This is a genomic window from Pseudomonas sp. WS 5011, assembly GCF_012985775.1.
In the GTDB taxonomy this organism is placed as follows: Bacteria; Pseudomonadota; Gammaproteobacteria; order Pseudomonadales; family Pseudomonadaceae; genus Aquipseudomonas; species Aquipseudomonas peli.
In genome coordinates, this window is sequence record NZ_JAAQXA010000001.1 from 230687 (window position 1) to 288357 (window position 57671).

Below are 57671 nucleotides of genomic sequence, written 5' to 3' on the forward strand. Positions count from 1 at the left end.
GGGCAAGCTCGGCCTGTTTCTCGGCCTGACCGCCAGCAGCATAAACGCCAGGGATGCGCTGGATCTGGACCTGGCCGACCGCGTGCTGCTCGACAGCCAGCAGGACGACCTGCTAAATGGCCTGGCCCAGCTCAACTGGCAAGAACAAAGCCCGCAACAACTGCACAGCCTGCTCAAAGCGCTGGAAAACCAGGCCCTAGGTGAGCTGCCGGAAGCCCAATGGTTGCCGCGCCGCGCGCGCATCGACGAGCTGCTCGATACCGCCGACCTGCCCCACGCCTGGAATGCCATCAGCGCCTTGCACAACGACAGCGACCTGCTGCTGGCCCGCGCTGCCAAGACTTTGGCCGGCGGCTGCCCGCTGACCGGACACCTGGTATGGGAGCAGATCAAGCGCGCCCAGAAGCTTTCCCTAGCCGATGTCTTCCGCATGGAATACGCCATCAGCCTGAACTGCTGCCGCCACCCGGAATTCCCCGAAGGCGTTCGCGCGCGGCTGATCGACAAGGACCACGCGCCACGCTGGCACTGGCCGGATGTGGCGAGCATTCCGCAACAGGTAATCGACGCGCACTTCGCCCCAGCCTGGGACGGCGCCCATCCATTAGCGGATCTGTAACCGACAACAGCGCGTAGGGTGGATGCTGACGGGCCTGTAAATATTCTTTAGGGCCAGTGCGTAGGGTGGATGACGCTTTTTCATCCACCGATAAGACCGAAGCTGGTGGATGAGTGAAGCGTCATCCACCCTACATGGCAGGAATGGCGAACACCCCTGACGGGCCTGTTAATAGGCTGTAGGAGCCAGCTTGCTGGCGATCCTCGGCATCATCGCCGGACCGCCGGACCGCAGCAAGCTATCCCCTACAACCGCACAGAAATCGGGCAACCCGGCCACTCTTACTAGGAGCATAACAATGACAACAATCGCTTTTATCGGCCTCGGCCACATGGGCCTGCCCATGGCGCGCAACCTGCTCAAGGCCGGCTTCAACCTGAGAGTCTTCGACCTTCTGCAAGCAGCCGTCGAGGACCTGGCCAAAGACGGCGCGCAAGCCGCCAGCAGCGCCATGGATGCGGTGCAGGATGCCGATGTGGTGGTCAGCATGCTGCCCGCCAGCCGCCATGTTGAGGGTTTGTACTTGGGTGATAACGGCCTGCTGGCCGCGCTCAAGCCCGGCAGTCTGGTACTGGAATGCTCAACCATCGCCCCGGAATCCGCACGCAAGGTGCATCAGGCAGCGGCAGCGCGTGGTATCGAACTGCTCGATGCGCCAGTGTCCGGCGGCACTGCCGGTGCGGCAGCGGGCACCCTGACCTTTATGATCGGCGGTGCTGAAGCCACTCTGGAAAAAGCCCGCGCGATTTTCGAGGCCATGGGCAAGAACATCTTCCACGCCGGCCCCGACGGTGCCGGCCAAGTGGCCAAGGTGTGCAACAACCAGGTGCTGGCGGTGCAGATGATCGCCACCGCCGAAGCCATGGCCATGGGTGTGGCCAACGGCCTGGAACCCGCAGTGCTGGCCGAAATCATGCGGCAAAGTTCTGGCGGCAACTGGACGCTGGAGAAGTACAACCCCTGGCCCGGCGTGATGGAAAACGCCCCGGCGTCCAAAGGCTACAACGGCGGCTTTATGGCCGAGCTGATGGCCAAGGACCTCGGTCTCGCCCAAGAAGCCGCGCAGGCCAGCGGTAGCAGCACGCCAATGGGTGCGCTGGCGTTGCAGCTGTATCGCCTGCTGCTCAAGCAGGGCAAGGGCAAGCAGGACTTCTCGGTGGTGCAGCAGTTGTTTGTTGAATAATCGCGGCTTTGGTAGCCCGGATTACATCCGGGCTAGGCGCTTGGACTTAACGCCGTAGGATGGGTTATCACCCATCCTACGTACTGCGCACGCTCCATGCCCGGACTGGGCTGCGCTTGTTCGGGCTACGGGCTGATACAGCAAAGCTCGCGGCTAAAGCGGAACGCCGCCCGGCCCCTCCTACAACAGCGAACCCCGTAGCCCGGATAAGCCTTGGCGCAATCCGGGGAGCAATCAGCACCTAACTCACAGGCCGCTGCGCACGCTTCCATGCCCGGACTGCGCTGCGCTTGTTCGGGCTACGGGCTGATACAGCAAAAACTCGCGGACAAGCCCGCACCTACATGGATAAGCAGTTAACCCGCAGACAGCAAAAAGCCGCAGCTAGCTGCGGCTTTTTGTGGACAGAACCTAGCACCTAGCGCTCGCGCAACGCCTCGCTGCGGGCGCGGATAATCGGTTTGAGCAGGTAGCTGAGCACACTCTTCTTGCCGGTGATGATATCCACCGACGCAACCATGCCAGGAATGATCAGCAGCGGCTTTTCCTCGGTGCCCAAGTGGCTCTTGTTGGTGCGCAGCTTGATCACGTAAAAGCTGTTGCCATCATCGTCAGTCACGGTGTCGGCGCCGATCTGTTCCAGCTCGGCCTTGAGCCCGCCGTAGATGGTGTAGTCATAGGCCGTGAACTTGACCATCGCTTCCTGGCCCGGATGCAGGAAGGCAATGTCCTGCGGACGAATCCGCGCCTCAACCAGCAGGTTCTCACCCAGCGGCACGATCTCCACCAGGTCGCTGCCAGGCTGAATCACCCCACCGATGGTGGTGACCAGCAACTGTTTGACGATACCGCGCACGGGTGAGGTAACCAAGGTACGGTTGACCCTATCCTCCAGGGCTTTGCCAGAAGACTGAATTTTACTCAGCTCGGTACGTGCCTCGTTGAGCTGAGCCAGCGCCTCACTGCGGAAACGTCCACGGGTTTCATCAATCTTGCGCTCGACTTCCTTGATCGCCGACTCGGCGCGCGGTATCGCCAGAGTTGTGGCCTCCAACTGGCCGCGCGCTTCCACTTCGGCGCGCTTGAGGCGCAGCACTTCCACCTGGGAAATCGCGCCCTGGGCCACCAGAGGCTCGGACATTTGCACTTCCTGGCGCAGCAGGCTGAGGCTATTGCGGAACTGCCCCTGCTTGGAAGCAAACTCTCGCAGCTCCTGTTGCCGCTGAATCAGTTGCTCTTCTAGGCCGGCCACTTCATCGAGCAATTGCTGCTTGCGACTGTTGAACAGCTCAATCTCATTATCCGCCTGCTTAGGCGCCTTCTCGCGGACCTCATCGGTCACCACCAGTTCGCGGTCCTGCACTTCGGCACTAAGGCGCTCCACGCGCAGCAACAAGGCCAAGCGGTCGGCTTCGGTTTCACCGACGTTGGAGGCAAAGCGCGTGTCATCGAGGCGCAGCAGCGGATCGCCGGCATCAACAATCTGCCCTTCGCGGACAAACAGCTCGGCGACGATACCGCCTTCCAGGTTCTGGATTTTCTGCAGGCGCGAGGACGGAATCGCCTTGCCATCGCCACGAGTGACTTCATCAACCACGGCGAAGTTGGCCCACAACAGACAGAAGACCACAAAGGCGATCAAGCCCCAGATGGTCAGCCGCACCACCCGTGGCGCATCTTCGATCAACGCTTTGTTGACCTCTGGCAGCGGCTCATCACCCATCTCATCGTGGCTACCGAAATAAGCGGCAACAGCCTGACGCAGGCTCTTTTTCTCGGGCGTGTTAGCTGACACTGATTTGCCCCTTCTTCAGCGCTTCCATCACGCTACCTTTCGGCCCGTCGGCGATGATCTGCCCACGGTCGACAATAATCAGCCGGTCGACCAGGCTGAGCATCGAGGCGCGGTGAGTGACCAACAGCAGAGTCTTGGTGCCGATCACCGCAGACAAACGCTGCTTGAGGCGCTCTTCACCGGTGTTGTCCATGGCGCTGGTCGGTTCATCGAGCAGCAGAATCGGCGGGTCGAGCAACAGCGCACGTGCCAGGGCGACGTTCTGCCGCTGACCGCCGGAGAGGTTCTGCCCACGTTCGCCGACCTGCAACTCGTAGCCTTTCGGGTGCAACCGGGCGAATTCGTGCACGCCAGCCAACTCGGCGGCCTGCAACACCAGCTCGTCTTCGACATAGCGGGCGCCGGATACCAGGTTGTCGCGCAGGGTGCCGCTGAACAGCTGAATATCCTGCGGCACATAGCCAATGTTGTGCCGCAGATCGCTGACATCCAGTTGGCGTACATCGATGCCATCGACCAGCAAGCTGCCGGCATCAGGCTGATACAGGCCGACAATCAGCTTGGCCAGCGAGCTTTTGCCCGAGCCACTGCGGCCAATGATGCCAATCTTCTCGCCGGGGCGAACCACCATGTTGATGCCCAGCAGAGCGGCCTGCTGCTGCTCAGGGTAATGAAATTCCAGCTGGCGGAATTCGATCGCCCCCTGCAGCGACTGGCGCTTGAGCGGGCGCTCATCGGCGTGGCGCTCCTGCGGCAGCTCCATCATCTGGTTGACCGATTCAAGCGTCACCCGCGCCTGCTGATAGCGCGTGAGCAAACCGGAAATCTGCGTCAACGGCCCCAGCGCGCGGCTGCTAAGCATGTAGCAGGCAATCAGCCCGCCCATGCTCAGGTTGCCGTCGATGATCTGGTACACGCCGAGCACGATCACCACCACACCTGCCAGTTGCTGCAGCAGCATGGTGGCGTTCATCGCCAGGCTGGAGAGCATGCGCGCACGCAACTCCAAGCGGCTGAGGGTGCCGATGGTCTGTTCCCACAGGTACTGGCGCTCGCTCTCGGCATTATTGACCTTGACCGCATCCAGCCCGGCCAGGCTCTCGATCAGGCTCGACTGGCGCTCACCGGCCAGGGCCATGGTGCGCTGCATGGTCTCGGCCAGCGGGCGCTGCAAGGCCCAGCCAATCAAGGCCACCAGCGGGAAGGCCAGCACTGGGATCCACACCAGATGGCCGCCGATCATGGCGATTACCGCGAGAATCAACAGGGTAAACGGCAGGTCGATCACGCTGGCCAGGGTCAGCGAGGCAAGAAAGTCGCGCAGGCTCTGAAACTCGTGGATGTTCTGCGCAAAGCTGCCAACCCGCGCCGGACGGAACTTCATGGCCATGCCGACAATGCGTTCGAACAGCGTTGCGGAGATGATCAGATCGGTCTTCTTGCCGGCCAGATCGAGACACAGGCCGCGCAGGGTCTTCAGCAACAGATCGAAGAAGAACACCCCGGTGATGCCAATCGCCAACACCCACAAAGTGGCTTCGGCCTGGTTGGGCACCACGCGGTCGTACACGTTCATTACGAACAGCGGCGTGGCCAAGCCGATCAGGTTGATCAGAAAGCTCGCCGCGATGGCATCGATATACAGCCAGCGCGAACGCTTGAGCGTGTCGCGAAACCAGGACGTGGCGCGCGGGATCAGCTCGCCACGGTTGAAATCGAATTTGTGCTGCGGCTGGGCAAAAAATACCCGCCCGCTGTAATCCTCGGCCAGCGCTTCGGCACTGACGCGCACCTCACCGCCCTCGCTTTCGCTGGGCATGATGCGCGCCCGCCCCTGGTCATCCCAACCCAGCAGAATGGCGCTGCGACCATCATGCAACAGCAGCAAGGCCGGCATGGCCAGGGCCGGAATCTTCTCCAGGCCACGGCGCAACCAGCGCCCCTGCAACCCCGCACGCGCCGCCGCACGCGGCAGCAACTCGGCACTCAAACGCTGCTCAGGCAACGGCAAGCCAGCAGTGAGCATGGCGCGGCTGACCGACTTCTGGTGCAGGCCACACAACGAAAGCAGGCTATCGAGCAGAGGATCGTCGTAGCGATCACGCGGATCGCTACGGGTTTGCATCGAGCTTGGGTCTACTGCCACTGGGTTTTACTCATCAACGACTGGGCTCAGTTCAGGCCCGGCAAATTGACCTGGGCCTTGATCTCGTCCAGTGGTGCGGCGGCCATCGGCGCGACTACACCCTGGCTCTTGAGCAGGGAGCCCATGGTGGCCTTGATCCGGTACTGAGTAAACAGCTCGGTGAAACGCACTTCCTCAAGACGGCGCGAGGCGGTGAACAACTCGTTTTCACTGTCGAGCAAATCCAGCAGGGTACGGTCGCCCAGGCTGAACTGCTTCTGGTAGGACTCACGCACTCGGCTGCTGTAGTCAACGTATTGCTGGGCAATCGGCAACTGCTGGCGAGCATTTTCCAGGGCGTTCCAGGCCAGACCGAGGTCTTCATTCAACACCCGCAGGGCGTTGTTGCGGATGTCCATGGCCTGGTTGGTCTGATAGGCCTTAGACTGCAGATCAGCCTTGTTGCTGCCACCAGCAAACAGGTTGTAGCGCATGCGCAGCATCGCCTGCCACTCGTTGCTATGACCGCTGACGCCATCGACATTGTTGTCCATACCGCGCGACAGCTCAGCGTCAAAACGCGGGTAGAAGCTCGACTTGGCCGCTTCGTATTGCTGCTCGCTGGCCTGCACATCGGCTTCGGCCGAACTCAGGAATGGGTTGTTGGCGAGCATTTCCTGGCGCGCTGCGGACAGGCTTACCGGCAAGTGACCAGCCAGACTGGCCGGTGGGCTCAGCTCGTTGGCATCGCGACCAACCACGCTGAAATAATTGACCTGCGCATCCGCCAGGTTGGTTTGTTCGGTGATCAGGTTGTTGCGGGCCTGGGCCAGGCGCGCTTCAGCCTGGTCGAGGTCAGCACTACGCCCTACACCACTCTGGCTACGCAGGGTGATCTGGTCATAGATACGCTCGTGGCTAGCCAAGTTGCTCTCGGCCAGACGCACCAGTTCCTGGCGAGTCAGCACATCCAGATAAACCTGAGCCACCGTCAGGGCGGTGCGCTCGGCAGTACCCAGCAATTCATAGGCGCGGGCATTGACAGTGGCGCGTTGGCGGCCGACTTCACTGCTGGTAGCAAAACCGTCGAATACCATCTGCTGCAAACGCAAGCTCGACTCGCCGCGTGTCAGGGTTTCGGTGTTGTGGTTCTGCCCGCGAGTACCCGGACTGTCGGTACCTTCACGGCCATAGCCGGCCAACAGATCAACCTGCGGTAGGTAACCGCCCTTGGCCGCGTTCATCTGCTCTTCAACCGACAAACGCGCATTGATCCCCGCCTGGATCTCCGGATGTACCTCGAGGGCGCTTTGCATGGCTTCATTAAGTGTCTGGCCATGGGCAGCCATCGATACCGCCAAAGCAAGGGGAACAAGAACGAGAAAACGCATTGAGTGAAATTCCTTATCAGGCTGGGCTAGCGACTTGAACAGCGAAACGTCACACGCTTGACGCAACGGCCGGCAGGATACATAAACTGCCGAGAGTAGCGTGACGCACATCACAGTATTTTTTCATCCAATATCAAAGTGACATCAGGCGCGGCATTGTTTATTATCGCGAGCAGTCGGTCAATAGTTTGGCATATTGCTAATTCCATAAAGCAATAAGCCAGAAATATGACGGAAAACAAAGTCAAAACATTGTCGTATTAGCGTATTTTTTAGCTAGCCTTTAAACGAATTTCACCGTGCACCCACACATGGAGTTTCATCTATGAGCAATATCGCCGCCATCGTCAAAAGTCTTGTTGGCCAAGTATTTGCCGTTTCTATCGACGGCTTAAAGCGGCAGATATTCGAAGGCGAACGCCTGCTCATGGGTGAGCAAATCCTGACCGGCCTAGGTGGCGAAGTGACCTTACAACTGGCCAGCGGTGAACTGGTCAATGTGGCGCAGAGCAGCAACTGGCAAGCACCCGCGGGTGAAGAGCCGGCCGAACAAGCCGCAGCAGAACCTGCTTCCGAGCTGGAACAAGCCATAGCCGCCGGCTTCGACCCCACCACCGACCTCGAAGCGACCGCAGCTGGCCCGGGCGCCGGCGGTAATGCCGGCGGCGGCGCAGGTGGCGGGCATAGCTTTGTGATGTTGGATATCGTTGGTGGGCAGCTGGATCCGACCATCGGGTTCCCTACTGAAGGTCTCAACTCGGCAGTTGAAAGCCTGAATGATGTTGCAGGGGAAGATAGAAGCCTTGCCGTCACCGGGGCCAGCGAAGGCGTACCGACCGTTACCATTCCGAACGATGGCGCGGGGGTTGATGCCTCCGACCTCAACGTCGCGGAAAACGGCACCACCACCGGCAGCTTCACCATCAGCGCACCGGATGGTCTGACCAGCCTGGGCCTGGGTAACACCGTGATCAGCGCCGCTGATCTGGCCAACTCAGCCAACAGCAATGTGACCGTACCAGGCACCAATGGCACCCTAACCATCACCGGCTTCGATGCCGCCACCGGCGTGGTCAGCTACAGCTACGACCCGACCGGTACCAGCACCGATCACAGCACCGGCGCGGTCGTCGACAGCTTCGCCGTGGTAGTCACCGATCCGCAGGGCGATACCCAAGCCGGCACCCCGAGCTTGGACATCCTGATCATCGACACCGCTCCGGTCGCCAATGCCGATACCCGCACCGTCAGCGAAGACGACACCGGGATCGAGGGCAACCTGGTCACTGGCACCAACGCCACGGCCGACACCCTCGGCGCCGATGCTGCCACTGTCACCGGCCTGCAAGCCGGTAATGCCGGCAGCGCTGAAGTCACCGGCAATCTCGGTGGCACTGGCGTGGCCGGCATCTATGGCACTCTGATCGTCAATGCCAGCGGCGGTTACAGCTATGTCACCAACGCAGCGGCCCAGGCCCTGGTGGCCGGGGCCAGCGTCACCGACACCTTCAGCTACACCCTCAAGGACAGTGACGGCAGCTTCTCCACCACCACCGTGACCTTTACCGTCACCGGGGCCAGCGAAGGCGTACCGACCGTTACCATTCCGAACGATGGCGCGGGGGTTGATGCCTCCGACCTCAACGTCGCGGAAAACGGCACCACCACCGGCAGCTTCACCATCAGCGCACCGGATGGTCTGACCAGCCTGGGCCTGGGTAACACCGTGATCAGCGCCGCTGATCTGGCCAACTCAGCCAACAGCAATGTGACCGTACCAGGCACCAATGGCACCCTAACCATCACCGGCTTCGATGCCGCCACCGGCGTGGTCAGCTACAGCTACGACCCGACCGGTACCAGCACCGATCACAGCACCGGCGCGGTCGTCGACAGCTTCGCCGTGGTAGTCACCGATCCGCAGGGCGATACCCAAGCCGGCACCCCGAGCTTGGACATCCTGATCATCGACACCGCTCCGGTCGCCAATGCCGATATCGACAGCGTGGGCATTGGCGGAACGACTACGGGCAATGTGATTCTGGGTACCGGAGGTATTGCTACTACGGGGGCCGATACTCTGAGTGCAGATGCTCCGAACATCGTTAAGTTTGTACGCTATGACGGTATTGACTACGAGGTTACGCAAACGGGTACGGAGATCGTCACCGACAATGGCACCCTGAACATCCAGCAGAACGGTAGCTATACCTATACCTCATCGCACCAGAGCGTCGCCGTAGTCGCGAATGGCAATACGGCAACCATAGTAGCCAACTGGACTGCGGCAGGGGTGGGCGTGTACGGGTTTGATACCAACAGTATCGGTGGAGGACAAACCCAGACCAACCAGCTATACGGCAACCCACTGAATATCGACAGCATCAACGTCGCCAGCCTGAATGGAACAGCTACCGCTCGAATGACTAGTCGAGATGTAAGCGACAACGATGACGATGGGATTGGAGTGGAGAGTGGCGGTTCGTCAAGCGGGAATGCCCGTATCCAGAACGGCGAAAACCTAGTTCTGGACCTTGGCTTCGAAAGCAACTCGGCAAAAGTCACCCTGACTGCATTGGGCAATTCGGAAGCTGCCATCTGGCGTGCATATGATGCCAATGGCGACCTTGTCGGCAATGGCACCGTCGGGGGCAACAACAACGACATTGTTACCGCAACGATCACAACAACGCAGGACTATCAGTATCTGGTCTTTACTTCGGGCGGGGCGACATATTTGGTAAATGGCTTGATCGCTGAAGCAAATCTCAGCGGTGTAACGCCTGACGTATTTGAATACACGCTGGAAGATGCCGACGAAAGTCAGAGCAGCGCGACGTTGACCATCAGCACAGATGCCACTCCTGCCGCTGGGGCTGATATCACCACCGTTTACGAGGCGGGTCTTACCGCTGGCGGCAGCCAAACTGCAGGCACTCAGGCTGGCGTGGCTCCCACAGTTGCCAGCGGCAATCTGTTCGACAATGACCTAGGTATTGGCGCGAACACTACGATCACCAGTATTAATGGCACTACGCCAGTCTCTGGCGTCATTACCATCAGCAATACCATTGGCACGTTGGTGGTGAATGCCAACACGGGGGCCTACACCTATACCCTTAACAGAGCCACAACCGAGGGTGTGAACGATACCCCTACCTTCAACTATGTCGTAAGAGATAGTGTCTCAGGGCAGTCCAGCAACGCCAACCTGGTCATCAACATTGTCGACGACACGCCTACAGGCAGTGACATCACGCAAACACTGCAGGCTGCAGACGGTTCGGCAACTTATAACTTGGTGATAGTGCTCGATCGCTCTGGCAGCATGGCTCAAGATGCCGATGGCAACTGGTCGAGCAACGCAAACTTCGACCCAGCAACCGTACGAATGGAGATTGCCAAGCAAGCACTGGCGCAGTTGCTTGACCGGTTTGATGGTTTGGGCAATGTAAACGTCAAGATTGTCGACTTTGCAGATAGCGCCGCCTCATCTGACTGGTTTATCGATGATAAGACCAACGCGATCCATTACATCAATACAGTACAAGCCGGTGGAGGCACACAGTACGACGATGCCTTGAGTGAGGTAATGAATAGCTGGGGAACCCCTCCAGCGGCGGACAAGACGCTGTTCTATTTCATCACCGATGGCAGCCCAAGTTCCGGCGGAGCAATCAGCAATAACAGTGTTCCGAGCATTAGCCAATGGCAGGACTTCGTAGCTGCAAATGGCGACATTTCCTTTGCCATCGGCATTGGCTCGGCTGGACTTAACAACATCACACCGATCGCTTACCCCAACGACTCAAACGGCGTCAGCGAGCCCTATGCGGTAAAACTGGAGAATCCAACCGATCTCCTTAGCACGCTACTGGAAACCGTGGATGGTGGCGTTGTACTGGGCAGCCTGTCCATGCTCACTGGTAATGGCTCTACCAACGGTATTTTGCTTGGAGCTGACGGAGGTTCCCTGAGCAGTATCACGGTAGATGGAACCGTCTACACCAATGCTAGCGGTAACACACAGGTCATCCTGACCAATAAAGGCGGTGAGTTGACGGTGAACTTCACCACAGGCGAGTACATGTATCGCTTGCAACTAGAGAAAACCATCCAAGGCGAGGAGGAGGTCTTCCATGTTGTGGCGACTGATGGTGATGGCGACACCCGAAGCATCGACCTCAAAATCGAACTGGATTACTGGGCCAATCTCGACGCCAACCGCGACACGATCCTGACAAATACTCAAGCTGGGCAGAGTATTACTCTGTCCGAGACTGCACTGCTGCATAACGATGCGGCAGGAAATGGCGCCAGCATCACCGGTACCCAAGGCGCCACCAATGGAACAGTAAACGGCAGCAACTCGATTACATTCACGCCCAATATAAGCGGCGCCCCCGCCCAGGCTATTCGCGTGGCAACCGAAGCCCCCTATGACGACACCTCACAACTCCAGAACAATAACCAGCAGAATGCCATCGACTTTACTGACCGCAGTAAGTTCGGCACCACAGGCCAATCAGGAAGCGGCTGGAGCGTCGACACAGGCATCAATGGCTTTACGCAAGTGCTAAGAGGCCAGCTCCAAAGTGGCGGCAATGGCCACGACTGGGTCAAGGTGTATCTATATGCGGGTGAGCGAATCCGCATAGACGTGGATGGCGTTTCGGGGAGCAATAGTAATCCTTCGAGCAATGTGACGCGTACCGTACTGGATGCTAACGGCAACACCTTATTGACAGGTACGACGTCGGACACCTGGTTCACCGCCACGGATACCGGTGAATACTTTATTCGCTTGCAGGCCAGTAACACCGTCGACTACAACCTGGTACTCACTGTCGATGCAAACTCGGTAAAAGGCGCGATCGGCCCCAGTGCTGGTAGCTTTGATTACACGATGCTCGAAAATAACGCTACCGACAGTGCCAAGGTCGAGATCTTCCATGTAGCTGGCAACACGATTAACGGCACCGACGCCGATGAAATTCTGATCGGCGGCGGCACTAACGACATCTTGCATGGTGGCGGTGGCCACGACGTGCTACTCGGAGGCGCCGGTGACGATCAGTTGTTTGGTGGCGCGGGTTCTGATCGCTTAGAAGGTGGTACGGGAGTTGACACTCTGTACGGCGGCACAGGCAATGACATCCTGATTGGCGGCGAGGGCGATGACATTCTCTTTGGTGGTGCGGGTACCGATACCTTTGTCTGGCAAGCAGGTGACCTCGGCGCAGACCAGATCAAGGACTTCAGCCGCACTGATGACGACGTCATCGACCTTAGCGACCTCTTCAAGGATATAAACTTGGAAGTGGTGGATCTGTCCGATTACCTGCGTCTCGACACCGACAGTTCCAGGCTACTGATTAGTACCAGCGGCGAACTTGGCGACGGGGGCGCGGCCGATATCACCATCAAGGTGGAGAATGCCGGCGGCAATGTCTTTACCGGCAGCGATACCATCAGCTCACTGATCGCAGGTGGCGACCTGACACTGGTTAAAGCCAATCAGGACTGATCAACCTAAGCCCGCTACCCTTAAGTAGCGGGGTTTGTTGTTTATATAACCAGAGCATCTGCTATCCCATTGGAGGGTTAATAGCTCGGAATCAGTCCCGTGGCGTGCATGCTGGCGATTGATATATAGCGGCAGGCAGGGCATAAAGGTGGCTGGCTTCGAGTCCTTCCTTTCAGACTGTGTAACAGGCAAGGAGCGGTCGATGTTGTATGTAAAGCGGGATGTCTGGGGCAATTTGCAGCAGGTTGAGGCAGCGCCTTTCGACGGCATGGATGGTGAGCTACTGGCTGACAGCGAGGAAGCTGAAGCCTGGTATGCCAATCAGAGCGTAGAAAGCAGCCTGCTGCAGCTCAAGCAGAGTGACCTGGATATGATCCGGGTGCTGGAAGACTTGATTACCGTGCTGATCCGCAAGGGCGTGGTGCGTATCACTGATCTACCGGAAGCGGCGCAGGGCAAGTTGGTCGGCCGTAGCAAGGCGCGGGATGCCTTGGGTGGCCTGCATCGACTGATCAACGACGACGAGTCGAAACTGATCTGATCCAAGACCTGATACGTCAGGCTAACAACGGTTCGCGGGCATGGCCCGCTCCTACAAAAGCTGCTCTCAGCGCCAAGGTCCCGGCTCACCAAATAGACGGCCCTGCACGCCATTGATACCCATGGCGCGCAGTACCTGCCATTCCCCTTCGGTTTCAACCCGCTCGGCAATCAGCGGCAGATCAATGCTGTTCGCTGCACGCTGCATGGCTTCAATAAACAGGCGTTTGTCGTTTTCCTGATCGATATCGCGGATATAGCTGCCATCGACCTTGAGGTAACCGAGGCCAAGCTTGGCCAGGTTGCCGATCATGCTGAAACGCCCACCAAAGTGCTGCAAACCGAGGCCGAAACCCAGACTACGCAAACGCTGGGTTAAGCTTTCCAGCACGGCTTGATCGGGTAACTGGTCTTCATCCAGCTCCAGAGTCAAACGCGGGCCCAAATGCCGGTGCTGCTGCAACTGGGCATACAGCGCCGCCAGCGCCTGCGATTCACGCAGGGTGCTACCGGACAGGCTCAGCGCCACGGCCGCTGAATGACTTTGCAGTTGCGTCAGCACCAGGCCGAGCATGACCCGATCCAGTCGCGCCGCCCAACCGAAACGCTCCACCCAGGGCAGAAAACGCCCAGCAGGAATCACCCCGCCCTGCTCATCAATTACTCGCGCCAATACCTTGTGATGCAGCACCCGCGCAGGTTCGTCGGCCGCCACCACCGGCTGGAAGAACAACTGAATACGGCCCTGCTCCAGCACCTGATCCAGTAGGTTGTACCAACTTTGCCCCTCGTCCACGGCCAGCGATTGCTCGACCAACTCATTGAACGCCCAGCTAGGCTGGGCCTGGCTGGCGGCTAGCGCCAAGGCGGCATCCAGTGCGCGGTACAGCTCATCCTCCGCAGCGCCTGGGGCAAAGCTGGTCAGGCCTATGTGAGCCACTGGCAGGCAGTCACTGGCACCGGTCTGCTGCAGGCTGTGCAGGCTCTGCTCAAGCTGCTCGGCCAGTTGTTGCGCGTCGCTGCGGGCAAGCCCCGGTGCCAGCAAGGCAAACTCGCCACCACGGTTGCGCGCCAGAACAAAACGCCCCTGGCTGATGAGCTGCAACTGTTCGGCGATGCTGACCAGCAACTGATCCGTGCGCTGCCCGCCGAAACGCTGATTGAGGCCGCTCAGGTCATTAACCCTCAGCAACAGCAGGTAGCCGCTGCAGGCCTGCTCCTCAACGTTGAGCCGTGCGTGCAGCTGCAAATCGAAGTAACGCCGGTTGGCCAGCCCGGTCAGGCTGTCCTGATAGGCTTCGGCTCGCAGCATTTCGCTACGCGCGGCTTCCTCGGCAAACAATGCCTTAAGCTTGCCGACCATCTGGTTCATGGCGTTGACCACCCGGCGAAACTCGGGGGTTTTCGGCAACTCCGGCAAGCTAAGGAACTCACGGCGTGCGATGGCATTGGACTGATCGACCATATAGTCCAGCGGGCGCAACTGACGTTTGAGCAGCAGCACGCCCAGAGCAATACACAACACGCCGCTGAGGGTCAGCCACAGCAGATTGCCCAGAGTGCTCTGCCAGAGTTTGCTAACGGCAAACAGCGGATGGCTGATCACCTGCACCTGCGCGGCTTGCCGCCAGCCATCACTGACAATTGCATCGCCCTGCGCGGCTTCCAGATCGACCAGTTGGGCGAACCATTGCGGCGCTTCGCCGCTGACCGGCACGCCGCTGCGCTCGACCAGCAGCTCGCCAGTGGCAGGATCGGTCACACGAATGCTTTCAAAATAACCACTGTCGAAAATCGAGCTGACCATCAGTTCGATCATCGCGGTGTCGTTGACATGCGGGCTGAGCGACAAGCCCAGCGCGGTAGCGGCATCCTGAGCATGGGCGCGGAGCTGGTTGACCTGTTGCTCGCGCGAGCTCTCGACACTGACCAGAAAACTGCCGGTGAAATTCACCAACATCAGCATGCAGATGGCGATAAACAACTGCTTGAACAACGACATCAACCACTCCTGTCGAGCTAACTGCAGAACAATCCGGGCTCGATTACGCGTCAACAATACAGATAGGTGCAGGCTCAAGCACTTGGCTGATACGGGTCGATACCCGGCAGCATCAGGCGCTTGGCAGATTTAGGCACAGCACTGGAAAAGTACCGGCAGCACGACGGCCGTCATGGTGCGGGGCATGGGCACAAAACACAATGTCCACAGCCGCTGCGTGGGCAATTCGCCGATGGGGAACAGGCTGTTTGCGATAACGGTCGCATTACCTGTTGCAGGTAAGCGACCGTTGATCGGGAGGCAAAAATCAACAACTTAGGTGCGGGCCAATCCCTGCAAATGCACAAAGCCAAACAGCAGCACCTGCACCCGCTGCAACCAGGGCTGCGGCTGACCGACCAGGCGGGCTTTGAACAGCAGCAGCTCGCCAAGATGTGCCAGCAACATGCCGCCGGCAATCAGGTTGACGGCCAGGTACCAGCCCTCACCCATGGGGTAGAGCAGGTTGAGCAGCGCCAGCAGCCAGAACGCGGCCAGCGCGCCTTTGGCGAATATCAGAACAGGCATCCATCACTCCTTAATCAGCGAAATAAGCCAGGTGAAAAGCCTGATTAGTTTGCCTTGATCGTGGCACCAGCGCGTCCGCACTTTGGTCGGGTCACACAACTCCTCACTCAACGCAGGGTCAGGGCAATCGGCGTATCGCTGAAGTCAAAGCAGCCAAGGAAGGTCTTGATCTCCAGCAAGCTGCCATCGACCTGCACATCGCCCAACAAGGCGCCCTTGAGCAAACCGTTCTCGCCGCTCATTACGGTGTCCAGATACGTCTTGTCGAGGGTCAGTTTGAGCGTGGTGCCTTCGGGAATGCCCTGGTGCAGCTGTACTACACCGCGCCGCACTTCCAGCGCCCACTGCTCGCCGATATCCGGAAAGCTGAAACCTAGGGTCAACTCGACATCATTGGCCTTTTCCGGGTCGACCCGGGTAATCCAGTTTTGCAGGAAGATTCGCGCAGGAAAGGTTTTCAGCATGTCCGCCGAGAGAAAGGCACTGCGCATGCTCACGGCCATTTGCTGGACATCCTCACCGGCCAGCTTGCCTTCCAACTCCATGGCGCTCATCAGGTACCAGTTGCGCCAGTTGATGTTCATGCTGGCATAGCCGAGCTTACGGAAGCTGCGGGCCTTGATATCGCGGGCCAGCGCGTCCTCGTTGTCCACCTGAATGGCGTAGCTGGACAGCTCGGCAGCCCATTGATAATCACCCTTGAGGTAGGCCTCACCGGCGGCCAGCAGCAGTTTTTCCCGACCGCCCATCAACGCAATCAGGCGCTCGGCTTTATCTTTTGGCGGCAGCGGATCGAGGGCCACCGGGTCACCCTGGAACCAGCCCAAGTAACCGTTGTAGATCTGTCGCACGCTGTGTTTAACGGTGCCGTAGTACTCGCGCAGGTAAGGCGTGTAGCCAGCCAGGTGTGGCGGCAGCTTGACCTTCTCGACTAGCTCGTCCGGGGTCAGGCCCTTGTTCATCCAGCGCACAGTCTGATCATGGATATAGGCGATGCCGTCGCGTGTCATGCGCAGCACTTCCTCGACCTGCTGCTGGCCGCTGACCGGACGACCATGCAGCGGCACCATATGTTCGGCCTTATAGGCGCGCAGCTTGTCCAGGCTGTCGACCCACACCACCGGGTCGCGGAACTTGGTGCCGCGCAGGGTGTGGATATTCGGCAAGGTCGGCCCCTGCTCCACCTCGGCACTGATCAACACGCGGTTATCCGGCAGGTAGACGATGATCTCATCCGGCGCTTCGCTGGGCACATGCAGAAACTGCAGATCCAGGCCGGCAATGCGGGTGTCGAGCTTATCCTTGAAGGTCAGGGTCGGGGCGATAAAGGTCGACGCCTCGGCCTTGGCCAGCGGGCCGATCCCGGCGTTCATCTGTTCATGGTCACTGGCCGGCAGCGCCGCACCGAAGCTGTAGCCGGAACGCACCGAGAGAATCGGCCCGACCAACGCCCCCTGCGCCACCACATTGGCCAGCAGGGTGTCGTGGGCGATGATTTGCACCTCGCCACTGCGCACCTGCTCTTCCGTGACGAAAGCCTTCACGCCATTGATATGGTCCGGGTGGAAGTGGGTATAGACCACCGCCTTGACCGGTTTGTCGCTGATCTTGCGGAACTCGGCCATGATCTTGCGCGACTCGCTGACCGACTCACCGGTGTCAATGATGATCAGCCCTTCCGGGGCCTCGATCATCGCCACGTTACCCAGCTGCCAGCCGACAGCGGAATAGACGTTGCCGGCCACCTTATAGACCTTCTGCGCGAAGTGTTTGGTGTGCTCGGCCAGCTCCGGGTTGATCGACGGACGGATTTCTTCCTCAGGCAGGGAGGCCTGGCTGACCAGGGGTAATGCCAGGCTCAGCAGCACGGCGGCAGTTCGATTCAGTAAAAACATGCGAGTCGCTCATTGTTATTGGCTGTGTGGGAAGAGTGGCCAAGCAACAGCAATAATTCCAATGCATTCCAAATCAATAAATGATGCAATCAGCGCATGAATGACCTTCGTCAGCTTCGCCATTTTGTCGCCCTCGCCGAACACGGCCATTTCGCCCGTGCTGCCGAGGCCGTGCACCTCAGCCAGCCCGCCCTGAGTCGCAGCATCCAGGCGCTGGAAAGCAGCCTCGGTTGCAACCTGGTCGACCGCCACAGCCGCGGCATCAGCCTGACCACCCACGGCCAACTGGTACTGGAGCACGCCCAGCGTCTGCTGGCTGGCAGCCAGGCGTTGAAAAACGCCGTCAGCCAGTTGGGTAATCTGCAAACCGGAGAACTGCGCCTGGGCGCCGGCCCCTACCCGGCCGCGCGCCTGATACCACGCGCAGTGGGTCGCATGGCGCTGCGCTATCCACGGGTGCGGGTCAACCTGCAGATCAGTAACTGGCTGGACCTGCGCAGCAGCCTGCTGGATGACGCCCTGGAGCTGTTTGTCGCCGACAGCCGCGAGCTAATCGGTGACCCACTGCTGTGCATCGAACCACTGCAGCGCCACAACGGGGTGCTGTTCTGCCGCCCCGGCCATCCGCTGCTGGCCCACACAACACTGCGCATGCACGATCTACTCGATTACCCCTTGGCAGGCACCCAACTGCCACTGGCGGTGGCGCGCAGCCTTAGTGCACTCAGCGGGCGCGAGCAGCCGCTGAGCATTCAATGCGACAACTTTATGGTGCTCAAAACACTAGTGGCTGAAAGCGACGTGCTAAGCATGGCGCCGTGGGATGTGGTGGCCGAGGATATCCAGACAGGTCGCCTGGCCCGCCTGCCGCTGGAAGCAGGTGCATTGACCGAGCAATCCGCCTACGCCCTCATCAGCCGCGCAGGGCATAGCCTGTCACCAGCGGCGCAGGCCATGCGGGAAGAGATACTGGCCGAAGATCGACTCTTCGGCCGTCAACTTGAAGGCGAGCCGGATTCGTAGTGCGCCTCGAGAGGGTGGTCAGTTGCGCTGCCGCTCCCAACCTTTACGCTCATCGCGCCGATCACCACCACGGCGTTCTCCACCCCATTGGGCATCATGACGCTGTTGCTGGTTACGGTAATGGTCACGGCGGCCATCCCAGCCAGCGTGCGGTTGCACAATGCGGTAATCGTGGCGCTTCTGATATTGGTGTGTTTGGTAATGGCGCGGCTGCGGTGCAGGCACGTAGTAACGCGGTGCGTGGCGGTGATCATCGTAGCGTCGCCCATCATGGTGATAGGCCCTGTAGCGTTGCGGCTGCGGCACCACATAAACCGGGTAGCGCTGCACCTGGTAATAGGTATGCGAATGGCCGCGATCATAACCACGGTGGCCATAACCACTGCCACCGCCATAGACCGCACAACCGCTTAAAGACAAAACCAACAACGCCAGCAGCATGGATTTGTATGACATAGCGGCCTCCTTCGACCGCGGGTGCGGCAGCGACCGTTGTCGCTGCCAGGGATTGCTCCCAATGAATAGACAACAGGCCATGCCATCCAGTGCGTCGCACCGGCTTAGCAGATTTCATGACAAATTATTTCGGTGCTCTATTGTCCGTCGTGCCAGCTGACACACACCAACCTGGCACAGTCCTCGCTTAGCGTTCTACGCATAAAGGAAATGCGTACGGCGGCAAGCAGCTTGCAGCCAGACAATCTGCAATGGTCGACTAGGGTTCCGGTTCGCTGAGCAATGCCTGCAGCGAATGGCTGGTCCGAGAGTCGACGACCTCACGCAGTGGCCACGGCCAAGGGGTTACACGGCGGGATAAAAGCCCGGGAGAACGCACAGCACTGCTGTTCGCTTTCCTGTTCCCGCTGACTGACCCGAGGTTACCCATGCCGCTATCCACCCTGCTCGCCCGCCTGACTGCCACCTGTCTGCTCGCCGCCCTGCTGCTGCAACCGGCCACTGCTGCGAGTGAGCCGAAAACCTTCAAACTGTGCTGGTCGATCTTTGCCGGCTGGATGCCCTGGGGTTATGCCGCCAGCGAAGGCATCGTGAAGAAATGGGCGGATCAGTACGGCATCCGTATCGAAGTCAGCGAAGTGCCGGATTATGTCGGCTCGATTGAACGTTACACGGCCGGCGAATTCGATGCCTGCTCGATGACCAATATGGATGCGCTGACCATCCCAGCTGCCGCAGGCGTCGACTCTACCGCACTGATCATCGGCGACTTCTCCAACGGTGCGGATGCCATTCTGCTACGCGGCCCGGGCCTGACCCTGAAGGACCTCAAGGGCAAGACCGTGCTGCTGGTGGAGAACTCGGTATCGCATTACCTGCTCAGCCGCGCCCTGGAATGGGCCCTGCTCAAGCCTGAGGATGTGACCATCCAGCACGTGTCCGACACGCAGATTGCCGAAGCCTTCCTCAGCGGCCAGGGCGACGCCGTGATCACCTGGAACCCGATTCTGGCCAAGATCAAGCAGCAGGCCCAGGTCAGCCAGGTGTTCAGCTCCAACCTGATTCCCGGCGAGATCGTCGACCTCACCGTGGTCAACAGCAAGGTCCTCGCCGCACACCCGGAGCTGGGTAAGGCGCTGACCGGCGCCTGGTTCGAAACCCAGCGCCTGATGGGCATGCCCACCGATGCTGGGCGCGCCGCACGGGCGAAGATGGCCAGCGCCGCCGGCACCACGCCGGAGGATTTCAGCCAGCAACTCGACACCCTGCGTTCGTTCTATTCGCCGCGTTATGCGCTGGCTTTTGCCCGCGCCAACAAGATGCCCGAGCTGATGCAGCGGGTCGCCCAGTTCGCCGATCAGCAGAAGCTGCTCGGCCACGACGGCAAGGGTCTGGATAAGCTCGGCATCGCCTTCAGCGGGGAGCGCAGCCTGGGCAATGCCGACAACATCCTGTTGCGTTTTGATGGCAGCTATATGCAGATGGCTGCCGAGAAAAACCTGTAACACGCAGCGCCCTGCAATGCAGCACGCCGATGCTCACACGCACCGCCAGGGCGCACAGCCCTGGACTGGCGCGGGCAAAACCCGCGAGCCCATGGGGCCTGGTTGAGCTGGCACGATGTTCGCAATAACCAATCTGTGCAGGAACAACCCGCTGCGGCGGGATCGCGGCACCACAATTTGCAATAGCTGACTAGGGTTCCGATCCGCGATCAACAGATCTGCGGGTGACTGGTCCGAGAGTTGGCGACCTCCTTCGAGGTTACACGGCGGGATAAAAGCCCGGGAGAACGCGCCCCACTCGTGGGGGAACCGCCGCGCACTCCTGCCCGCCCATTTTCGAACTGGAGGTTCCACCATGCGTAAGTCCCGTCTGTGTTCAGTACTCGCCGCCGGCCTGGCCGCTGCCATCAGCGTCAACAGCTATGCGGCGCCGAAATCCGACTTCAGCGTCTGCTGGACCATCTACGCCGGCTGGATGCCGTGGGAATATGGTGCCGCCGAAGGCATCGTCGACAAGTGGGCGAAGAAGTACGACATCAATATTGATGTTGTGCAGATCAACGATTACGTCGAGTCGATCAACCAATACAGCGCCGGCCAGTTTGATGGCTGCACCATGACCAATATGGATGCCCTGACCATTCCGGCCGCTGGCGGCGTGGACAGCACCGCGCTGATCATCGGCGACTTCTCCAATGGCAACGACGGCGTCGTGCTCAAGGGCGAGAAGAAAACCCTGGGTGACCTCAAGGGCCAGAACGTCAACCTGGTTGAGCTGTCTGTGTCCCACTACTTGCTGGCGCGCGGCCTGGAAAAAGCCGGCCTCAGCGAGAAAGACCTGAAAGTGGTCAACACCTCCGACGCCGACATGGTCGCCGCCTTCTCCACCAGCGACGTCACCGCCGTGACCACCTGGAACCCGCTGCTGGCCGAAATCGAAGCCACGCCCAACGTGACAAAGGTGTTCGATTCCAGCCAGATCCCCGGTGAAATCATCGACCTGATGGTGGTCAACAGCGACACCCTCAAGGACAACCCGGCCTTCGGCAAAGCGCTGACCGGTGCCTGGTACGAAATCATGGCCACCATGAGTGCCGACACCCCGGCCGGCAAGGCGGCTCGCGAGCATATGGCCAAAGCCTCCGGTACTGATCTGGCGGGCTACGAAGCGCAGCTGGCAGCGACCAAAATGTTCTATTCGGCCAAAGACGCCGTGGCCTTCGCCACAAGCCCGAAACTACCGGCCACCATGACCAAAGTCGCGGAGTTCTCCTTTGGCCACGGCCTGCTCGGCGAAGGTGCACAAAGTGCCAACGCCATCGGCATGAGCTTCGCCAAAGGCGTGGTCACCGGTGACAAGGGCAACCTCAAACTGCGCTTTGATCCGAGCTATATGCAGATGGCAGCTGACGGCACGCTGTAACGCCTTCCCTACCCTCTCCCGCTTGCGGGAGAGGGTTCGGGGGAGTGGGCCCAAGCCACACGAGAACACTCTATGCGCCTGATCAACCGCCACCCGGATCGCAGCGGTCGCTTGCTGCTGATCCTGCTGCCCTTCGCCCTGCTGCTGTTCGCCTATTTCGCAGGCTCGGCACAACGCCTGGCTGATAACCCCAACGACAAACTGCTGCCCAGCGCCAGTCAGATGGCCGCGGCGGTTGATCGCCTGGCCTTTACCGAGGACAAGCGCAGCGGCAACTACCTGTTCTGGCAGGACAGCGCCGCCAGCCTGACACGCCTGGCCATGGGTATCGGCATTGCCGCCCTCGCTGGGCTGTGCCTGGGTATCGCGGCGGGCATCATTCCGCTGTTCGGCGCGCCGTTGTCGCCGCTGCTGACGGTGTTGTCGATGGTGCCGCCACTGGCGATCCTGCCCATCCTGTTTATCGTCTTCGGCCTCGGCGAGTTGTCCAAGGTGATGTTGATCGTCATCGGCATCACCCCGATCCTGGCCCGTGATTTGGAACAGCGCGCCCGCGAAATTCCTCAAGAAATCCTGATCAAGGCGCAAACCCTCGGTGCCAGCACCTGGACCCTGATCCTGCGCGTGGTGTTGCCGCAACTGCTACCGCGCCTGCTGATCGCCCTGCGTCTGGTACTTGGCTCAGCCTGGCTATTTCTGATTGCCGCCGAGGCCATCGCCAGCACCGATGGCCTGGGCTACCGGATCTTCCTCGTGCGCCGCTATATGGCCATGGACGTGATCCTGCCCTACGTGGTGTGGATCACCCTGCTCGCCTGGCTGATGGACCTGGGCCTGCGCCAGACCATCCGCATGTGCTTCCCCTGGTACGAGGGAGCGAAAGCATGAGCGCCTTTATCGAAGTGAAAAACGTCTGGCAGGAGTACGGCGACCAGGTTGTTTTGGAGCGCCTGAATCTGAGCATCAATGAAGGCGAGTTCTGCACCCTGGTCGGCGCGTCCGGCTGCGGTAAATCGACCTTTCTGCGCCTGCTGCTCGGTCAGGAGCGCGCCAGCCGGGGCGAGATTCTGCTCGGTGGTGAGCCGCTGGCTGCCGAGCCCGATAGCAGCCGTGGCGTGGTATTTCAGCGCTACTCGGTGTTCCCGCACCTGACGGTGCTGGACAACGTCGCCATCGGCCTGGAGTTGCCGCGCTCGAAATTGCTCGGCCGACTGTTTGGCGCCGCCAAGCGCGACGCCCGCGAACAGGCGGCGGTGATTCTGCAGAAAGTCGGCCTCGGCCACGCCCTGGACAAATACCCCAGCCAGCTCTCCGGCGGCATGCAGCAACGCCTGGCCATCGCCCAGGCGCTGATCATGAAGCCGCGCGTGCTGCTGCTCGATGAGCCCTTCGGCGCCCTCGACCCCGGCATCCGCAAGGACATGCACGGCCTGTTGCTGGAGCTGTGGCACGAAACCAAGCTCACCGTATTTATGGTCACCCATGACCTGAGCGAGGGCTTCAGCCTCGGCACCCGCCTGCTGGTGTTCGACAAGACCCGCATTGATCCGCACGCACCGAACGCCTTCGGCGCGCGCATTACCTACGACATCCCCCTGAACAGCGACCGCCGCGCCACCCGCGCCGCCGTCGAAGCGTTGCCCGCGCATATCGCCGGCAATCTGCAACCGGCCCTGTAGGAGCACCCAATGACTGCCTCATTAAGCCTGCGCCCCACGCTCTACGAAGAGCTCGTTCCCGGCGGCGGCCATACCTCCTTTGTCCTCAAGCGCGGCCAATTGCTGCGCATTACCGACCTCGAAGGCGGTGCCAATGCCAGCCTGCTGCTGCTAAACGCAGCCGAGAAAAGTGAGCGGCTAAACCTGCCCGACAGCCTCAAATCCCAGCACACCGCCAAGCTCACCGCCGGCCACTGCCTTTATTCGGACATGGGCCGTGTGCTCGCTGCCATCACCGCCGATACCTGCGGCTGGCATGACAGCTTCGGCGGCGTACTCAACGCCACCGAGGTGCAGGAGAAGTACGGCAACGGCAACTATCAGCAACTGCGCAACGGCTTCTTCCGCAACGGCGTGGACAACCTGCTGGTGGAAATGGGCAAGTGGAACCTCAATCTGCAAGACCTGCTGATGTGCCTCAACCTGTTCAGCAAGGTGACGGTCGACAGCGACGGCTGCTTCCACTTCCAGTCGGGCAATTCCAAGGCCGGCGACTACATCGAGCTGTACGCGCCGATGGACACCCTGGTGGTACTCACCGCCCTGCAACACCCCATGGACCCCAATCCCGTGTATGCGCCCAAGCCGCTGCAACTGAGCTGGCACAAGGTCGAAAGCGACGGCATCAGCGTGCTGTGCCGCACCTCGCGCCCGGAAAACGCCCGTGGCTTCCATAACACCGAACGTCTGTATATCTGAGGCCGGCCAGCATGACTCTTATCTCAAGCGACAAGCACCCGGAAGCTGCGGTGTACCGCGCCACCATCGCCGCTGGCGAACCCTTTCTCTGCGAAGTAAAAGCCGGCCAGACCCTGCGCCTGCTCGATCTGGAAGGTAACCAGGCGGTCGATACGCTGTTCTATTCAGCGCGCAACCCGCGCGAGCGCTATGACGTGCAACGCACCCTGCGCAAACAGAACCGCGTGTACCTGACCACCGGCAGCGTGCTGTATTCCAACCTGGGCCAGCCGATGCTGACCATCAGCGCCGACACCTGTGGCCGTCACGACACCCTCGGCGGCGCCTGCGCCCAGGAGAGCAACACCGTGCGCTACGCCCTGGACAAGCGCTATATGCACAGCTGCCGCGACAACTTTCTGCGCGCCAGCCTGCACGACGGCCGCCTGAACAAAGCCGATATCAGCGCCAACATCAATTTCTTTATGAACGTGCCGGTAACGCCCGAAGGCGGCCTGACCTTTGAAGACGGCATCTCCGCCGCCGGCAAATACGTCGAGCTCAAGGCGCATATGGACGTGATCGTACTGATCTCCAACTGCCCGCAACTGAACAACCCGTGCAACGGCTACAACCCGACTCCGGCTGAAGTGCTGGTGTGGGATTGATGGCCGCCCTTCGCCCCTGAGCGAAGAGCGAGTAAACGCCTTTCAACCACGGACGACCGTGGTGCAGACCGAATACCGCGGGACGGCCCGCCCCTTCGAGGACACCTCGAATGTTCAACAAACTGCTGATCGCCAACCGTGGCGCCATCGCCTGCCGCATCCTGCGTACGCTACGCGCCCTTGATGTACAGGGCGTGGCCGTCTACTCCGAAGCAGACGCTGCCAGCCTGCATATCCAGCAGGCGGACGAAGCGCACAGCCTGGGCGAAGGCCCGGCAGCCAACACCTACCTGGTGGTCGAGAAGATTCTCGCCGTGGCCAAACAGAGCGGCGCCACCGCGATCCACCCCGGTTACGGTTTTCTCTCGGAAAACGCCGCCTTCGCCGAAGCCTGCGAAGCCGCCGGGATCGCCTTTGTCGGCCCAACGCCGGAGCAGCTGCGGGTATTCGGCCTTAAACACACCGCCCGCGCCCTGGCCAAACAGCACGGCGTACCGATGCTTGAAGGCACCGAATTACTGGAAAACCTCGACGCTGCGCTGGTCGCGGGCGAACAGGTGGGTTACCCGGTGATGCTGAAAAGCACCGCCGGCGGTGGCGGTATCGGTATGCGCGTATGCAACAGCGCCGCCGAGCTGAGTGATGCATTCGAGGCGGTCAAACGCCTGGGGCAGAACAACTTCAGCGACAGCGGCGTGTTTATCGAGAAATACATCCAGCGTGCACGCCATCTGGAGGTGCAGGTATTTGGCGATGGTCGCGGCGAAGTGCTGGCCCTCGGCGTACGCGACTGCTCGGTGCAGCGGCGCAACCAGAAGGTGCTGGAAGAAACCCCGGCACCCAACCTGCCGGTCGGCATGGCCGAAGAGTTGTGCGCCGCAGCGATCAAGCTGGCCAAGGCGGTCAGCTACCGCAGCGCCGGCACCGTGGAGTTTGTCTACGACAGCGAGGCAGCGCGCTTCTATTTCCTTGAGGTAAACACCCGCCTGCAAGTCGAGCACGGCGTTACCGAACAGGTGTGGGGCGTCGACCTGGTGCGCTGGATGATCGAACTGGCGGCCGGCGATCTGGCTCCGCTGAGCGAGCTGGCCCAGGGCCTGAAACCCAGCGGCCATGCCATTCAAGCGCGCCTGTACGCCGAAGATCCGGGCCGCGACTTCCAACCAAGCCCAGGCCTGCTTACCGCCGTGGACTTCCCCAAGGCCGATGGCAAAGCACTGCGTATTGATACCTGGGTCGAAGCCGGCTGCGAAATCCCGCCCTACTTTGACCCGATGATCGCCAAGGTCATCACCTGGGCCGACAGCCGCGAAGCTGCAAGCAGCGCGCTTAGTCAGGCTCTGGCCGATACCCTGCTGTATGGCGTGGAAACCAATAGCCAGTACCTGCGGCAAATCCTCACTGACGCACCGTTCGCCAGCGGCAACCCCTGGACCCGCTGCCTGGAAAATTTGAATTACCAAGCCACGACCTTTGAAGTGTTAAGCGCCGGCACCCAGACCACCGTGCAGGACTTCCCCGGCCGCCTTGGCTACTGGGCCGTCGGCGTACCGCCATCCGGGCCGATGGACAGCCGCGCCCTGCGCCTGGGTAATCGTCTGCTGGGCAACGCGGCAGATGCCGCCGGCCTGGAAATCACCATGAGCGGCCCGACCCTGCGCTTTAACACCCATGCAGTGGTGGCGGTCACCGGCGCGCCTATTCCGCTAAGCGTCGATGGTAGCGAGCAGCCACTGAATACCGCGCTGCTGATCAAAGCAGGCAGCACCTTGAGCCTTGGCACCATTGCCGGCGCGGGGGCACGTAGCTATCTAAGCCTACGCGGTGGTGTGCAGGTGCCGGATTATCTCGGCAGCAAAAGCACCTTTACCCTCGGCCAGTTCGGCGGCCACGGCGGCCGCGCCCTGCGCGCCGGTGATGTACTGCATATCCCGGCACTGACCGACCGCCAAGCCGGTGCGCAACTGCCCGCCGATCTGTGCAGCGCGCTGCCAGCCGTGCGCGAAATTCGTGTGATCTACGGCCCCCACGGCGCGCCGGAATACTTCACTCCAGCCTATATCGAGACCTTTTTCGCCACCGACTGGGAGGTGCACTTCAACTCCAGCCGCACCGGCGTTCGCCTGATCGGGCCAAAACCTGAGTGGGTACGCGACAGCGGCGGCGAAGCCGGCCTGCACCCCTCCAATATCCACGATAACCCCTACGCCATCGGCGCGGTGGACTTTACCGGCGACATGCCGGTGATCCTCGGTCCGGACGGTCCGAGCCTGGGCGGCTTTGTTTGCCCGGTGACGATTATCGAGGCGGACCTTTGGCAGCTGGGGCAGCTGAAAGCAGGCAACAAGGTGCGCTTTGCGCCGGTTTGTATTGAAGTCGCACGGCAATTGGCTAAAGCCAACAATCTCGAGTGCGCAGATCTCTGTAGGAGCCAGCTTGCTGGCGATCCTTCTGTATCGCTGATCGCGAGCAAGCTCGCTCCTACACAAGCCCATGACCTCACCTCCCCCATCGTTCTCGATATCGGCCAAGCCGATAAACGTCTGGTCGCGCGCCTGTCCGGCGACACCCATCTGCTGCTGGAGATCGGCGCGGCGGAGCTGGATCTGGTGCTGCGCTTCCGTGGCCATGCGCTGATGCAGGCGCTGGAAGCCAAGCAGCTGGTTGGGGTGATCGACCTAACTCCAGGCATTCGCTCGCTGCAGGTGCATTACCAGCCGGAAACCCTGGCCCTTAACGATCTGCTCGGCATAGTCGCCGGCGAATGGGACGCCGTGTGCGCCGCACAGGACCTGCGCGTGCCGTCGCGCATCGTCCATCTGCCGCTGTCCTGGGATGACCCGGCCTGCCAGTTGGCGATCGAGAAATATATGACCACGGTGCGCAAGGATGCGCCCTGGTGCCCAAGCAACCTGGAATTTATCCGCCGCATCAACGACCTGCCCAATCTCGATGAGGTGTACAAAACGGTCTTTGAAGCCAGCTATCTGGTGATGGGCCTGGGCGACGTTTACCTCGGCGCGCCGGTGGCTACGCCGCTGGATCCGCGCCATCGCCTGGTCACCACCAAGTACAACCCGGCGCGCACCTGGACCGCCGAGAACTCGGTGGGCATCGGCGGCGCCTACATGTGCGTGTACGGCATGGAAGGCCCCGGCGGTTACCAGTTCGTCGGCCGTACCCTGCAGATGTGGAACCGCTACCGCGAAGTCGCCGCCTTTGACGGCAAGCCCTGGCTGCTGCGTTTCTTCGACCAGATCCGCTTCTACCCGGTCTCGGCGGACGAACTACTGCGTATCCGCCGTGACTTCCCCCTGGGCCGCTATGACTTGCGTATTGAGCACAGCGAATTGGCCCTGGCCGATTACCAGACCTTTCTCGACCGTGAGGCCGAGGGCATTGAGGCCTTCCGCAACCAGCAGCGCGCCGCCTTCGACGCCGAACGTCAGCGCTGGATCGAATCCGGTCAGGCGCATTTCGAGAGCGAGGAAGTGGCCGCCGATCTCGGCGAAGACGCCCCGCTCGGCGCCGGCCTGCACAGCATCGACAGCCATATTGCCGGCAACCTCTGGCAGGTGCAGGTGAGTGAAGGCGACCAGGTCAAAGCCGGTGATGTGCTGGTGATTCTGGAGTCGATGAAGATGGAAATCCCCCTGTTCGCCCCGCGCGATGGCGTGGTGCGCGAAGTGCGCGTGCAGCCAGGCTCGCCGGTGCGTGCGGGCCAGCGCGTAGTGGTATTGGAAGAAGCCTGAGGGGCTAACGCCGGTAACTGAGGATGCGCCCCTTAAAGGGCGCATCCGGGTTATCCAGCAGATTCAGGCTATCGGCCAGCTGCAGGTAGCCGTGCTCCAGCATATGCCGGGAAAACCGCGCGCTGTTGCCGCGACCAGGGTCGACAATCAGCACCGCCGCGTGGCGGTTGCAATGGCGGTCGATAAACCCGGCCAGCAGGCTGGGATGGTCGCGCTCGTAAAGCAGATCGCTGCCGATCACCAGATCAAACAGGCCCAGCTGCTGATAGTCCTCGGCCCAGTCGCAGCTCTGATAGGGCACTGGTTCGAGTTGATTAAGCGCGGCATTGCGCAGCAGAAACTCGCCGGCCAGCGGGTGGTAGTCGCTGGCGGTGATATCCGCCCCCAGGCGCTGCAGCACCAGGCTGGTCAGCCCCAGGCCGCAGCCCAGCTCAAGAATGCGCAGCCCATCCACCGACATGCCGCTCAGGGTTTGCGCCAGCACTTCACCGGCTGGCCACAGCTGACCGAACAGCGACCAGGTGGCCGAGGAGATTCCGGCTTTTGCCGCCAGGCCGTCGAGGTCAGCGAACTGCTGTTTGTCGCGCAGGGAACACAAGTGAAAATCCTCCAGCCCGATGCTCAGGGTGGAATATTTGATGCGATAGCTGGCAGGCGCGCTGGGCATGGGGGCTCGGTGTGCTGAAAGGACTGCGGTCAGGGGCAGATCAGCAAGGCGTACGAGCAGCGTACGGGTCACCAAGGAGACTCTTCGTGTACCAGATGTTGAAAAACTACCTACGTTGCCATCGCGGCGTTAAAAACAGGCTCAAATGCTCATTTACAGCTCGTAAACTCCGCTTCTCGCCTGTTTTTGCCTTGCGCTGGCTGCCTCGCCAAAGTTTTTTCAACGGTCTGGTCGCCGCCACCTTAGTCCTCAAGGCCTGGCGCAGCAAGCACCATGGCTGCTGGCAAATCAGCCAGGAGCCGATGTTTCAGCAGCGCGGGCGGTTGCCGAACGCTACAATGCGGCGATTATTTAACCAGCAGAGCCTTGCATGCCTCATCCGTCCCCGCTGACCCGCCAATGGTCCTTGATTGCGCTGCTGCTGGTTCTGCTCGGCTGTGGCTTCCTGGCCACCTCCCTGGCCAGTTACTACACCGCTCTGGATTCGATCCGCGCCGGGATCATCAACACCGAACTGCCGCTGACATCGGATAACGTCTACTCGGAAATCCAGAAGGACCTGGTTCGGCCCATCCTGATTTCCTCGATGATGTCTCGCGACACCTACGTACGCGACTGGGTGCTGGGCGGCGAGAAGGATCCTGAGCAGATCACCCGCTACCTGCGTGAAGTGCAGGAGCATTATGCCACGGTGACCAGCTTCTTCGTCTCGGAGAAAACCCACACCTACTACCAGGCCAAGGGCGTGCTCAAGCAGGTGCAGGAAAACGAGCCACGCGATGACTGGTATTTCCGCGTGCGCGACATGCAGACCCCATACGAGATCAATGTCGACGTCGACATGGCCAACGACGACCGCATGACCGTGTTTATCAATTACAAGGTGTTCGATTACGAGCAGCGCTTTATCGGCGCCACCGGCGTCGGCCTGACCGTGGATGCAGTGGTCAAACTGATCGACACCTACCAGCAGCGCTATGAGCGCAGCGTGTTCTTTGTCGACACCAATGGTCGGCTGGTGCTCACCGGCGCCAACGGCGGGCCGATGGGCGCGCGGGTTGGTCAGTCCCTCAGTGAAATCCCCGGCCTGGAAGAGCTGCAGGCCAAGCTGCCGCACCCACAAAGCGGCGACTTCGAGTATCAGGAACACGGCCGCGATCACTTCCTCAATGTGCGATTTATCCCTGAGCTGAACTGGTACCTGTTTGTCGACAAGCATGAGGACGGCGCGGTCGCTGGCATCCGCAAATCGCTGTACCTCAATCTGCTGATTTGCTTGGTGGTCACTGTGATCGTTATCAGCCTGGTGAGCCTGGTGCTGCGCCGCTATCAGCGACGCATCAGCGCGCTGGCCACCACCGACCTGCTGACCGAGCTGCCCAACCGCCGTGGCTTTGACCTGCTAGCCAATCAGGCCGTGCAGGAAGCCCGGCGCAGCCCAAGCGCGCTGTGCGCCCTGATGCTCGACCTGGACAACTTCAAACAACTTAACGACAGCCATGGCCATATGGCCGGTGATGAAGTGCTGCGTCGCTTTGCCAGCGACCTGCGCAGCACCCTGCGTCAGTCCGACATCATCTGCCGCTGGGGTGGCGAGGAATTTATCCTGCTGCTCAAGGACACCACACCCGAGCAGGCTCGCGAGCTGGGCGAGAAAATCCGCCAGCAAACCGAGCAAAGCAGCATCAGCTTCAACGGCGCGCAGCTGCGCATCACCACCAGTATCGGCCTGGCGCAATTGCATACCGATGAATCCCTGGAGCAGCTGATCACCCGCGCCGACCGCGCCCTTTATCGGGCCAAGCAGGGCGGCCGCAACCGCCTGTGTGAAGAAATCGCGTGAGTGATGACACCAACCGCTGCCCCTGCTGCGGGCAGCTTAACCAGTGCGCCCAGGCTGACGCCGACGCACCGGTAACCGAGTGCTGGTGTTTTAGCGTGCCGGTCGATGCCGCGCAGCTGGCCAAGCTGCCGCCCGAACAGCGCAACCGCAGCTGCCTGTGCCCACGCTGCACTCAGGGCTTGCCACCTGAAACCCCGCCAGCAAACAGCTAGCCATGCGCCTCGATCGTTTTCTCAGCAACCTGCCCCAGCTCAATCGCCAAGCCGCCCGCCAACTGCTTGCCAGCGGCCGCGTGCAAGTGGACGGTGCTGTGGTTTGCGATGGCCTGTGCGAAGTCAGCCAGTTCAGTCGAATCGAGGTCGATAGCGAGCTGCTGCAAGCCGGCAAAGCCGCACGTTATTTCATGCTGCACAAACCCATCGGCGTGGTCAGCGCCACCGCGCATGAGCAGCACCGCACCGTGCTGGATTTGCTCGATGAACCGGACACAGCCGACCTGCACCTGGCCGGCCGCCTGGACCTGAATACCAGCGGCCTGCTGCTGATCACCAACGATGGCCAATGGTCGCGCCGCCTCACCGAGCCGCGCAGCCGCCTGGGCAAGGTCTACCGCGTCGAGACCGAACAGCCGATCAGCCCGGAGTACATTAAAGTGTTCGCCCATGGCCTGTACTTCGCCTATGAAGACCTCACCACCCTGCCCGCCGAACTGGTCATTCTCGATAGCCACAGCGCCCTGCTGACTCTGCACGAAGGCCGCTACCATCAGGTCAAGCGCATGTTTGGCCACTTTCAGAACAAGGTCACCGGCCTGCACCGCCTAAGCATGGGCGCCATCCAACTCGACTCGCAGCTGGCCCCCGGCCAGTACCGCGCCCTGACGACAGCGGAAATCGCCTGCATCTAAGATGGGTGCTTACAAATTACTGCGCTCGGCCATGCTGCGTTGAAATCAGCCCGGGACGCGGCGTCTCAAAATGCTCATGTACAACCCGTACACTCCGCTTTCTCGGCTGATTTCGCCTTGCCTGACCATCGCTCGCTACGTTTGTAAGCACCCTCTAGGCAGTTCGTGCTCAAGTCACATACTTAGCTAGCTAACCGACAAACGGTTATTCGATATCCCAATATTCACTTGCGCCAGCCCGAACGCGGCTGCTTAAATCGAACCATAAGGTCTTATCGTGACCTATCAGTCACTAAAGCCATCTAAGCGTTCTCTCGGTTACTTGCGCACTGCGCGAAATGGGTTCCTGCCTGGTCAAAGACGCCTCTCCACACCTGCCAAAAGGTCGTGGACGGATGCTCTATTTCAGCCCTAACTGATTGAAAATAAATAACTTATAAAATCCTCCAGCCTGACATCTTGCTGTCACGTCCAGGCGCTTTCCTGATTGTCCTGCTTAGCCCGGTTTAACGGCCTCGCCGTTTTGCCATGCCCACTTTTGCGCCAGGAGGAAACGACATGAAGCCAGCCACCGCTGTCGTCGATATACACAGGACGTTCAAGGTACACACGGAGTTCTATGCCAACCCCAGCGCGCGCAAGACCATCATCCTGATCAACGGCTCGCTGGCCACCACCGCCGCCTTTGCGCAAACCATCAAGTACCTGCAACCACAGTTCAATGTGGTGCTTTACGATCAGCCCTACGCCGGCCAGTCCAAGCCGCACAACAGCCATAGCCGGCCGATCAGCAAGGAAAATGAAGCCACCATCCTGTTGGAGCTGATCGAACAGTTTCAGGTCAACTACCTGCTGTCGTTCTCCTGGGGTGGCGTCGCCGCCATGCTCGCTCTGGCGCAACGCCCGGCGCGTATCGAAAAGGCGGTGATCACCTCCTTCTCGCCCCTGCTGAATGAGCCGATGCTTGATTACCTGGAAAAAGGCATGACCCACTTGCAGGCCATCGACGGCGAAAAGGTCGGCCAGCTGGTCAACAGCACCATCGGCAAATACCTACCCTCCCTGTTCAAGCGCTACAACCATCGCCATATCAGCAGCCTCGACAGCCACGAATACCTGCAGTTGCACGCGCACATCAACCAGGTGGTGCATATGGACAACCACTGCCAGATGGAATGCCTGGCGGCCATCGACATCCCGCTGCTGTTTATCAACGGCGAGCACGACGAATACACCTCTCCGGATGACGTGCGCGTGTTTGCCAAGTACCTGAGTGACTGCCAGTTCGCCACTATCGACAACACCGGGCACTTTCTCGACATGGAGCACAAGAAGGCCTGGCTGCAGAGTCAGTCCGTCATGCTCAAGTTCCTGCAGGCCCCGGCACGCATCAGCTCCAGCAACCGTCCACAGCACGACCTGCACCACGCGATAGCCGTATGAACCACCGCTATGCGCCAAGCCTGCAGCGCCCAGCCACAGATAGCCACGCTGCAGGCTTCATTTCGGCCAAGACTTCCGGTATAAAGGCACCCGCTGCGGGCGTCGTATAGTGGTAATACCCTAGCTTCCCAAGCTAGAGCTGTGGGTTCGATTCCCATCGCCCGCTCCAAATCGCAGTTATAAAGCCCTGATTTCTAAAAAGATTTCGGGGCTTTTTGCTTTCTGGCCTAGGTCGGCGTCGAGAAAGTGTCGAAGATTGGATTGCAGCGCAAAGCTTCCTGCAGGTGATCCTGTGCCAGATGTGCATAGCGCATGGTCATGGTGACGGACGCATGACCAAACACCTTCTGCAGGGTCAGAATGTTCCCGCCAGTGATGACGAAGTGATAAGCGAAGGTATGGCGAAGCACATGCTTAGCCTGGGCATGAGGAAGGAACGATAGCGGGCGCTCCTGCAGGCGCAGGGCGTGAGCCTTAAAGGCTGGCTAATCAAGCAAGCTTCCGAGATGACGACATGGAATCGTCACGGATGGATCTGAGGTCAAGGGCATCCTCGTTCAGCTGATGAATAACCCTGAGCATCTGCTGCCGAAGGACTTGATCACCTGTACGTTCTGCAGCGCGCATAAGTGCAATGGCTGCGTCTTCGTTGTGTTCAGCAATGGTGGTTAACGTTTTGCGTGCGTTGCGGTTCAAAATCTTGCCCTCGAGTGAAGACGGCAAGGTAGTAGACAATTATTACGGATTGGTTGCAGAGAATGAGCCGCAGACGAATGGATCTGAACTCGTCACACGCATGCAACAATCTGGAGAGAATATGGCCTCATCTGATGCTCATCAGGTGCTCCTCCTAAATTAAGATTTGACCGACGTTTGTTGGTCTTTTTTTGCCTAAAACTCACGGTTCGATTCAATTCGCGAGAGGAACTGGCATGGAAATCTCGATTTCAAAGATGGTGATAGAAGACGGCGAGAAATGGTTAGTAAACACCGGGGCTATAAAGCTTAACTTCAAGGATCAGGCTTCAGCTGTCGAGTTCACCGAAAAGCTAAAAGAACGTATCGAAGCACCGCACAAGCTGCCGAGTAGTGCGCTAGAACCAATCACTTCAGCGTTTGCTGTAGAGAACGTTTAAGCCCTAAAAATCAAAGCCCCCACAAGAACTCAAAACATAAAGCCCCCGATTTCTAACCAGATTTCGGGGCTTTTTACTGGGTGGCCTAAGCACTATCCGGCGGAAATAGCAGACTGAAGCTCGTGCCCGCCTGGGTGCTGGTAACACGAACCTGACCGCCATGGGCATGCATGATCGAACGCACAATGGCCAAGCCCAGGCCACCCGAATCATCGGGCTGATTACGCGAGGGGTCGCAGCGATAAAAGCGCTCAAACAGACGCGGCAGGTGTTCGGCGGCAATGGGTTCACCGAAGTTGTGCACGCTGATTTCAACGACGCCATCGTACAAACTGCTGCTGATGGTGACAGCACTGTCAGGTATGCCGTAACGCAGCGCATTCGCCAGCAGGTTAGCCAAGGCGCGACGGACTAACTGCGGGTCGGCGACTAAAGTATCACTGCCCTTGTTAATCAACTCGATATTGCACTCCTGTGCTGTGCCATCGAAGTACTCGCAGAGCTGTTCGACCAATTCGTGCAGGTCAACCAGTTGCCGGTTGATCGAAGCATCAGCCTGCTCGGTACGCGCGAGAAACAGCATACTGTCGATCATTCGCGCCAATCGGTCGTACTCCTCAAGATTGGAAACCAGCAAGTTCTGGTATTCATCCACTGAACGTGGACGTGCGAGGGTTTGCTGCGCATGCCCCATTAGGTTACTCAGCGGAGTGCGCATCTCATGGGCAAGGTCCTCTGAAAAGCGCGAGAGCTGGGCAAAGCCGTCTTCAAGACGCGCGAGCATCAGGTTTAACGCCTTGCTGAGCGCCTGCAATTCGCTGACATCTTTAAACTCATCCAGGCGCAGGTGTAGGTGCTGCACGTCAATGGCAGCGGCGCGCATTGCCAGCTGTCGCACCGGCTGCAAACCACGCAGGCTGACCAGCCAGCCGAACCCAAACGCTAAGAATGCGCCAACCGATAAGGCCGACCAGAGTTTGAGGCGATACGCCGCTAGCATCTGCTCACGCTCGCTGAGCAACTTTCCGGCAATCAGGGTTAGGCGACGATCGCCTCGGGTGACATCCAACCAGGCCAGGCGCAAAGGTTCACTACTTTGGCTATCGCCTAGGGTGGCTCGCTCGGCAGCTGGCAACACGGGCAGCGGCATTAAGGTTGGGTTGATCTCGATCAGCCGCTGCCCGGCGTCATCGATAATCCACAGCAAACTATCGCGATTACCCAGCATGTTTTCATAGAGCTGCGGTCTGCTGCGCAGGGCCTCAATGCTCTGGCTGTCGTCAAGCAAGGCCTGCATGCGCTCCAGCCGGCCAAGCAATGCCTGATCATCGCGCCAGGCAATTTCGCGCTGCAGCGATTGGTAAAGGGAAAAACCAATTAGGCCCAATAACAACGTGCTGACCAGGGCAAACATCATGGCGAGGCGCACGCTCAACGCACGCGGCCACAGCCTCATGACTGCGCCTCAAGCATGTACCCCATGCCGCGAACAGTGTGGATCAGCTTAAGCTGGTATGGGTCGTCGACCTTGGCGCGCAGGCGGCGGATGGCCACATCGACCACGTTGGTATCACTGTCGAAATTCATCTGCCAGACATGCGAAGCAATCAAGGTACGCGACAACACCTCCCCCTCTCGACTAAGCAGCAAGTGCAGCAGAGAGAACTCCTTGTTGGTCAGGGTCACGCGTTCACCATTGCGGGTGACTTTGCGCCGCAACAGGTCTAGGTGCAGATCCGCCACTTGAAACTGCTCAACCTCACGCGGCGGCCCACGACGCAGCAAGGTACGTACGCGAGCCAGTAACTCGGCGTAAGAAAAGGGTTTGACCAAGTAATCATCAGCGCCCAGTTCCAGCCCTTTGACACGGTCCTCCACCGCATCACGCGCAGTGAGAAACAGTACCGGTGTTTGCAGCTTGCGCCGAATGATCTGCAGCAGCTGCCAGCCATCCAAACCGGGCAACATGACATCAAGAATGATCAGGTCGAACTCATGTTCCTGCACCAGGTGCTGGCCATCCAGACCATTCAGGGCAACGTCCACGCGATACCCCGACTCACCTAAGCCTTTGCTCAAGTAATCCGCGGTTTTTACTTCGTCTTCGACTACCAGAATGCGCATCTTTTCCTCCAGCACAGGCGCATAGCCTAGGCCGTTCTGCGCGGCGCTCCCATTACAAATTAGTAATCCAAGCGCAATCCGTTTGACGGTGACGCTTGGGCAGCATGGTCACCCATCGCTCAGCTGAGCCCAACCCTGGAGACCGATATGTTACTTCGCACTGCCACCTTGTCATTACTCGCCCTGGCCATGGGTTCTTCTACCGCATGGGCCGCCAACGAGAAGGTCGCACAGCGCCAAGACGTAACCCTGGCCCTGGCCAACGACCTGCTCAGCGCTACGTTGACCGCGTGCCATGCCGAGGGACGTACCAGCGTTGCCGCCGTAGTCGACCGCGGCGGCAACCTGGTTGCGGTGCAGCGTGATGACAATGTCGGCCCGCATAACACAGTGGCGGCCCAGCGCAAAGCCTTTACCGCCCTGTCGACTAAAACCGCGACACGCCTGCTGTCTGAGCGTGCCCGCAACAACCCGGATGCCGAGAACCTCAACACCCTCGATGAGTTGCTGCTGCTCGGTGGCGGCGTGCCATTGAAGGTGGGCGATCAGGTCATCGGGGCAATCGGCGTAGCCGGTGCTGGCGGCGCCGAAATTGATGAAGGCTGCGCCCTGAAAGCCATTGCCCAAGTTTTACCTACCACTCACTGATTAGGAGTCACACCATGAAACTGCTGAAAACCCTGTTTGCCGGCGCTGTCCTCAGCGGCCTCTCCTCCCTGGCCCTGGCAGCTGGTAACCCGCTGAGCGTGCACGTGCTGAACCTGCAAGACGGTCTACCTTCGCCTGAAGTCAACGTGACCCTGGAAAAACAGGACGGTAAAAACTGGAACATGCTCAACAGCGGCGCAACCAACGAACAAGGCCGCATTACCGCCCTGTACCCAGCAGACAAAGCGCTGGAGAAAGGCACCTACCGCGTGACGTTCAAGACAGGTGAATGGTTCAAGAAGCACGCTACAGCGAGCTTCTTCCCGGAAGTGCCGGTGATCTTCGAAGTCGACGGCACCGTGCCGCACTACCACATTCCGTTGCTGCTCAGCCCTTACGGCTTCTCCACCTACCGCGGTAACTAAGCCGTCAGAGGCCGGCTAATGCGCCGCGCACTCGCTGGCGCGTTAGCTTAGAGCGAATAAAAAATGCCCGCATTGCGCGGGCATTTTTTGTTGGCGGTAGAGCGTGTCAGGATCGAAGCGGGTTAGACCACACCCTGCGCCAGCATGGCGTCAGCGACTTTGACGAAGCCGGCGATGTTGGCGCCTTTGACGTAGTTGACTCGTCCATTCTCTTCACCGTAACGCACACAGGCGCTGTGGATGCTTTGCATGATGCTGTGCAAGCGCTCGTCCACTTCGCCAGCAGTCCAGTTCAGGCGCATGGCGTTTTGGCTCATTTCCAGGCCGCTGGTGGCCACGCCACCAGCGTTTGATGCCTTGCCTGGGGCAAAGCAGATGCCCGCGTCAATAAACAGATCCACCGCTTCCAAGGTCGAGGGCATATTCGCCCCTTCGGCCACGCAGAAGCAGCCGTTGCTCAGCAGCGCTTTAGCATCCTCAGCATCCAGTTCATTCTGTGTGGCGCATGGCAGCGCGATGTCGCACGACAGCTGCCAAGGGCGCTTGCCGGCAAGGAAGTTCAGTTTGAAGTGCGCGGCCATTTCGCTAAGACGACCACGACGCACGTTTTTCAGCTCCATCAGGTGCTGCCACTGCTCCTCAGTCAGGCCATCAGGGGTATGCAGAGTGCCCTCAGAGTCCGACATGGACACCACCATACCGCCCAGTTCCATAACCTTCTGCGCCGCGTACTGGGCTACGTTGCCTGAACCTGAGATAACCACGCGCTGGCCTTCAACGCCGCGGTTGATCCGTTTGAGCATTTCCTGAGCGAAGTACACACAGCCATAGCCGGTGGCTTCCGGGCGAATAAGGCTGCCGCCGTAGGTAATGCCCTTGCCGGTCAGCACCGAAGTGAACTGATTAGCCAGGCGTTTGTACTGGCCGAACATATAGCCGATCTCACGGCCACCCACGCCGATATCACCAGCCGGCACATCCAGGTCGGCGCCGATATGACGATACAGCTCGCTCATAAAGGCCTGGCAGAAGCGCATTACTTCGTTGTCGCTTTTGCCCTTCGGGTCGAAATCCGAGCCACCTTTACCGCCGCCCATTGGCAGCGAGGTCAGCGAGTTTTTGAACACCTGCTCAAAGGCCAGGAACTTGAGCACGCCAAGGTTGACCGATGGATGGAAACGCAGGCCGCCCTTGTACGGGCCAATAGCGCTGCTCATTTGCACCCGATAGCCACGGTTGACCTGCACCCGCCCTGCGTCATCAACCCAGGACACGCGGAACAGCACCACCCGCTCCGGCTCGACCATACGCTCAACAATGCCGGCCTGCAGGTAGCGCGGATTGGCTTCGAGGAATGGCCACAGCGAACGCAGCACTTCTTCCACGGCCTGATGAAACTCCGGCTGGTGAGGGTCACGCTGCTTCAAGCGGGAAAGGAAAAGCTCGACGGATTCGCTCATAGGGGTACCCAAACAGTGCCCAGAACACAGGGCAGATCGACTGAAAAGTGCGCCGCACTCTAGCAGTCAGCCTGGCGCCATAACAGCGCAAAATGTCGCATTAATGAATCTTTTTGGTGCGCTCTCATAAAGCTAGCGCTCTATTGCGTAGATAAAACAGGCAAATAAATGCGCATATTCAGGGCGATAAGCGCACAGTTTTAAGGCGTTTGCATTATGCAACGCGCAGCAAGCCCGCCCCGACAGTATGAGCGTGGGCGTCTGGATAAGTATTAGGACGTGGATGGATCAGCGCAGAGAAAGCAGGAGACGGTAGTTAACCACCGGCAGAAAAAATGGCGTTCCCAACTGGATTCGAACCAGTATCTAGCCCTTAGGAGGGGCTTATTCTATCCATTGAACTATGGGAACCGAGGCTGGATAGACGGGCCACCAGCGGGCGGCATCTTAGGGTCTGTTGACGTTTCAGCGCAAGCCGCGTTGCCGCGCAAAATCTCGCCAGGCTAGGCGTAGGACGCAGGTAATGGTGTTCCCTTGCCAAGTCCTACAACAACGCATGGCGAGATTTTTCGCGCAACCCGAAGGGCCGGGCCTGTTTTGGCGCGATGCTGCGTTTCTCGACACTCATTTGGAACAACCAAACTTCGCGTCTCGTGCCTTGCCTCGCGCTAAAACAGGCTCCGGCGCAGTCGCGATGAAACGTCAACAGACCCTACAGGCTGGGCGGTTTTGTCATGCCACTGCCATCATCTCGGGGCCATACTGCCAACTGACTGCCAACCGGCTGTCACAAGGAGAGGAGATCGCCATGCGTCCCGCTGATTCGCATCATCTGCCGGATTCGCCTTTTGCCGATTTTCACCTGCGTGCGGTCAGCGTTAATGATGCTGCGGCCCTGGCTGCCCTGCTGCAACAGCTAGCGCCCGATGAGCCGCGTGCCGATGCCAAGCTGCTGGCGTTGCGCCTGAGCGAGCTGCCCGTGAGCCGTGTGGTAATGGTGGCAGAGCGTGACGGCAAGTTGCTCGGCACCTGCACGGTCAATCTGATCGAGCACTTGGCGCACAACTTCGCACGCTCGGCGATTCTGGAAGATGTGGTGGTGGATACTGAGGCGCGCGGTCTGGGGATTGGCCAGGCGCTGATGGCCAAAGCCATCGAACGCGCCCGCGCCTGGGGTTGTTACAAGGTGGCGCTGTCCAGCAGCCAGAGCCGTGAGGCCGCCCATGCTTTTTATGCCAACCTGGGCTTTAAGCCGCATGGGATTAGTTTGGCGCTGATGCTGGAGTAAGCAGCTGTCAAAGGCCTTTGTCGCGGCGGCGACGCCTAGTCCATGCTGGCGAATCGCTGTTGACCTGAAAGCATCGCGGGCATGCCCCGCTCCTACGGTATTTGCAAAACGTGCCAGTAGTGCGGGCTACGTTTAGCAGTTTTTAACGGCCGAATCGCTCTTCGGCCAGCTGGTCGGCGATTTCTAAGGTGGTTTTGCTCGCCGCATCGGCGCGCTGGAAGATCTGTTCCAGGGTCGCGCCGATGCCTTCGATATGCGCCTTAAGCTGTGCGGCGCTGCCGCCGGTGCGTTCGTAGCAGACATCGATAATGCCGCCGGCGTTGATCGCGTAATCCGGCGCGTACAGGCATTCGTTGCGGCGCAGGGTTTCCGCCAGGCTGGCATCGGCCAGTTGATTGTTGGCGGCCCCGGCAATAATCGGCGCGCGCAGGGCTTCCAAGGTTTGCTGGTTGATAATGCCGCCCATGGCGCATGGCGCGAATACATCGACATCCAGGCCGAAAATCGCCTGCTGGCTGACAGCGGTTGCGCCCAGTTGCTCGACCGCGCGACGCACATTGGCCTCGACAATATCGGTTACCCACAGCTCGGCGCCGGCGGCTTTCAGCTGACGCGCCAGGTCGAAGCCCACCTGCCCTACCCCTTGGATTGCCACTTTCAGACCCTGCAGATCATCACGACCCAGGCGGTGTTTGACCGCGGTCTGGATGCCGATAAACACCCCGTAAGCGGTGGACGGTGACGGATCGCCATTGCGCGTGCCGCCGGCGAAGGCTTCGCGCAGCTCGGCGCCGGATACGTGGCGCGTGCGCTCGGCCATGATCTGCATTTCCGCAACGCCGGTGCCGGAGTCGGCGGCGGTGATATAGCGGCCGCCGAGGCTGTCGACAAAGTCACCCATGGCCTGGAACAGCGCCGCGCTCTTGCCGGTATGCGGGTTGCCGATGATCACCGCTTTGCCGCCACCCAGCGGCAGGTTGGCCAGGGCCGATTTGTAGGTCATCCCGCGCGACAGACGCAGCACATCGCGCAGCGCTTCATCGTCATTGGCGTAGGGCCACATGCGGCAGCCGCCGAGGGCCGGGCCGAGGTTACTGTTGTGGATGGCGATAATCGCCTTCAGGCCGCTGGATTTGTCGTGGCCGAAGACCACCTGTTCGTGGTGGTCGAACTCGATATGGGAAAATACGGACATGGGGAGCCTCGTTTTTTTGTTGTAAGAGGTCGCCCTCTCCCGGTTAAGGGAGACGGTGAAGGTTATAAGTGTCTGGGGTGGTTAAGCGGCCGGCTCGAACAGCCGCACCGCCTGGATCTCGCTGACCAGCATGCGCGCCTTGAGCTGAGCCGCCTGCTCGCGGGCCTTGACCAGGCTGCGTTCCTTGACGTGACCATAACCGCGGATCTGCTCCGGCAACTCGGCCAGAGCCAGCGCCGTGCGGTAGTTGTCGGCGTTGAGTTCCTTGAGCAGGTACTCCAGGTTCTGCTCGTAGTCGTCGATCAGGTCCAGCTCCAGCTTGCGTTCGGCGCTGTAGCCAAACAGATCCAGCGGAGTGCCACGCAGGAACTTGAACTTGGCCAGCACACCGAAGGCCTTGAGCATCCAAGGGCCAAACTGACGCTTGCGTGGTTCGCCGGTGCTGGCATCCGGCTTGCTAAGCCAGGACGGTGCCAAGTGGAACTCCAGACGGTAATCGCCGCTGAACTGAGCCTCCAGCTGACGGATAAAGCTGCCGTCGCTGTACAGCCGCGCCACTTCGTACTCGTCCTTGTAAGCCAGCAGCTTGAAGTAGTAGCGCGCGACGGCCTTGCTCAGCGCCTGGTCAGCGCTCTTGTCGAGCTGCTGCACCCGCGCCACCTGCTCGCGGTAGCGCTCGGCGTAGGCGGCGTTCTGGTAGGCCGTCAGGCGGCTGACGCGGTCAGCGACGATTTCTTCCAGACTCTGGCAATGTGGCGCTTCGGCCACCTCAGGCTTGGCCAGACGCTCCACGGCGACCGCATCATGGGCGGCGCGACGGCCCCAGAGGAAGGCCTGCTGATTGAGCTGCACGGCCACGCCGTTAAGCTCGATGGCCTTGTTGATGGCTTCGGAGGAAACCGGCACCAGGCCCTTCTGATACGCGAAACCGAGCATAAACAGGTTGGTGGCGATGCTGTCGCCGAGCAGGCGCGTGGCCAGGCGGCTGGCATCGACAAAGTGGGTTTTGCTCGCACCAACAGCTTCGATCAGCGCCTCACGCATAGCTGCGCCGGGTACTTGAGCATCGGGGTTGCGGGTGAATTCGGCGGTGGCCGCTTCATGGCTGTTGACCACAGCATGGGCGATCTTGTCATTCAGCTTGGCCAGGGCCTCTTCGCTGGCGGCGACCACCAGATCGCAGCCCAACAGCAAGTCGGTCTCCCCGGCGGCGATGCGCACGGCGAAGATGTCGTCCTGCTTGGCGGCAATGCGGATATGGGTGATCACCGGGCCGAACTTCTGCGCCAGGCCAGCCTGATCAAGCACGCTGCAGCCCTTGCCTTCGATATGCGCAGCCATACCGAGCAATGCGCCGACAGTGGTTACACCACTGCCGCCGACACCCGGCAGTAGGATATTCCAGGGGCGATCCAGCGCGGGCTGACGCGGCTCCGGCAAAGCGATAAACAGCGCGCTCAGGCCCACGGCTTCCGGCTTGCGCAGGCTGCCGCCGTGCACGGTGACAAAGCTTGGGCAGAAGCCTTCAACGCAACTGAAATCCTTGTTGCAGGAGTTCTGGTCGATCTCGCGCTTGCGGCCCAGTTCGGTTTCCAGCGGCAGCACAGACAGGCAGTTGGACTTGACGCTGCAATCGCCACAACCCTCGCATACCGCCGGGTTAATAAAGGCACGCTTCTGCGGATCGACTAACTTGCCGCGCTTGCGCCGACGGCGTTTCTCGGTGGCGCAGGTCTGGTCATAGATGATCACCGAGCAGCCTTGGAACTCGCGCAGTTCGCGCTGCACGGCATCTAGGTCACGGCGATGGTGGAAGGTGACGATGGGTGCGAAAGTGTTGCGGGTCGGGTATTTCTCCGGCTCGTCGGTGACCAGGACAATGCGTTTCACCCCTTCGGCGTACACCTGCTGACTCAGCTGATCGACGCGCAGTTCGCCGTCGATGGGCTGGCCGCCGGTCATGGCCACGGCGTCGTTGTAGAGAATCTTGTAGGTGATATTCACCCCGGCAGCCACGGACGCGCGCAGGGCCAGCTGGCCGGAGTGGAAGTAGGTGCCGTCACCGAGGTTCTGGAAGATATGCGGGGTGTCGGTAAAGGGCGCCTGGCCAATCCAAGTCGCGCCCTCGCCGCCCATCTGGGTAAAGGTGTCGGTATTGCGGTCCATCCACTGGGTCATGTAGTGGCAACCGATACCGCCCTGGGCGCGGCTGCCTTCCGGCAGTTTGGTTGAGGTGTTGTGCGGGCAACCGGAGCAGAAATGCGGGGTGCGCACAGTGGTGTGCTTGGGCGCGGCCAGGGAGGCTTCCTTGGCCGCGAGAAAGGCCAGGCGCTCGTCGATGCTGGCGCTGCTGTAGATCGGCGCAAGGCGCTTGGCGATGGCGCGGGCGATCATCGCTGGCGTCAGTTCGGACAGGTTAGGCAGCAGCGAATGGCCGGCTTCGTCGAACTCGCCAACCACCACTGGGCGCTTACCGACGGGCCAGTTGTAGAGCTGACCGGTGAGCTGGTCTTCGATGATGCTGCGTTTTTCCTCGACCACCAGAATCTCGTCCAGGCCTTCGGCAAACTCATGCACCGACACCGGTTCCAGCGGCCAGCTCATACCGACCTTGAGCACACGCAAGCCCACCTGGGCGCACAGCGCTTCATCCAGACCGAGGTCATCCAGAGCCTGACGCACATCCAGATAGGACTTGCCGGTGGTGATAATGCCTAAGCGCGGGTTGGGCGAATCGAGCTTGATCTGGTTAAGGTTGTTGGCCAGCGCAAAGGCGCGGGCTGCGTAGATTTTGTAGGTATTAAGGCGCGCTTCCTGGGCCAGGGGTGGGTCCGGCCAGCGGATATACACGCCGTCTTCCGGCAGTTTGAAATCCTCGGGAATCTTCACCTGCATGCGCAGCGGATCAACATCCACCACGGCGGAGGAATCGACGTTCTCGGCGATGGTTTTCAGCGCCACCCAGCAACCGCTGTAACGCGACAGCTCCCAGCCGATGATGCCGTAATCGAGAATTTCCTGAACGTTGGCCGGGTTGAGCACCGGGATCGAGGCGGCGATAAAAGCATGCTCGCTCTGGTTGGCGATACTCGAAGACTTGCAGCCATGGTCGTCGCCAGCCAGCAGCAGCACGCCGCCATGCTCGGAAACGCCGGCCGAGTTGCCATGCTTGAACACATCACCGCAACGGTCCACACCCGGACCCTTGCCGTACCACATGGCGAACACGCCGTCGTAGCGCGCGCCGGGGAACAGGCTGGTCTGCTGGCTGCCCCACACCGAAGTGGCGGCCAACTCTTCGTTGACGCCCGGCTGGAAGTGGATGTGATTTTCTTTGAGGTACTGCTTGGCGTCCCACAGGCTCTTGTCGAGGTTGCCCAGGGGCGAGCCACGGTAGCCGGAAATAAAGCACGCGGTATTCAGGCCATGAGCTGCGTCGCGTTGCTTCTGCAGCATGGGCAGGCGGGTCAGCACCTGGGTGCCGGTCAGGTAGAGGTGACCGGTTGCAAGGCGGTACTTGTCATCCAGGCGGATCTCGGCCAGAGACATGGTGGTGCTCCTGTTATTTTTATCGAGAGCTGGGTTGGCAACGGTTAATGCCACCCTTTGTTAAGCCTAGTGCGGGATCACCCCACAAGGCGTATGGTCAAGAATATGACTGAGCAGTACGGAGATTTTCTTTCTATTTTCAGGATGAAAAGCCAATATTGCGCATGAACTTTCCAATAAATACAATAATTCAGGAACAATCATGCAGGACTTGCTCAGCCCCATTGATCGGAAAATTCTCCGCCTGCTGCAACACAACGCTGACCTCTCCGCCGCCGAGATCGCCGAAAAGGTGGAATTGTCACAATCGCCCTGCTGGCGGCGGATTCATCGCATGCAGGAAGACGGCATTATCGAGCGCAAGGTGGCCCTGCTCAGCCACAAGCAGCTGGGCTTCAGCATCACCGTGTTTGTCGATATCAAACTTTCAGCCCACGGGCGTAGCAACCTGGAAGAATTCGAGCGCGCCGTGGTCGGTTACCCCGAGGTGCTGGAGTGTTTCACCATGGCCGGCGGCTCGGATTACCTGCTCAAGGTGGTGGCCAAGGACATCGCCAGCTACGAACGCTTTCTGCGCGACCACCTGCTGCAACGCCCGCATGTGCACGAAGCGCACTCGCATATCGCCATGAGCGAGGTCAAACGCACCACCGAGTTGCCGCTGGATTAAGGCGCGGGATCGCCTTGCCTAAGCCGCCTCCGCACGCGGCTGGCGCAGGGCGCTTTCCGACTGCGCTTTGCCCGCCCACCACAATGCCAGCGGGCCGAGCAGCAATAGCAGGCCCATCAGGGCAAACGCGGCCCACCAGCCGAGCAGACTCTTGTCACCCAGCACATCCAGGCTGATGCCAAACAGCAGCGGGCCGAGAAAGGCGCCGCTAAAGCCGGTGCAGGAATACAGCGCCATGGCCGCACCACGGTGGCTGGCGGGCGCGACTTCGATCAACCCTGCTGTCAGCGATGACGAATCGGCGGTGACGGCGATGCTGTAGAGCAGTACCAGCACCAGCATCAGCCAGAACGGCAAGGCCGCACTCAGGCCAATCAACAGCGCCAGCATGGCCGAGCAGAGCATCACCGCGATCAGCCAGCGCTGCCGGCCAAAACGCAGCGCCAGCTCGTTGCCGAAGATGCTCGCGGGCATGCCGATCAGGGTCACCAGCATCGCCACCCAGGTGCCCGACAGCCAGGGATCGCTGCCCTGCAATTGCCCGGAGAACACCACAAAAGCCACCACCCAGGCGCGCAGGGCAAACAGCTCAAGGTTATGCACCGCATAGGCCAGGCAGTAGGCTGCCACCGCGCGGCTTTTCAGCGGGGCAAGGTCCAGCAGCTTGCGCGGCGCATGCTGCACCACCGCTTTTGGCTGCAAGCCCCAATAGACCATGGCCCAGGCCAGCAAGGCGCAGATGCCACTGAGCAGAGTCGGCAACTGCCAACCGCCGAACTTGGCCAGCTCGCCGGCGAGGATAAACGACAGCGCCGTGCCCAAACCGAAGCTCGCGGTATAGAACGCCACCGCGCGCGACTGCGCCGGCCCTTCGATCCGTTCGGACAGCGCCTTGAGCCCCGGCATATAGGTGCCCGCCAAACCGACGCCCGCCAGCACTCGCCAGGCCAGGGCCGACCAGAAACCATCGGCAAAGACAAAGCCTGCATTGGCCACGGCAGTCAGCAGCATCGCCGCCAGATAAATCAGCCGCGCATCGTATTTGTCGGTCAGCCCGGTGAGAACCGGCACCGCGACCATATAGCCAAGAAAGAATCCGCCACCGATCCAGCCTGCTTGAGTATTGGAGAGCCCCCATAGCGCCTGAAAGTCCGGCAGCAAGGCGGCAAACAAAGCAAAGCCAGCCATGCCCAGGGTTTCCGCACCACATAGCAGCAGAGTGATGCAGCGGGCGTTATTCATAACATCAGTCCGTCAAAGGCCAGGCTTACACCAGCCGGCAAGGCACCGGGGTTATCCAGCAACCAGGCGTCGAAGCTATGGCCGATATGGGTCAGCACGGTTTCTCTGGGCTGCAACTGCTCCACCACCTCCAGCGCGCGGGTCAGGTCGTTGTGGTTGCGCGGTGCGATGGGCTGCGGTGCGGTGGAACAGTCCAGCACCAGCAGATCCAGCGGCTGCTGGCGCAGCACCTCGGCGCTGGCGTCCGGCAAGCCGAGGGTGTCTGTCAGATAGGCGATACGCCGCTGTTCACCACTCGCCGTTAAGCCTTGCAGTAGATAACCAAAGGTCGGTTTGGAGTGATTAAGCGGCAGCGCCGTGACGCTTAACTCACCCAGTTGCCGCCGCTCGAAGGCGGCAAACGGCTGGCTGAAATCGAGAATACCGGGGTGCTTGTACAGGTCGGCCAAGCCTTCTGGATCATCCGGGCCATGCACCGGAATAATCAGCCCCTGACCCCAGCGCAGGTGCAGCAAGCCCTGAGCGTGATCGGCGTGGTAATGGGTTTGCAGAATGCCGCTCAGGCTATGGGGCGGGAAGCGCTCGCACAAATCGGTCAGCCCCGAGTCGATCAGCCAGCGCTGCGCGCCGCATTCTATCAGCGCGCAACAGGGGCCACGGCGCCGCGCGGGGTAAACCCGCGCGCTGTCGCAGGCCGCGCAGCTGCAGTTGTACACAGGCACCTGACGGGCATCGCCGGTGCCGAGCAGGGTCAGGCGCATGCGCGCGCATCGCTAAGCAGTTGCAGCAACTGGGTGACGGTCTGGTCGAGCGGGCCGGAGTTATTCAACAAGCATTGCGATTCGCCTTCGTCGCTATCCCCCGCCACCGTGGCAGAAGGAAGTTGCAGTTCGCGGCTGCGCGCTAGGCGGGCCTCGATCTGCTCGGCGCTTTCCCGTCCGCGCGCTTGCAGGCGCTGGCGTAGGGCTGCTTCATCCACCTGCAGGAGAATCGCCAGCAGTTCGGGATAACGTTCGCGTGCATTAGGCAGATAGCCGCGCGAACCATTCACCAGCACGTCCTGCCCAGCCGCCAGCCAGTCGTCGATCTGCCGGGGAATGCCATAGGCCAGGCCGTTGGCGCGCCAGCTCAGGGCAAAGGCGCCGGCGGCTTCCTGCTGATCGAACTCGGCAGGCGACACACCAATGGCGTCCTCGCCCACCGCTTCCGCCGAGCGGGTGATGATCCGCCGGACGATCACACAACCCCGTTCGGCCAAGCGCTCACGCGCGGCATTCAGCAGGCTGTCCTTGCCCGAGCCCGAAGGCCCCATCAGATAGATCAACCGGCCACTCATCAGAACACCCTTTTCGCTTGTCGCCAGACTTGCTGGATCACCGCCTGGCCCGCATGCACCTGCGCCTGCACCAGGTCGGCACGCAGGCCGACGCGGATTTCGCCGCGATCATGCAGCCCCGCCGCCTGTGCCGGCACGCGGCTGACGGTGGCAATCGCTCGCGGCAGATCATAGCCGTTGTCCTGCCCGGCCAGCAGCAAAGCGGCCTGCAGCAGACTGGCCGGGTAGTAGTCGCTGGAGAGGATATCCAGCACACCCTGCTGAGCCAGTTCAGCGGCGGCGATATTGCCCGAGTGCGAACCACCGCGCACGATATTCGGCGCGCCCATCAGCACCTTCAGGCCCAGCTCGTGGCTGGCCTTGGCGGCTTCCAGGGTGGTGGGAAATTCGGCGATGGACATGCCGAAACCCGCCGACTCCTGCACATGGGCCAGGGTGGCGTCATCGTGGCTGGCCACAGAAATACCACGGGCCTGGCAGTCGGCCACAATGCTGCGGCGCTGACGGTCGCTGTACTGCCGCGAGTTACCCACCTGCTCGACGATAAAGGCATCCATCTCCGCTTCGCTGAGGTGGTACTTGCCCATGTAGTACTCGCGGTATTTGTCTTCCTTGGCGAACTGGCGCTGGCCCGGCGCGTGGTCCATCACCGAGACCAGCTGCACCAGCGGATGCTCGACCAGATCGCGAAACACCGCGAGGGTCTCCGGATGGCAGACCTCGCAGCGCAAGTGCAGACGGTGATCGGCGCGCATATGCCCAGCCGCTGCGGCTGAAGCAATCGCTTCGAGCATCGCTGGCAATTGCTGCATGCGTTTGCCGCGCGGGTTGACGTCGCCAATTGCCAAGGCATCGAACACCGTGGTGATGCCCGCCGAAGCGATCTGCGCATCGTGGGTCAGAACCGCCGAAGCCGATGGCCAATCCACCCCCGGCCGTGGGCTCATGTATTTTTCCAGGTTGTCAGTGTGCAACTCGACCAGGCCGGGCAGCAGGTAATCACCGTTCAAATTCTGCGCCTGGGGCAAGCCGCTAACGCCCTCTTCTACCTGGGCAATCAGCCCGTCACGCAGCACCAGGGTGCCGACAAACTCCTGCTCGGCGGTGATGACCCGCGCGTTGGTAAGAATCTGTTCAACCGGCATATACGTACTCCTGCTGCGCCGCAGCGCTCATATCAAGGTAACGATCGGCCACCGCCTCACGGGCAGCGCGATCGTGGAAGATGCCGATCAGCGCGCTACCGGCGGCCTTGGCTTCATCGATCAGTTCCAGCACCACCTGGCGGTTGGCGTCGTCCAGGGAGGCCGTGGGTTCATCCAGCAGCATCAACGGCCAGGCGACCATAAAACCGCGGGCAATATTCACCCGCTGCTGCTCGCCGCCCGAGAAGGTGCCGGGGGCCAGCTGCCACAGGGCTTGGGGGATATTCAGGCGGCTGAGCAGGCTTTTCGCCCGCGCTTCGGCATCGGCCTTGCTCCAGCCACGGGCCAGGGCCGGGTCCATCACCACATCCAGGGTCGACACACGGGGAATCACCCGCAAAAACTGGCTGACATAGCCCAGGGTCTGCCGGCGCACCGCCAGCACCTGGCGCGGTTCTGCGCCGACCAACTCAACCCATTCGCCGTTGTGCAACATACGAATGCTGCCGCCAGCGGCCAGGTAGTTGCCGTACAGGGTGCGCAGCAAGGTCGACTTGCCAGCACCGGATTGCCCGTGCAGCACCAGGCACTCGCCGGCGCGCACGCTGAAATGCAGCCCGCTCAACACATTCAGCACCACGCCGTGCTGCTGATGCAGGGTGAAGGTCTTGCTGAGGCCGGAGACCTCGATAAGCGTATTCATGATTGACCTCATATTGACCGGCAGCCCGCATGCAATCCGGGCCGCACACACGTCATGGCTGCAGGACAGACGACACCAGCAACTGCGAATAGGGATGCTGCGGGTCATCGAGAATCTGGTCGGTGAGACCGGCCTCGACCACATGGGAGCGGCGCATCACCATCAGCCGGTCCGCCAGCAAGCGCGCCACGGCCAGGTCGTGGGTGACGATCACCACCGCCAGGTCCAGCTCGCGCACCAGGCCGCGCAACAGGTCGAGCAGACGAGCCTGCACCGACACGTCGAGGCCGCCAGTGGGCTCGTCCATAAAGATCAGCCGTGGGCTGGACACCAGGTTGCGGGCGATCTGCAAGCGCTGCTGCATGCCGCCGGAGAAGGTGCGCGGCAGGTCGTCGATGCGCAGTGGGTCAATCTCCACCTGTTTCAGCCAGTCGATACCGGCCGCGCGCAGCTCGCCGTAATGGCGCACACCCTGAGCCATCAGCCGCTCGCCGATATTGGCTCCGGCTGACACGCCCATGCGCAGACCATCACGCGGGTTCTGCTCGACAAAACCCCACTCAGTACGCAGCAGCGTGCGGCGCTGCGCCTCGCTGGCGCTGTACAGATCAACCCAGTTACCGGATGTGTCGCGATAACTGACCGTGCCGCGATCCGGCGGGCAGCGCCCGGAAAGCAGGCTGAGCAGGGTCGACTTGCCCGAACCGGACTCGCCGACGATGCCCAGCACTTCACCCGGATACAGATCAAACGACACGCCCTGACAGCCCTTCTCCAGGCCGTACAGGCGAGTCAGGTCACGCACGCTGAACAGCGGCTGCGCCGTGTCGGTGTGCAGGTGCATTTTCTCGGCAGCACTCATTGCTCGCCCTCCTCTTCAAGGTCACGGCGTTGCATGCAGTAATCGGTGTCGGAGCAGACAAAACGTTTACTGCCGGCGTCGTCGACGATCAGCTCGTCGAGGTAGGAATCCTGGCTGCCACAGAAGGCGCAGCATTCGTCCCAACGCTGGATCTCGAATGGGTGATCTTCGAAGTCCAGACTCACCACCCGAGTAAACGGCGGCACGGCATACAGGCGCTTCTCGCGGCCAGCGCCGAACAGCATCAACGCCGGACTCATATGCAGCTTGGGGTTGTCGAATTTGGGGATCGGCGATGGATCCATCACGTAGCGCTCATCCACCGTCACCGGGTAGGCGTAGCTGGTGGCGATATGGCCGAAGGTGGCGATGTCCTCGTACAGCTTCACGTGCATCACGCCGTAGTCTTCCAGCGCATGCATGGTGCGAGTCTCGGTTTCCGAGGGCTCGATAAAGCGCAGCGGCTCAGGGATCGGCACTTGATAGACCATGATCTGATCGCCGCTTAGCGCAGTTTCCGGAATCCGGTGACGGGTCTGAATCACCGTCGCCTCGGGCGTGCGGGTGGTGGTTTTGACGCCGGCGGTGCGGGCGAAGAAGCGGCGGATCGACACCGCGTTGGTGGTGTCATCTGCGCCTTGGTCGATCACCTTGAGCACGTCATCGGCACCGAGAATCGCGGCGGTCAGCTGCATGCCGCCGGTGCCCCAGCCATAGGGCAGCGGCATCTCGCGGCCACCGAACGGCACCTGATAACCGGGAACCGCGACAGCCTTGAGCAGGCCACGGCGGATCATTCTTTTGGTTTGCTCATCTAGGTAGGCAAAGTTGTAGCCGACCTCAGTTGCGTACTGTGTTTGGGCCTGGGCATTCATGCGCGTTGCTCCTCGGCGGCGGGCTGTTCGCTGGCCTGCTTGCGCAGTTTGCGGATCAGCTCCAGCTCGGATTGGAAGTCGACGTAGTGCGGCAATTTCAGGTGCGAGACGAAGCCGGCGGCCTCAACGTTGTCGCAGTGCATCAGCACGAACTCTTCCTGCTGCGCCGGACCTTCGACCTCCTCGTTGTACTCCGCCGCACGCAGCGAACGGTCGACCAGGGCCATGCCCATGGCCTTGCGCTCGGCATAGCCAAAGGCCAGGCCGTAACCACGGGTGAACTGCGCCTGCTCGGCACTCTCACCAACGAACTGGTTGACCATTTCGCACTCGGTCACCTCGATATCGCCCAGCGGCACGGCGAAGCCGAGTTCTTCCGGCTCCAGCCAGACCTCGACCTCGCCGATGCGAATCTCCCCGGCAAAGGGGTGATTGCGCCCGTAGCCGCGCTGGGTGGAATAGCCCAGCGCTAACAGGAAGCCTTCATCCCCTCGGGCCAGGGCCTGCAGGCGCTGGGCGCGGCTGGCGGGAAAATCCAGCGGCTCGCGGGTGATATCCGCCACCGCTGCGCCATCATCGGCCTCGCGGGCCATCAAGCCTTCGTCGGCGAGAAAATCCAGCACCCGTGGGCACGGCGACAGTTCAGCCTGCGGATCAACTTGCGGCCCAGGCTGTACGCCCTCGGCCAGCAGGGCAAAATCCAGCAGGCGGTGGCTGTAGTCAAACGTCGGGCCGAGCAGCTGGCCGCCGGGCAGGTCCTTGAAGGTCGCCGAGATGCGCCGGCTCAGCTGCATCTGCGTGGTGTCCAGCGCGGCGCTGGCACCAAAGCGCGGCAGCGTGGTGCGGTAGGCGCGCAGCAGGAATATCGCTTCCATCAGGTCACCGGCCGCCTGCTTGATCGCCAGTGCTGCCAGTTGCGGGTCGTACAGTGAGCCTTCGCTCATCACGCGGGCGACGGCCAGCGGCATCTGCTCGCGCACCTGCTCGACACTGAGTTCAGGTATGGACGTATCACCACGGCGCTTTTTCGCCAGCAGTAAATGGGCATTGTCGATGGCGCGTTCGCCACCTTTAACCGCGACGTACATCAGGCAGCCTCCTCGGCATTGAGCAGCACACGGGTGCTGCGCGGCAGGCCGATGACCTGCTCACCAGCGGCGAAGAAGGCATCCAGGCCACGGGGAAACGCACTGCGTGCCTGGCGCTGCTGCCAGAACACCGCCGGCAGCGGCAACTCGACGCAGCGCACGTCCTTGATGCCCGGCCCACGCCAGCGCAGCGCGTCACCATTACTGAGGGCGTCGAGCTGGATCAGCAGAGTGCAGGACTGGTCCGGGTAGCGCTCGCTGCCATTGTCGAAATCCGACAGGTCCGTCAGCTCGCTTTCATCGAGCAGGGCAAACAGCGCCAGTTCGCGTTCGGCGACAATCGGGCAGCCGCAGTGAAAGGCCAGGTTGGCGCGGATCGCCGGGGTGTCGAAACGCGGCGCCAGCCACAGCGGCGTGTCGCCATCGAGAAACGCCAGGCACAGGGCGTAAGTAGCCGGTTGCAGGTTTTCCAGAGCCAGGGCGCGGTTAAGCGGTTGTATCAGGCCTGGCTCAGCCAGCGCCTTGAGGGCGCTGCGAAAGCTGGTCTGCGCATCCAGCACCGGGTCATTGAAGGCCGGTTGCAGCCATTGCGAGCTATTCGCCGCGTTCATCAGTCTTCTCCTCTGACCAGAGTAAAAAATTCCACCTGAGTGGTGGCGGTTTCAGCGGCCTTGGCCGCCTGTTGGGCATGCTGTGCAGCTGCCAGGGGTTCGATCAGGCGGCTCAGCCAGTGCGGCTGTTCACTGCCCTGCAAATGCGCGTCGGCCAGAGCCGCCAGTTCGGCATGCTGCTTGTCGCGCCCGGCCACGTAGCTGTAACCGGTGCGGCCATCGGCCAGGCGCACCACACAGCGGGTCACGCTCATCTCGCCGAGGTTGAACGGGCTGCCGGTGCCGCCCATGCGCCCGCGTACCAGGGTCATGCCAATTTCCGGGGCGCGGATCAGGCGGTAGTCGGCTTCCTTCAACGCCGACTCGTAGGTCGCCAGTTGGCCACCGGCGCGGGCGAGTACACCCATCCAGCGCTGGCGAATGGCGATCTGCGGATCGCTGTGCAGCAGGTTGCTTTGCGGTCGTGCGCGGTTCATCAACGAGCCTCCATCAAAGGGCGAGCTGGTACTGGAAACGGTCGGCGCGGCTGGTCGATAACGACAGCTCCACCGGCCGGCCGGCCAGATCGCGGGAAAGGGTTTGTACGCTCAGCAGCGGCGCGTGGCGGGGCATCAGCAGGCGCGCAGCCTCGTCACGGCTGGGCAGGCGTGCGCCGATCAGACTGAAGGTGCGCGTCAGCGGCAGTCCGCGCTGGCTGAGGTACTGGCGCAGCGAACCACCCTGGTAGTCGGCCAGCAGATCGCTATGTTCGGTGCTGAAGGCATGCCGAATCAGGCTGACCGGCTGGCCTTCAATCAGGCGCAGGGTGCTCAGCTCCAGCAGTTGCGCACCACTGGGCAGTTGCAGGTACTCACGCTCCTCGCAACCGGCCGGGCGCAGGCGACTTTCCAGAAGCTGCGCTTCGACTTTGTGACCAAGCGCCGAAAGCGAAGCGCTGTAGGCACTGCCAGCCTGCATCGGATAAATCAGCGGCTTGGCCAACACCCGCGTGCCCTTGCCCTGCTGGCGCAGCAGGCGGCCTTCAAGTACCAGCTCATCCACCGCGCGGCGCAGGGTGTGGCGGTTGACGGCAAAGCGCGCGGCCAACTGCACCTCGGCCGGCAGGTAATCGCCAGGGCTCATGCGCTGCAGCTCATCGCGCAGCACAGCAGCCAGTTCGCGGTACAGCGGCTCAGGTTGTCTAGACAAGTGCATGGCTAATAAAGGGCATCCGCAGATGCCCGTTCTCCGTCAGATAAATTGTTTACGCAGGCGCTGCGAAATGATGTCCAGCAGGCTGACCACCAGGATGATCACGATCAGCAGGGCGCAGGTCTGGGCGAACTGGAAGCCGCGAATCGCTTCCCAGAGAATCACCCCGATGCCACCGGCGCCGACCATGCCGACCACGGTTGCCGAGCGCACGTTGGATTCGAAGCGGTATAGCGAGTAGGAAATCCACAGCGGCAGAACCTGCGGAATCACCCCGTAGATAACTTCCTGCAGCGCGCTGGCGCCGGTGGCGCGTACGCCTTCAACCGGGCCCGGATCGATGGCCTCGACCGCCTCGGCAAAGAGTTTGGCCAGCACTCCGGTGGTGCCGATAAACAGCGCCAACACCCCGGCGAACGGCCCCAGGCCAACCGCCACCACAAACAGCATGGCGAAGACCATTTCATTGATTGAACGGCAGGCGTCCATCACCCGGCGGATCGGCTGGTAGACCCACCACGGCACGATGTTTTCCGAGCAGAGAATGCCCAGCGGAATAGCCAGAACAATCGCCAGCACCGTGCCCCATAGGGCGATCTGCACGGTGACGATCATTTCCTTGAGGTACAGCTCCCAGTCGCTGAAATCGGGCGGAAAGAAGTCCGCGGCAAAGGTCGCCATGTTGCTGGAGTCGCGGATCAGCGCCAGCGGATTCATCTCCGCGCCCTGCCAGGACCAGGCCAACACAACGAAGAACAGCCCCCAGCCGATCAGCTGCAGCCAGGAACGCTTGGCGGTCAGGTCGGGCGTAGGTGCGGTGGTCAAAGTGGTCATAACAACATCTCGAATCAAGCGGCAGAAGAAAACGACCCGCCGTGGGCGGCGGGTCGAGCACTGCGATTAACCAGCGCTGGCAGGGCTTTGCTTGGCGATTTCAGCCATGCGCTTTTCCAGCTTGGCCAGCTCGGCATCCAGCTCCTTGAGCTGCGCCTGCTTGTCATCAGCGTTGAGCTTGTCGCTGTTGGCCACTTCGGTGCGCTTCTTGAACAGTTCCAGCTGGCGGATCGGCAGCAGCTGATCGTCATCGGAAGCCTTGAACTTGGCCCACTGCAGACCAGCCAGGACTTTCTGCTCGGCCGGCTCGTCGCCGTAGGTCATAAAGAACTCACGCAGCTTGTTCTTGGTGGCGTCGTCCAGGTTCTTGCGCCAGACCATCGGGTCGGACGGGATCAGCGGCGAGGTCCAGATCACTTTCAACTGAGCGGCCTTGTCAGGCGCAGTCACTTGCAGACGCTCCATGCCTTCGCTGTTGAAGGTGCCGACATCGACCTGCTTGTTGGCCACCGACAGGGCGTTGACTTCATGGCTGCCGTTGAGCGCGCGCTTGAAGATCTTGTTGGCGTCGGCATTGTTCTGCGCGAACACGTAGTAGCCCGGTACCAGATAGCCCGAGGTGGAGTTCGGGTCGCCGTTGGCGAAGGTCAGGGTCTTGGCGTTTTTCAGCATGTCTTCGATCGAATTGATCGGGCTGTCCTTGTGCGCCACCATCAGGCTGTAATAGCCCTGAGTGCCGTTGGCCGCGACGGTTTGGGCGAAGATCTGCCCGTTGGCACGGTCCACTGCTTCCATCGCGGCCTTGTTGCCGTACCAGGCCATGTCGACCTTGTCGAAACGCATGCCCTGGATGATCCCGGCGTAGTCAGGGGCGAAGAAGGCTTTGATATTCAGGCCGGTCTGCTCGCTCATGTCCGCCAGGAAGGGGTCCCACATACTTTTCAGGTTCTGCGAGGACTCGGTGGAGATGATGCCGAAATTGATTTCCTGCTCAGCGGCTTGGGCGGCGCCCAGAACCGAACCGGCCAGCAGCGTGGACGCGGCGAGAACGCGACTGATACGTTTGAACATGCAAAGCACTCCTAGTGCAGATGGACATACAGGGGTTGGCATAACAGGGGAGCGGCTCAGGCCTTGGCCAGAGCCAGCGGGACTTTCGGCTTGCGCGCACGGCGCGGTTTCTCGGCGGTTTGCGGCTCGGCTAGCAGCTCGGCCCCGTAAAGATCGTTAAGGAAGTTGGGATGCAACTCGGCGGCGGCGCCGTCGTAATGAATACGCCCCGCTTTCAACGCCACGGCGCGCTGGCAATAGCGCATGGCGTAATCGACCTGATGCAGGGTGACCACCACGGTGGTGCCGTCTTCGCGGTTGATGTCGGCAAGAATCTGCATGACCTTGCGCGCAGACTCGGGGTCGAGCGAGGCAATCGGCTCGTCGGCCAGAATCACCTTGGCGCGCTGACACAGGGCGCGGGCAATCGCCACACGCTGCTGCTGGCCGCCGGACAGGGTCGAGGCGCGCTGCTGCGCCAGATCCGCCAGGCCGACACGGGCCAGGGCCTG

50 protein-coding genes, 2 tRNA genes, 1 pseudogene and 2 riboswitches (2 of these 55 running past the window's edge) are annotated in these 57671 nt (G+C 60.7%); of the genes and pseudogenes, 23 read left to right on the forward strand and 30 right to left on the reverse strand.

From position 1 onward, the window contains the following. Together HBN63_RS01125 and mmsB are read left to right on the forward strand one after the other, a co-directional pair. On the forward strand, nt 1–619 hold the 3' portion of the coding sequence (locus HBN63_RS01125; protein ID WP_170048064.1) for an enoyl-CoA hydratase/isomerase family protein. Its footprint begins 485 nt before the window's first position; 619 of the gene's 1104 nt are visible here — the last part of the coding sequence; its start codon lies beyond the left edge, outside the window; it ends in the stop codon at nt 617–619. 190 nt (nt 620–809) lie between these two features. Next, nucleotides 810–1802, forward strand: coding sequence for a 3-hydroxyisobutyrate dehydrogenase (mmsB, locus tag HBN63_RS01130; RefSeq protein WP_262498849.1), 993 nt, complete (start codon nt 810–812; stop codon nt 1800–1802). 418 nt (nt 1803–2220) lie between these two features. Here mmsB and HBN63_RS01135 read toward each other — a convergent pair whose 3' ends face one another. The 3 genes from HBN63_RS01135 to HBN63_RS01145 form a co-directional block, all read right to left on the reverse strand. Then, the gene (locus HBN63_RS01135; protein ID WP_170048251.1) at nt 2221–3525 is read right to left on the reverse strand and encodes an HlyD family type I secretion periplasmic adaptor subunit; all 1305 of its coding nucleotides are present in this window, start codon (nt 3523–3525) and stop codon (nt 2221–2223) included. Nucleotides 3526–3586: 61 nt separating this feature from the next. Next, nucleotides 3587–5722, reverse strand: coding sequence for a type I secretion system permease/ATPase (locus tag HBN63_RS01140; protein WP_170048066.1), 2136 nt, complete (start codon nt 5720–5722; stop codon nt 3587–3589). Nucleotides 5723–5769: 47 nt separating this feature from the next. Continuing rightward, nucleotides 5770–7113 (reverse strand): TolC family outer membrane protein, encoded by a 1344-nt coding sequence (locus HBN63_RS01145; RefSeq protein WP_170048067.1) that lies wholly within the window; start codon nt 7111–7113, stop codon nt 5770–5772. A gap of 325 nt (nt 7114–7438) precedes the next feature. Here HBN63_RS01145 and HBN63_RS01150 point away from each other — a divergent pair, with 325 nt between their 5' ends. After that, nucleotides 7439–12640 (forward strand): retention module-containing protein, encoded by a 5202-nt coding sequence (locus HBN63_RS01150; RefSeq protein WP_170048068.1) that lies wholly within the window; start codon nt 7439–7441, stop codon nt 12638–12640. Nucleotides 12641–12842: 202 nt separating this feature from the next. Then, a complete protein-coding gene (locus HBN63_RS01155; protein ID WP_170048069.1) occupies nt 12843–13181 on the forward strand; it encodes a tryptophan synthase subunit beta in 339 nt (112 codons plus the stop codon). A 66-nt stretch (nt 13182–13247) separates the two neighbouring features. On the opposite strand, the gene lapD is transcribed toward HBN63_RS01155, so the two are convergent. The 3 genes from lapD to HBN63_RS01170 all read right to left on the reverse strand — a co-directional run bounded on the left by lapD (nt 13248) and on the right by HBN63_RS01170 (nt 17644). Then, nucleotides 13248–15182 carry a cyclic di-GMP receptor LapD gene (lapD, locus tag HBN63_RS01160; protein ID WP_170048070.1) on the reverse strand — a complete coding sequence of 645 codons (1935 nt, stop codon included), beginning with the start codon at nt 15180–15182 and terminating at the stop codon, nt 13248–13250. A 315-nt stretch (nt 15183–15497) separates the two neighbouring features. Beyond that, on the reverse strand, nt 15498–15749 hold the full coding sequence (locus HBN63_RS01165; RefSeq protein ID WP_170048071.1) for a DUF1145 domain-containing protein: 252 nt from the start codon (nt 15747–15749) through the stop codon (nt 15498–15500). A 107-nt stretch (nt 15750–15856) separates the two neighbouring features. After that, nucleotides 15857–17644, reverse strand: a complete 1788-nt coding sequence (locus HBN63_RS01170) for an alkyl sulfatase dimerization domain-containing protein (protein WP_170048072.1) — start codon at nt 17642–17644, stop codon at nt 15857–15859. A gap of 96 nt (nt 17645–17740) precedes the next feature. Here HBN63_RS01170 and HBN63_RS01175 point away from each other — a divergent pair, with 96 nt between their 5' ends. Further along, complete coding sequence (locus HBN63_RS01175) at nt 17741–18667, forward strand: LysR substrate-binding domain-containing protein (RefSeq protein WP_160088036.1); 927 nt, start codon at nt 17741–17743, stop codon at nt 18665–18667. Nucleotides 18668–18685: 18 nt separating this feature from the next. Here HBN63_RS01175 and HBN63_RS01180 read toward each other — a convergent pair whose 3' ends face one another. Further along, nucleotides 18686–19123, reverse strand: coding sequence for a hypothetical protein (locus HBN63_RS01180; RefSeq protein ID WP_170048073.1), 438 nt, complete (start codon nt 19121–19123; stop codon nt 18686–18688). Nucleotides 19124–19371: 248 nt separating this feature from the next. Then, nucleotides 19372–19497, forward strand: a riboswitch (guanidine-I (ykkC/yxkD leader). A 54-nt stretch (nt 19498–19551) separates the two neighbouring features. Between HBN63_RS01180 and HBN63_RS01185 the strand changes: the two genes are divergently transcribed. The 7 genes from HBN63_RS01185 (at nt 19552) to uca (ending at nt 28867) form a co-directional block, all read left to right on the forward strand. Next, nucleotides 19552–20628, forward strand: a complete 1077-nt coding sequence (locus tag HBN63_RS01185; protein WP_170048074.1) for a putative urea ABC transporter substrate-binding protein — start codon at nt 19552–19554, stop codon at nt 20626–20628. A gap of 179 nt (nt 20629–20807) precedes the next feature. After that, nucleotides 20808–20916, forward strand: a riboswitch (guanidine-I (ykkC/yxkD leader). A gap of 67 nt (nt 20917–20983) precedes the next feature. Next, the gene (locus HBN63_RS01190) at nt 20984–22051 is read left to right on the forward strand and encodes a putative urea ABC transporter substrate-binding protein (protein WP_170048075.1); all 1068 of its coding nucleotides are present in this window, start codon (nt 20984–20986) and stop codon (nt 22049–22051) included. 72 nt (nt 22052–22123) lie between these two features. Further along, on the forward strand, nt 22124–22939 hold the full coding sequence (locus HBN63_RS01195; protein WP_170048076.1) for an ABC transporter permease: 816 nt from the start codon (nt 22124–22126) through the stop codon (nt 22937–22939). Then, nucleotides 22936–23730 carry an ABC transporter ATP-binding protein gene (locus HBN63_RS01200; protein WP_170048077.1) on the forward strand — a complete coding sequence of 265 codons (795 nt, stop codon included), beginning with the start codon at nt 22936–22938 and terminating at the stop codon, nt 23728–23730. Before HBN63_RS01195 ends, HBN63_RS01200 begins: the two co-directional genes overlap by 4 nt. Before the next feature lie 9 nt (nt 23731–23739). Continuing rightward, the gene (locus tag HBN63_RS01205; RefSeq protein WP_170048078.1) at nt 23740–24468 is read left to right on the forward strand and encodes an urea amidolyase associated protein UAAP1; all 729 of its coding nucleotides are present in this window, start codon (nt 23740–23742) and stop codon (nt 24466–24468) included. An 11-nt stretch (nt 24469–24479) separates the two neighbouring features. Further along, a complete protein-coding gene (locus HBN63_RS01210) occupies nt 24480–25115 on the forward strand; it encodes an urea amidolyase associated protein UAAP2 (protein ID WP_170048079.1) in 636 nt (211 codons plus the stop codon). Between the two features lie 110 nt (nt 25116–25225). Further along, nucleotides 25226–28867, forward strand: a complete 3642-nt coding sequence (uca, locus tag HBN63_RS01215) for an urea carboxylase (RefSeq protein ID WP_170048080.1) — start codon at nt 25226–25228, stop codon at nt 28865–28867. A gap of 4 nt (nt 28868–28871) precedes the next feature. Here the strand turns inward: uca and HBN63_RS01220 are convergent, their stop codons facing one another. Then, the gene (locus HBN63_RS01220; protein WP_170048081.1) at nt 28872–29534 is read right to left on the reverse strand and encodes a methyltransferase domain-containing protein; all 663 of its coding nucleotides are present in this window, start codon (nt 29532–29534) and stop codon (nt 28872–28874) included. An 86-nt stretch (nt 29535–29620) separates the two neighbouring features. Between HBN63_RS01220 and HBN63_RS01225 the strand changes: the two genes are divergently transcribed. From HBN63_RS01225 to HBN63_RS01250, 6 genes are all read left to right on the forward strand, one after another. Beyond that, a complete protein-coding gene (locus HBN63_RS01225) occupies nt 29621–29926 on the forward strand; it encodes a hypothetical protein (protein ID WP_170048082.1) in 306 nt (101 codons plus the stop codon). Further along, complete coding sequence (locus HBN63_RS01230) at nt 29905–31377, forward strand: sensor domain-containing diguanylate cyclase (protein WP_170048083.1); 1473 nt, start codon at nt 29905–29907, stop codon at nt 31375–31377. Before HBN63_RS01225 ends, HBN63_RS01230 begins: the two co-directional genes overlap by 22 nt. After that, nucleotides 31374–31589, forward strand: a complete 216-nt coding sequence (locus HBN63_RS01235; protein ID WP_170048084.1) for a cysteine-rich CWC family protein — start codon at nt 31374–31376, stop codon at nt 31587–31589. Before HBN63_RS01230 ends, HBN63_RS01235 begins: the two co-directional genes overlap by 4 nt. 2 nt (nt 31590–31591) lie before the next feature. Further along, nucleotides 31592–32284 carry a 16S rRNA pseudouridine(516) synthase gene (locus tag HBN63_RS01240; RefSeq protein ID WP_170048085.1) on the forward strand — a complete coding sequence of 231 codons (693 nt, stop codon included), beginning with the start codon at nt 31592–31594 and terminating at the stop codon, nt 32282–32284. A gap of 558 nt (nt 32285–32842) precedes the next feature. Continuing rightward, nucleotides 32843–33727 carry an alpha/beta hydrolase gene (locus HBN63_RS01245; RefSeq protein WP_170048086.1) on the forward strand — a complete coding sequence of 295 codons (885 nt, stop codon included), beginning with the start codon at nt 32843–32845 and terminating at the stop codon, nt 33725–33727. Between the two features lie 95 nt (nt 33728–33822). Further along, a tRNA-Gly gene (locus HBN63_RS01250) sits at nt 33823–33896 on the forward strand. A 58-nt stretch (nt 33897–33954) separates the two neighbouring features. Here the strand turns inward: HBN63_RS01250 and HBN63_RS01255 are convergent. Both HBN63_RS01255 and HBN63_RS21795 read right to left on the reverse strand, forming a co-directional pair. Continuing rightward, a pseudogene (locus HBN63_RS01255) lies at nt 33955–34161 on the reverse strand (tyrosine-type recombinase/integrase); the annotation flags it as partial. Between the two features lie 55 nt (nt 34162–34216). Beyond that, nucleotides 34217–34423: a hypothetical protein gene (locus HBN63_RS21795; protein WP_241693784.1), complete on the reverse strand. Its 207-nt coding sequence runs from the start codon at nt 34421–34423 to the stop codon at nt 34217–34219. Nucleotides 34424–34659: 236 nt separating this feature from the next. On the opposite strand from HBN63_RS21795, the gene HBN63_RS01260 reads away from it, so the two are divergent. After that, a complete protein-coding gene (locus tag HBN63_RS01260) occupies nt 34660–34863 on the forward strand; it encodes a hypothetical protein (protein ID WP_160088066.1) in 204 nt (67 codons plus the stop codon). Nucleotides 34864–34948: 85 nt separating this feature from the next. On the opposite strand, the gene HBN63_RS01265 is transcribed toward HBN63_RS01260, so the two are convergent. Continuing rightward, entirely contained in the window at nt 34949–36319 is a 1371-nt protein-coding gene (locus HBN63_RS01265) for a heavy metal sensor histidine kinase (protein WP_170048087.1), read from the reverse strand. Continuing rightward, a complete protein-coding gene (locus HBN63_RS01270; RefSeq protein WP_090251882.1) occupies nt 36316–36987 on the reverse strand; it encodes a heavy metal response regulator transcription factor in 672 nt (223 codons plus the stop codon). The genes HBN63_RS01265 and HBN63_RS01270 overlap by 4 nt, the downstream gene beginning before the upstream one ends. 147 nt (nt 36988–37134) lie before the next feature. On the opposite strand from HBN63_RS01270, the gene HBN63_RS01275 reads away from it, so the two are divergent. Further along, complete coding sequence (locus tag HBN63_RS01275; RefSeq protein WP_170048088.1) at nt 37135–37635, forward strand: heme-binding protein; 501 nt, start codon at nt 37135–37137, stop codon at nt 37633–37635. A 14-nt stretch (nt 37636–37649) separates the two neighbouring features. Beyond that, entirely contained in the window at nt 37650–38060 is a 411-nt protein-coding gene (uraH, locus tag HBN63_RS01280) for a hydroxyisourate hydrolase (protein ID WP_090251877.1), read from the forward strand. A gap of 122 nt (nt 38061–38182) precedes the next feature. Here uraH and gdhA read toward each other — a convergent pair whose 3' ends face one another. Continuing rightward, the gene (gene gdhA, locus HBN63_RS01285) at nt 38183–39520 is read right to left on the reverse strand and encodes an NADP-specific glutamate dehydrogenase (protein WP_090251875.1); all 1338 of its coding nucleotides are present in this window, start codon (nt 39518–39520) and stop codon (nt 38183–38185) included. Nucleotides 39521–39856: 336 nt separating this feature from the next. After that, nucleotides 39857–39931 (reverse strand) — tRNA-Arg (locus HBN63_RS01290). A 397-nt stretch (nt 39932–40328) separates the two neighbouring features. On the opposite strand from HBN63_RS01290, the gene HBN63_RS01295 reads away from it, so the two are divergent. After that, nucleotides 40329–40808 (forward strand): GNAT family N-acetyltransferase, encoded by a 480-nt coding sequence (locus HBN63_RS01295; RefSeq protein ID WP_170048089.1) that lies wholly within the window; start codon nt 40329–40331, stop codon nt 40806–40808. A gap of 142 nt (nt 40809–40950) precedes the next feature. Here the strand turns inward: HBN63_RS01295 and HBN63_RS01300 are convergent, their stop codons facing one another. Then, nucleotides 40951–42003, reverse strand: coding sequence for a Glu/Leu/Phe/Val dehydrogenase (locus tag HBN63_RS01300; RefSeq protein ID WP_170048090.1), 1053 nt, complete (start codon nt 42001–42003; stop codon nt 40951–40953). A gap of 81 nt (nt 42004–42084) precedes the next feature. Further along, a complete protein-coding gene (locus HBN63_RS01305; RefSeq protein WP_170048091.1) occupies nt 42085–45552 on the reverse strand; it encodes an indolepyruvate ferredoxin oxidoreductase family protein in 3468 nt (1155 codons plus the stop codon). 202 nt (nt 45553–45754) lie between these two features. On the opposite strand from HBN63_RS01305, the gene HBN63_RS01310 reads away from it, so the two are divergent. Then, complete coding sequence (locus HBN63_RS01310; RefSeq protein ID WP_160088079.1) at nt 45755–46222, forward strand: Lrp/AsnC family transcriptional regulator; 468 nt, start codon at nt 45755–45757, stop codon at nt 46220–46222. 18 nt (nt 46223–46240) lie between these two features. On the opposite strand, the gene HBN63_RS01315 is transcribed toward HBN63_RS01310, so the two are convergent. The 14 genes from HBN63_RS01315 to phnC all read right to left on the reverse strand — a co-directional run. After that, nucleotides 46241–47464 (reverse strand): MFS transporter, encoded by a 1224-nt coding sequence (locus HBN63_RS01315; protein ID WP_170048092.1) that lies wholly within the window; start codon nt 47462–47464, stop codon nt 46241–46243. Continuing rightward, nucleotides 47461–48225, reverse strand: coding sequence for a phosphonate metabolism protein PhnP (phnP, locus tag HBN63_RS01320; RefSeq protein ID WP_170048093.1), 765 nt, complete (start codon nt 48223–48225; stop codon nt 47461–47463). Before phnP ends, HBN63_RS01315 begins: the two co-directional genes overlap by 4 nt. Next, complete coding sequence (phnN, locus tag HBN63_RS01325) at nt 48216–48800, reverse strand: phosphonate metabolism protein/1,5-bisphosphokinase (PRPP-forming) PhnN (RefSeq protein WP_170048094.1); 585 nt, start codon at nt 48798–48800, stop codon at nt 48216–48218. Before phnN ends, phnP begins: the two co-directional genes overlap by 10 nt. Beyond that, entirely contained in the window at nt 48800–49945 is a 1146-nt protein-coding gene (locus HBN63_RS01330) for an alpha-D-ribose 1-methylphosphonate 5-triphosphate diphosphatase (RefSeq protein ID WP_170048095.1), read from the reverse strand. Before HBN63_RS01330 ends, phnN begins: the two co-directional genes overlap by 1 nt. Then, entirely contained in the window at nt 49935–50648 is a 714-nt protein-coding gene (gene phnL, locus HBN63_RS01335; protein WP_170048096.1) for a phosphonate C-P lyase system protein PhnL, read from the reverse strand. The genes HBN63_RS01330 and phnL overlap by 11 nt, the downstream gene beginning before the upstream one ends. A gap of 52 nt (nt 50649–50700) precedes the next feature. Further along, nucleotides 50701–51510 (reverse strand): phosphonate C-P lyase system protein PhnK, encoded by an 810-nt coding sequence (gene phnK / locus HBN63_RS01340; protein ID WP_170048097.1) that lies wholly within the window; start codon nt 51508–51510, stop codon nt 50701–50703. Beyond that, nucleotides 51507–52385: an alpha-D-ribose 1-methylphosphonate 5-phosphate C-P-lyase PhnJ gene (locus tag HBN63_RS01345; protein WP_170048098.1), complete on the reverse strand. Its 879-nt coding sequence runs from the start codon at nt 52383–52385 to the stop codon at nt 51507–51509. Before HBN63_RS01345 ends, phnK begins: the two co-directional genes overlap by 4 nt. Beyond that, nucleotides 52382–53473 carry a carbon-phosphorus lyase complex subunit PhnI gene (locus HBN63_RS01350; protein WP_170048099.1) on the reverse strand — a complete coding sequence of 364 codons (1092 nt, stop codon included), beginning with the start codon at nt 53471–53473 and terminating at the stop codon, nt 52382–52384. Before HBN63_RS01350 ends, HBN63_RS01345 begins: the two co-directional genes overlap by 4 nt. Further along, a complete protein-coding gene (gene phnH, locus HBN63_RS01355) occupies nt 53473–54084 on the reverse strand; it encodes a phosphonate C-P lyase system protein PhnH (protein ID WP_170048100.1) in 612 nt (203 codons plus the stop codon). Before phnH ends, HBN63_RS01350 begins: the two co-directional genes overlap by 1 nt. Beyond that, entirely contained in the window at nt 54084–54560 is a 477-nt protein-coding gene (phnG, locus tag HBN63_RS01360; protein WP_090251837.1) for a phosphonate C-P lyase system protein PhnG, read from the reverse strand. Before phnG ends, phnH begins: the two co-directional genes overlap by 1 nt. A 13-nt stretch (nt 54561–54573) precedes the next feature. Continuing rightward, the gene (phnF, locus tag HBN63_RS01365) at nt 54574–55278 is read right to left on the reverse strand and encodes a phosphonate metabolism transcriptional regulator PhnF (protein WP_170048101.1); all 705 of its coding nucleotides are present in this window, start codon (nt 55276–55278) and stop codon (nt 54574–54576) included. Nucleotides 55279–55314: 36 nt separating this feature from the next. Beyond that, nucleotides 55315–56109: a phosphonate ABC transporter, permease protein PhnE gene (phnE, locus tag HBN63_RS01370; protein ID WP_170048102.1), complete on the reverse strand. Its 795-nt coding sequence runs from the start codon at nt 56107–56109 to the stop codon at nt 55315–55317. A gap of 66 nt (nt 56110–56175) precedes the next feature. Next, entirely contained in the window at nt 56176–57180 is a 1005-nt protein-coding gene (phnD, locus tag HBN63_RS01375; protein ID WP_170048103.1) for a phosphonate ABC transporter substrate-binding protein, read from the reverse strand. 56 nt (nt 57181–57236) lie between these two features. Then, a protein-coding gene (phnC, locus tag HBN63_RS01380) for a phosphonate ABC transporter ATP-binding protein (protein WP_170048104.1) crosses the window boundary here: on the reverse strand, nt 57237–57671 show its 3' portion. 402 nt of this gene lie beyond the right edge of the window; the window shows 435 of its 837 coding nt (coding positions 403–837); the start codon falls outside the window, past its right edge; the stop codon is at nt 57237–57239.

Bases quoted from the DNA above. Each gene is read 5' to 3' on its own strand.
- HBN63_RS01315 (WP_170048092.1), bottom strand. From the start codon at position 47,464: ATGAATAACGCCCGCTGCATCACTCTGCTGCTATGTGGTGCGGAAACC.
- uraH (WP_090251877.1), top strand. From the start codon at position 37,650: ATGAAACTGCTGAAAACCCTGTTTGCCGGCGCTGTCCTCAGCGGCCTC.
- HBN63_RS01345 (WP_170048098.1), bottom strand. From the start codon at position 52,385: ATGAATGCCCAGGCCCAAACACAGTACGCAACTGAGGTCGGCTACAAC.
- HBN63_RS01135 (WP_170048251.1), bottom strand. From the start codon at position 3,525: ATGGGTGATGAGCCGCTGCCAGAGGTCAACAAAGCGTTGATCGAAGAT.
- HBN63_RS01145 (WP_170048067.1), bottom strand. From the start codon at position 7,113: ATGCGTTTTCTCGTTCTTGTTCCCCTTGCTTTGGCGGTATCGATGGCT.
- HBN63_RS01165 (WP_170048071.1), bottom strand. From the start codon at position 15,749: ATGCCTGTTCTGATATTCGCCAAAGGCGCGCTGGCCGCGTTCTGGCTG.
- HBN63_RS01190 (WP_170048075.1), top strand. From the start codon at position 20,984: ATGCGTAAGTCCCGTCTGTGTTCAGTACTCGCCGCCGGCCTGGCCGCT.
- phnP (WP_170048093.1), bottom strand. From the start codon at position 48,225: ATGCGCCTGACCCTGCTCGGCACCGGCGATGCCCGTCAGGTGCCTGTG.
- HBN63_RS01205 (WP_170048078.1), top strand. From the start codon at position 23,740: ATGACTGCCTCATTAAGCCTGCGCCCCACGCTCTACGAAGAGCTCGTT.
- HBN63_RS01175 (WP_160088036.1), top strand. From the start codon at position 17,741: ATGAATGACCTTCGTCAGCTTCGCCATTTTGTCGCCCTCGCCGAACAC.
- HBN63_RS01170 (WP_170048072.1), bottom strand. From the start codon at position 17,644: ATGTTTTTACTGAATCGAACTGCCGCCGTGCTGCTGAGCCTGGCATTA.
- phnF (WP_170048101.1), bottom strand. From the start codon at position 55,278: ATGCACTTGTCTAGACAACCTGAGCCGCTGTACCGCGAACTGGCTGCT.
- phnD (WP_170048103.1), bottom strand. From the start codon at position 57,180: ATGTTCAAACGTATCAGTCGCGTTCTCGCCGCGTCCACGCTGCTGGCC.
- phnL (WP_170048096.1), bottom strand. From the start codon at position 50,648: ATGAATACGCTTATCGAGGTCTCCGGCCTCAGCAAGACCTTCACCCTG.
- HBN63_RS01270 (WP_090251882.1), bottom strand. From the start codon at position 36,987: ATGCGCATTCTGGTAGTCGAAGACGAAGTAAAAACCGCGGATTACTTG.
- phnH (WP_170048100.1), bottom strand. From the start codon at position 54,084: ATGAACGCGGCGAATAGCTCGCAATGGCTGCAACCGGCCTTCAATGAC.
- HBN63_RS01310 (WP_160088079.1), top strand. From the start codon at position 45,755: ATGCAGGACTTGCTCAGCCCCATTGATCGGAAAATTCTCCGCCTGCTG.
- HBN63_RS01185 (WP_170048074.1), top strand. From the start codon at position 19,552: ATGCCGCTATCCACCCTGCTCGCCCGCCTGACTGCCACCTGTCTGCTC.
- HBN63_RS01350 (WP_170048099.1), bottom strand. From the start codon at position 53,473: ATGTACGTCGCGGTTAAAGGTGGCGAACGCGCCATCGACAATGCCCAT.
- gdhA (WP_090251875.1), bottom strand. From the start codon at position 39,520: ATGAGCGAATCCGTCGAGCTTTTCCTTTCCCGCTTGAAGCAGCGTGAC.
- HBN63_RS01180 (WP_170048073.1), bottom strand. From the start codon at position 19,123: ATGTCATACAAATCCATGCTGCTGGCGTTGTTGGTTTTGTCTTTAAGC.
- HBN63_RS01305 (WP_170048091.1), bottom strand. From the start codon at position 45,552: ATGTCTCTGGCCGAGATCCGCCTGGATGACAAGTACCGCCTTGCAACC.
- HBN63_RS01330 (WP_170048095.1), bottom strand. From the start codon at position 49,945: ATGCCGGTTGAACAGATTCTTACCAACGCGCGGGTCATCACCGCCGAG.
- HBN63_RS01275 (WP_170048088.1), top strand. From the start codon at position 37,135: ATGTTACTTCGCACTGCCACCTTGTCATTACTCGCCCTGGCCATGGGT.
- phnE (WP_170048102.1), bottom strand. From the start codon at position 56,109: ATGACCACTTTGACCACCGCACCTACGCCCGACCTGACCGCCAAGCGT.
- uca (WP_170048080.1), top strand. From the start codon at position 25,226: ATGTTCAACAAACTGCTGATCGCCAACCGTGGCGCCATCGCCTGCCGC.
- HBN63_RS01240 (WP_170048085.1), top strand. From the start codon at position 31,592: ATGCGCCTCGATCGTTTTCTCAGCAACCTGCCCCAGCTCAATCGCCAA.
- HBN63_RS01230 (WP_170048083.1), top strand. From the start codon at position 29,905: ATGCCTCATCCGTCCCCGCTGACCCGCCAATGGTCCTTGATTGCGCTG.
- HBN63_RS01245 (WP_170048086.1), top strand. From the start codon at position 32,843: ATGAAGCCAGCCACCGCTGTCGTCGATATACACAGGACGTTCAAGGTA.
- HBN63_RS01150 (WP_170048068.1), top strand. From the start codon at position 7,439: ATGAGCAATATCGCCGCCATCGTCAAAAGTCTTGTTGGCCAAGTATTT.
- HBN63_RS01200 (WP_170048077.1), top strand. From the start codon at position 22,936: ATGAGCGCCTTTATCGAAGTGAAAAACGTCTGGCAGGAGTACGGCGAC.
- HBN63_RS01220 (WP_170048081.1), bottom strand. From the start codon at position 29,534: ATGCCCAGCGCGCCTGCCAGCTATCGCATCAAATATTCCACCCTGAGC.
- HBN63_RS01300 (WP_170048090.1), bottom strand. From the start codon at position 42,003: ATGTCCGTATTTTCCCATATCGAGTTCGACCACCACGAACAGGTGGTC.
- HBN63_RS01210 (WP_170048079.1), top strand. From the start codon at position 24,480: ATGACTCTTATCTCAAGCGACAAGCACCCGGAAGCTGCGGTGTACCGC.
- HBN63_RS01155 (WP_170048069.1), top strand. From the start codon at position 12,843: ATGTTGTATGTAAAGCGGGATGTCTGGGGCAATTTGCAGCAGGTTGAG.
- HBN63_RS01295 (WP_170048089.1), top strand. From the start codon at position 40,329: ATGCGTCCCGCTGATTCGCATCATCTGCCGGATTCGCCTTTTGCCGAT.
- phnK (WP_170048097.1), bottom strand. From the start codon at position 51,510: ATGAGTGCTGCCGAGAAAATGCACCTGCACACCGACACGGCGCAGCCG.
- phnG (WP_090251837.1), bottom strand. From the start codon at position 54,560: ATGAACCGCGCACGACCGCAAAGCAACCTGCTGCACAGCGATCCGCAG.
- HBN63_RS01140 (WP_170048066.1), bottom strand. From the start codon at position 5,722: ATGCAAACCCGTAGCGATCCGCGTGATCGCTACGACGATCCTCTGCTC.
- HBN63_RS01265 (WP_170048087.1), bottom strand. From the start codon at position 36,319: ATGAGGCTGTGGCCGCGTGCGTTGAGCGTGCGCCTCGCCATGATGTTT.
- phnN (WP_170048094.1), bottom strand. From the start codon at position 48,800: ATGAGTGGCCGGTTGATCTATCTGATGGGGCCTTCGGGCTCGGGCAAG.
- HBN63_RS01195 (WP_170048076.1), top strand. From the start codon at position 22,124: ATGCGCCTGATCAACCGCCACCCGGATCGCAGCGGTCGCTTGCTGCTG.
- HBN63_RS01260 (WP_160088066.1), top strand. From the start codon at position 34,660: ATGGAAATCTCGATTTCAAAGATGGTGATAGAAGACGGCGAGAAATGG.
- lapD (WP_170048070.1), bottom strand. From the start codon at position 15,182: ATGTCGTTGTTCAAGCAGTTGTTTATCGCCATCTGCATGCTGATGTTG.